General features: G+C 46.9%; 53 protein-coding genes and 1 riboswitch (2 of these 54 cut by a window edge). Of the genes, 30 read left to right on the top strand and 23 right to left on the bottom strand.

The genetic code is table 11. The features are described from left to right. A protein-coding gene (gene rlmN / locus AC0VYQ_RS15115; protein WP_088838241.1) for a dual-specificity RNA methyltransferase RlmN crosses the window boundary here: on the top strand, positions 1 to 939 show its 3' portion. 135 nt of this gene lie to the left of the window's left edge; only the last 939 of its 1,074 coding nucleotides appear in the window; its start codon lies beyond the left edge, outside the window; the stop codon is at positions 937 to 939. Between the two features lie 123 nt (positions 940 to 1,062). Beyond that, a complete protein-coding gene (locus AC0VYQ_RS15110) occupies positions 1,063 to 2,508 on the top strand; it encodes a DEAD/DEAH box helicase (RefSeq protein WP_214770247.1) in 1,446 nt (481 codons plus the stop codon). A 34-nt stretch (positions 2,509 to 2,542) separates the two neighbouring features. Here AC0VYQ_RS15110 and AC0VYQ_RS15105 read toward each other — a convergent pair whose 3' ends face one another. Further along, on the bottom strand, positions 2,543 to 3,865 hold the full coding sequence (locus AC0VYQ_RS15105) for an NAD(P)/FAD-dependent oxidoreductase (protein ID WP_475403923.1): 1,323 nt from the start codon (positions 3,863 to 3,865) through the stop codon (positions 2,543 to 2,545). Positions 3,866 to 4,009: 144 nt separating this feature from the next. On the opposite strand from AC0VYQ_RS15105, the gene AC0VYQ_RS15100 reads away from it, so the two are divergent. Next, positions 4,010 to 4,156, top strand: a complete 147-nt coding sequence (locus tag AC0VYQ_RS15100; RefSeq protein WP_159173200.1) for a hypothetical protein — start codon at positions 4,010 to 4,012, stop codon at positions 4,154 to 4,156. 263 nt (positions 4,157 to 4,419) lie between these two features. Here AC0VYQ_RS15100 and AC0VYQ_RS15095 read toward each other — a convergent pair whose 3' ends face one another. From AC0VYQ_RS15095 to AC0VYQ_RS15080, 4 genes are all read right to left on the bottom strand, one after another. Then, complete coding sequence (locus AC0VYQ_RS15095; RefSeq protein WP_214805337.1) at positions 4,420 to 5,055, bottom strand: nitroreductase family protein; 636 nt, start codon at positions 5,053 to 5,055, stop codon at positions 4,420 to 4,422. A gap of 53 nt (positions 5,056 to 5,108) precedes the next feature. Then, positions 5,109 to 5,744, bottom strand: a complete 636-nt coding sequence (locus tag AC0VYQ_RS15090) for a nitroreductase family protein (RefSeq protein ID WP_088838238.1) — start codon at positions 5,742 to 5,744, stop codon at positions 5,109 to 5,111. Between the two features lie 17 nt (positions 5,745 to 5,761). Next, the gene (locus tag AC0VYQ_RS15085) at positions 5,762 to 6,211 is read right to left on the bottom strand and encodes a MarR family winged helix-turn-helix transcriptional regulator (protein ID WP_239456778.1); all 450 of its coding nucleotides are present in this window, start codon (positions 6,209 to 6,211) and stop codon (positions 5,762 to 5,764) included. Between the two features lie 156 nt (positions 6,212 to 6,367). Next, the gene (locus tag AC0VYQ_RS15080; protein ID WP_475403922.1) at positions 6,368 to 7,036 is read right to left on the bottom strand and encodes a YczE/YyaS/YitT family protein; all 669 of its coding nucleotides are present in this window, start codon (positions 7,034 to 7,036) and stop codon (positions 6,368 to 6,370) included. Between the two features lie 158 nt (positions 7,037 to 7,194). On the opposite strand from AC0VYQ_RS15080, the gene AC0VYQ_RS15075 reads away from it, so the two are divergent. The 6 genes from AC0VYQ_RS15075 to AC0VYQ_RS15050 all read left to right on the top strand — a co-directional run bounded on the left by AC0VYQ_RS15075 (position 7,195) and on the right by AC0VYQ_RS15050 (position 13,010). Continuing rightward, positions 7,195 to 7,974, top strand: coding sequence for a DUF817 domain-containing protein (locus tag AC0VYQ_RS15075; protein WP_475403921.1), 780 nt, complete (start codon positions 7,195 to 7,197; stop codon positions 7,972 to 7,974). 92 nt (positions 7,975 to 8,066) lie between these two features. Beyond that, positions 8,067 to 9,335 carry a DUF2325 domain-containing protein gene (locus tag AC0VYQ_RS15070; RefSeq protein WP_475403920.1) on the top strand — a complete coding sequence of 423 codons (1,269 nt, stop codon included), beginning with the start codon at positions 8,067 to 8,069 and terminating at the stop codon, positions 9,333 to 9,335. 67 nt (positions 9,336 to 9,402) lie between these two features. Continuing rightward, positions 9,403 to 10,077: a DUF975 family protein gene (locus AC0VYQ_RS15065; RefSeq protein ID WP_214893238.1), complete on the top strand. Its 675-nt coding sequence runs from the start codon at positions 9,403 to 9,405 to the stop codon at positions 10,075 to 10,077. A gap of 190 nt (positions 10,078 to 10,267) precedes the next feature. After that, positions 10,268 to 10,372: riboswitch (SAM riboswitch) on the top strand. A gap of 72 nt (positions 10,373 to 10,444) precedes the next feature. Continuing rightward, positions 10,445 to 11,503 (top strand): LLM class flavin-dependent oxidoreductase, encoded by a 1,059-nt coding sequence (locus tag AC0VYQ_RS15060; protein ID WP_214893240.1) that lies wholly within the window; start codon positions 10,445 to 10,447, stop codon positions 11,501 to 11,503. Then, positions 11,500 to 12,447, top strand: a complete 948-nt coding sequence (locus AC0VYQ_RS15055) for an ATP-grasp domain-containing protein (RefSeq protein ID WP_475403919.1) — start codon at positions 11,500 to 11,502, stop codon at positions 12,445 to 12,447. The genes AC0VYQ_RS15060 and AC0VYQ_RS15055 overlap by 4 nt, the downstream gene beginning before the upstream one ends. 104 nt (positions 12,448 to 12,551) lie before the next feature. Continuing rightward, on the top strand, positions 12,552 to 13,010 hold the full coding sequence (locus AC0VYQ_RS15050; RefSeq protein ID WP_214893244.1) for an SRPBCC family protein: 459 nt from the start codon (positions 12,552 to 12,554) through the stop codon (positions 13,008 to 13,010). An 85-nt stretch (positions 13,011 to 13,095) separates the two neighbouring features. Here the strand turns inward: AC0VYQ_RS15050 and AC0VYQ_RS15045 are convergent, their stop codons facing one another. Next, positions 13,096 to 14,982: a PhoX family protein gene (locus AC0VYQ_RS15045; protein WP_475403918.1), complete on the bottom strand. Its 1,887-nt coding sequence runs from the start codon at positions 14,980 to 14,982 to the stop codon at positions 13,096 to 13,098. Positions 14,983 to 15,147: 165 nt separating this feature from the next. Next, a complete protein-coding gene (locus AC0VYQ_RS15040; RefSeq protein ID WP_088838229.1) occupies positions 15,148 to 16,770 on the bottom strand; it encodes an ABC-F family ATP-binding cassette domain-containing protein in 1,623 nt (540 codons plus the stop codon). Positions 16,771 to 17,064: 294 nt separating this feature from the next. Here AC0VYQ_RS15040 and AC0VYQ_RS15035 point away from each other — a divergent pair, with 294 nt between their 5' ends. The 4 genes from AC0VYQ_RS15035 to AC0VYQ_RS15020 all read left to right on the top strand — a co-directional run bounded on the left by AC0VYQ_RS15035 (position 17,065) and on the right by AC0VYQ_RS15020 (position 21,418). After that, complete coding sequence (locus AC0VYQ_RS15035; protein ID WP_029332086.1) at positions 17,065 to 17,931, top strand: prohibitin family protein; 867 nt, start codon at positions 17,065 to 17,067, stop codon at positions 17,929 to 17,931. Positions 17,932 to 18,189: 258 nt separating this feature from the next. Continuing rightward, entirely contained in the window at positions 18,190 to 19,665 is a 1,476-nt protein-coding gene (locus AC0VYQ_RS15030; RefSeq protein WP_475403917.1) for a hypothetical protein, read from the top strand. Positions 19,666 to 19,680: 15 nt separating this feature from the next. Continuing rightward, positions 19,681 to 20,388: a WxL domain-containing protein gene (locus AC0VYQ_RS15025; RefSeq protein ID WP_475403916.1), complete on the top strand. Its 708-nt coding sequence runs from the start codon at positions 19,681 to 19,683 to the stop codon at positions 20,386 to 20,388. Positions 20,389 to 20,404: 16 nt separating this feature from the next. After that, entirely contained in the window at positions 20,405 to 21,418 is a 1,014-nt protein-coding gene (locus AC0VYQ_RS15020; protein ID WP_475403915.1) for a WxLIP family cell surface protein, read from the top strand. Positions 21,419 to 21,466: 48 nt separating this feature from the next. On the opposite strand, the gene pepT is transcribed toward AC0VYQ_RS15020, so the two are convergent. Further along, positions 21,467 to 22,699, bottom strand: a complete 1,233-nt coding sequence (gene pepT, locus AC0VYQ_RS15015; RefSeq protein WP_475403914.1) for a peptidase T — start codon at positions 22,697 to 22,699, stop codon at positions 21,467 to 21,469. A gap of 108 nt (positions 22,700 to 22,807) precedes the next feature. On the opposite strand from pepT, the gene AC0VYQ_RS15010 reads away from it, so the two are divergent. Further along, complete coding sequence (locus AC0VYQ_RS15010; RefSeq protein WP_475403913.1) at positions 22,808 to 23,797, top strand: zinc-binding dehydrogenase; 990 nt, start codon at positions 22,808 to 22,810, stop codon at positions 23,795 to 23,797. Positions 23,798 to 23,907: 110 nt separating this feature from the next. Here AC0VYQ_RS15010 and AC0VYQ_RS15005 read toward each other — a convergent pair whose 3' ends face one another. Then, the gene (locus tag AC0VYQ_RS15005; protein ID WP_475403912.1) at positions 23,908 to 25,095 is read right to left on the bottom strand and encodes a class I SAM-dependent rRNA methyltransferase; all 1,188 of its coding nucleotides are present in this window, start codon (positions 25,093 to 25,095) and stop codon (positions 23,908 to 23,910) included. A gap of 448 nt (positions 25,096 to 25,543) precedes the next feature. On the opposite strand from AC0VYQ_RS15005, the gene AC0VYQ_RS15000 reads away from it, so the two are divergent. Beyond that, positions 25,544 to 25,948 carry a (deoxy)nucleoside triphosphate pyrophosphohydrolase gene (locus tag AC0VYQ_RS15000; RefSeq protein WP_475403911.1) on the top strand — a complete coding sequence of 135 codons (405 nt, stop codon included), beginning with the start codon at positions 25,544 to 25,546 and terminating at the stop codon, positions 25,946 to 25,948. Here the strand turns inward: AC0VYQ_RS15000 and AC0VYQ_RS14995 are convergent. The 5 genes from AC0VYQ_RS14995 to AC0VYQ_RS14975 all read right to left on the bottom strand — a co-directional run bounded on the left by AC0VYQ_RS14995 (position 25,923) and on the right by AC0VYQ_RS14975 (position 32,479). Next, the gene (locus tag AC0VYQ_RS14995; protein WP_475403910.1) at positions 25,923 to 29,087 is read right to left on the bottom strand and encodes a DUF3427 domain-containing protein; all 3,165 of its coding nucleotides are present in this window, start codon (positions 29,085 to 29,087) and stop codon (positions 25,923 to 25,925) included. The two genes, AC0VYQ_RS15000 and AC0VYQ_RS14995, sit on opposite strands and share 26 nt — an antisense overlap. Before the next feature lie 438 nt (positions 29,088 to 29,525). Next, positions 29,526 to 29,972, bottom strand: a complete 447-nt coding sequence (locus AC0VYQ_RS14990) for an OsmC family protein (protein WP_475403909.1) — start codon at positions 29,970 to 29,972, stop codon at positions 29,526 to 29,528. 109 nt (positions 29,973 to 30,081) lie between these two features. Then, the gene (locus tag AC0VYQ_RS14985; RefSeq protein ID WP_214893272.1) at positions 30,082 to 31,014 is read right to left on the bottom strand and encodes an aldo/keto reductase; all 933 of its coding nucleotides are present in this window, start codon (positions 31,012 to 31,014) and stop codon (positions 30,082 to 30,084) included. Between the two features lie 14 nt (positions 31,015 to 31,028). After that, the gene (locus AC0VYQ_RS14980) at positions 31,029 to 31,919 is read right to left on the bottom strand and encodes an aldo/keto reductase (RefSeq protein WP_475403908.1); all 891 of its coding nucleotides are present in this window, start codon (positions 31,917 to 31,919) and stop codon (positions 31,029 to 31,031) included. 74 nt (positions 31,920 to 31,993) lie between these two features. After that, positions 31,994 to 32,479: a cupin domain-containing protein gene (locus tag AC0VYQ_RS14975; RefSeq protein ID WP_475403907.1), complete on the bottom strand. Its 486-nt coding sequence runs from the start codon at positions 32,477 to 32,479 to the stop codon at positions 31,994 to 31,996. A 144-nt stretch (positions 32,480 to 32,623) separates the two neighbouring features. On the opposite strand from AC0VYQ_RS14975, the gene AC0VYQ_RS14970 reads away from it, so the two are divergent. The 3 genes from AC0VYQ_RS14970 (at position 32,624) to AC0VYQ_RS14960 (ending at position 35,406) form a co-directional block, all read left to right on the top strand. Continuing rightward, entirely contained in the window at positions 32,624 to 32,905 is a 282-nt protein-coding gene (locus AC0VYQ_RS14970; RefSeq protein WP_475403906.1) for a putative quinol monooxygenase, read from the top strand. A 170-nt stretch (positions 32,906 to 33,075) separates the two neighbouring features. Then, the gene (locus tag AC0VYQ_RS14965; protein WP_214893280.1) at positions 33,076 to 34,482 is read left to right on the top strand and encodes a YfcC family protein; all 1,407 of its coding nucleotides are present in this window, start codon (positions 33,076 to 33,078) and stop codon (positions 34,480 to 34,482) included. A gap of 102 nt (positions 34,483 to 34,584) precedes the next feature. After that, a complete protein-coding gene (locus AC0VYQ_RS14960) occupies positions 34,585 to 35,406 on the top strand; it encodes a DUF1028 domain-containing protein (RefSeq protein WP_159173221.1) in 822 nt (273 codons plus the stop codon). Positions 35,407 to 35,446: 40 nt separating this feature from the next. Here AC0VYQ_RS14960 and AC0VYQ_RS14955 read toward each other — a convergent pair whose 3' ends face one another. Then, complete coding sequence (locus tag AC0VYQ_RS14955; RefSeq protein WP_475403905.1) at positions 35,447 to 37,081, bottom strand: glycosyl hydrolase family 28-related protein; 1,635 nt, start codon at positions 37,079 to 37,081, stop codon at positions 35,447 to 35,449. A 145-nt stretch (positions 37,082 to 37,226) separates the two neighbouring features. Between AC0VYQ_RS14955 and AC0VYQ_RS14950 the strand changes: the two genes are divergently transcribed. The 4 genes from AC0VYQ_RS14950 to AC0VYQ_RS14935 all read left to right on the top strand — a co-directional run bounded on the left by AC0VYQ_RS14950 (position 37,227) and on the right by AC0VYQ_RS14935 (position 40,782). After that, positions 37,227 to 38,003 (top strand): hypothetical protein, encoded by a 777-nt coding sequence (locus tag AC0VYQ_RS14950; protein ID WP_475403904.1) that lies wholly within the window; start codon positions 37,227 to 37,229, stop codon positions 38,001 to 38,003. Positions 38,004 to 38,064: 61 nt separating this feature from the next. Then, complete coding sequence (locus AC0VYQ_RS14945) at positions 38,065 to 38,571, top strand: hypothetical protein (RefSeq protein WP_159173223.1); 507 nt, start codon at positions 38,065 to 38,067, stop codon at positions 38,569 to 38,571. A 294-nt stretch (positions 38,572 to 38,865) separates the two neighbouring features. After that, on the top strand, positions 38,866 to 39,849 hold the full coding sequence (locus AC0VYQ_RS14940) for a YhdH/YhfP family quinone oxidoreductase (protein WP_159173224.1): 984 nt from the start codon (positions 38,866 to 38,868) through the stop codon (positions 39,847 to 39,849). Positions 39,850 to 39,918: 69 nt separating this feature from the next. Further along, positions 39,919 to 40,782: a hypothetical protein gene (locus AC0VYQ_RS14935; RefSeq protein WP_214766340.1), complete on the top strand. Its 864-nt coding sequence runs from the start codon at positions 39,919 to 39,921 to the stop codon at positions 40,780 to 40,782. A 252-nt stretch (positions 40,783 to 41,034) separates the two neighbouring features. Here AC0VYQ_RS14935 and AC0VYQ_RS14930 read toward each other — a convergent pair whose 3' ends face one another. The 3 genes from AC0VYQ_RS14930 to AC0VYQ_RS14920 all read right to left on the bottom strand — a co-directional run bounded on the left by AC0VYQ_RS14930 (position 41,035) and on the right by AC0VYQ_RS14920 (position 44,935). Beyond that, positions 41,035 to 42,570 (bottom strand): M4 family metallopeptidase, encoded by a 1,536-nt coding sequence (locus AC0VYQ_RS14930; protein ID WP_475403903.1) that lies wholly within the window; start codon positions 42,568 to 42,570, stop codon positions 41,035 to 41,037. 414 nt (positions 42,571 to 42,984) lie between these two features. Beyond that, a complete protein-coding gene (locus AC0VYQ_RS14925) occupies positions 42,985 to 43,419 on the bottom strand; it encodes a GyrI-like domain-containing protein (RefSeq protein ID WP_088838205.1) in 435 nt (144 codons plus the stop codon). Between the two features lie 22 nt (positions 43,420 to 43,441). Further along, the gene (locus AC0VYQ_RS14920; RefSeq protein ID WP_214805303.1) at positions 43,442 to 44,935 is read right to left on the bottom strand and encodes an HD domain-containing phosphohydrolase; all 1,494 of its coding nucleotides are present in this window, start codon (positions 44,933 to 44,935) and stop codon (positions 43,442 to 43,444) included. Between the two features lie 245 nt (positions 44,936 to 45,180). Between AC0VYQ_RS14920 and AC0VYQ_RS14915 the strand changes: the two genes are divergently transcribed. The 5 genes from AC0VYQ_RS14915 to AC0VYQ_RS14895 all read left to right on the top strand — a co-directional run bounded on the left by AC0VYQ_RS14915 (position 45,181) and on the right by AC0VYQ_RS14895 (position 50,821). Then, entirely contained in the window at positions 45,181 to 47,559 is a 2,379-nt protein-coding gene (locus AC0VYQ_RS14915; protein WP_475403902.1) for an immune inhibitor A domain-containing protein, read from the top strand. 260 nt (positions 47,560 to 47,819) lie between these two features. Then, complete coding sequence (locus tag AC0VYQ_RS14910; RefSeq protein ID WP_012371797.1) at positions 47,820 to 48,020, top strand: cold-shock protein; 201 nt, start codon at positions 47,820 to 47,822, stop codon at positions 48,018 to 48,020. A 121-nt stretch (positions 48,021 to 48,141) separates the two neighbouring features. Then, positions 48,142 to 49,107, top strand: a complete 966-nt coding sequence (locus AC0VYQ_RS14905; RefSeq protein WP_475403901.1) for a ring-cleaving dioxygenase — start codon at positions 48,142 to 48,144, stop codon at positions 49,105 to 49,107. 76 nt (positions 49,108 to 49,183) lie between these two features. Beyond that, positions 49,184 to 49,483, top strand: a complete 300-nt coding sequence (locus tag AC0VYQ_RS14900; RefSeq protein ID WP_088838201.1) for a DUF3817 domain-containing protein — start codon at positions 49,184 to 49,186, stop codon at positions 49,481 to 49,483. Between the two features lie 102 nt (positions 49,484 to 49,585). Then, positions 49,586 to 50,821, top strand: a complete 1,236-nt coding sequence (locus AC0VYQ_RS14895; protein WP_088838200.1) for a DEAD/DEAH box helicase — start codon at positions 49,586 to 49,588, stop codon at positions 50,819 to 50,821. Between the two features lie 84 nt (positions 50,822 to 50,905). Here AC0VYQ_RS14895 and AC0VYQ_RS14890 read toward each other — a convergent pair whose 3' ends face one another. The 3 genes from AC0VYQ_RS14890 to AC0VYQ_RS14880 form a co-directional block, all read right to left on the bottom strand. Further along, complete coding sequence (locus tag AC0VYQ_RS14890; RefSeq protein WP_088838199.1) at positions 50,906 to 51,313, bottom strand: DUF2231 domain-containing protein; 408 nt, start codon at positions 51,311 to 51,313, stop codon at positions 50,906 to 50,908. Positions 51,314 to 51,393: 80 nt separating this feature from the next. Next, on the bottom strand, positions 51,394 to 52,560 hold the full coding sequence (locus tag AC0VYQ_RS14885; protein ID WP_214766346.1) for a sensor histidine kinase: 1,167 nt from the start codon (positions 52,558 to 52,560) through the stop codon (positions 51,394 to 51,396). Then, entirely contained in the window at positions 52,553 to 53,230 is a 678-nt protein-coding gene (locus tag AC0VYQ_RS14880) for a response regulator transcription factor (protein WP_214766348.1), read from the bottom strand. The genes AC0VYQ_RS14885 and AC0VYQ_RS14880 overlap by 8 nt, the downstream gene beginning before the upstream one ends. A gap of 112 nt (positions 53,231 to 53,342) precedes the next feature. Here AC0VYQ_RS14880 and AC0VYQ_RS14875 point away from each other — a divergent pair, with 112 nt between their 5' ends. Genes AC0VYQ_RS14875 through AC0VYQ_RS14865 form a run of 3 tightly spaced genes read left to right on the top strand, consistent with a single transcriptional unit; the run spans position 53,343 to position 55,110 of the window. Further along, positions 53,343 to 53,648, top strand: coding sequence for a hypothetical protein (locus AC0VYQ_RS14875; RefSeq protein WP_475403900.1), 306 nt, complete (start codon positions 53,343 to 53,345; stop codon positions 53,646 to 53,648). Between the two features lie 11 nt (positions 53,649 to 53,659). Next, a complete protein-coding gene (locus tag AC0VYQ_RS14870) occupies positions 53,660 to 54,550 on the top strand; it encodes an FAD:protein FMN transferase (protein ID WP_475403899.1) in 891 nt (296 codons plus the stop codon). Then, positions 54,538 to 55,110: a hypothetical protein gene (locus AC0VYQ_RS14865; RefSeq protein ID WP_475403898.1), complete on the top strand. Its 573-nt coding sequence runs from the start codon at positions 54,538 to 54,540 to the stop codon at positions 55,108 to 55,110. Before AC0VYQ_RS14870 ends, AC0VYQ_RS14865 begins: the two co-directional genes overlap by 13 nt. A 17-nt stretch (positions 55,111 to 55,127) precedes the next feature. On the opposite strand, the gene AC0VYQ_RS14860 is transcribed toward AC0VYQ_RS14865, so the two are convergent. Then, a complete protein-coding gene (locus AC0VYQ_RS14860) occupies positions 55,128 to 55,913 on the bottom strand; it encodes an alpha/beta hydrolase family protein (RefSeq protein ID WP_214805299.1) in 786 nt (261 codons plus the stop codon). Positions 55,914 to 57,110: 1,197 nt separating this feature from the next. Then, positions 57,111 to 57,671, bottom strand: the end of a protein-coding gene (locus tag AC0VYQ_RS14855) for an ABC-F family ATP-binding cassette domain-containing protein (RefSeq protein ID WP_029332048.1). Its footprint extends 996 nt past the window's final position; only the last 561 of its 1,557 coding nucleotides appear in the window; the start codon falls outside the window, past its right edge — the gene reads right to left on this strand; the stop codon is at positions 57,111 to 57,113.

Below are 57,671 nucleotides of genomic sequence, written 5' to 3'. Positions count from 1 at the left end.
ATGACGAATGTCAACAAGGATTGCCTTGAGTTGTTAGATCAGAGTTTTGCGATTGGCTCGATGACAGAATCAGTTAAACAAGAATCAGCAGACGGAACAATCAAGTTCCTCTTCAAGTTGTATGACGGCAGTTTGATTGAAACAGTCCTCATGCGTCACAAATACGGACTCTCTGTCTGTGTGACGACACAAGTCGGTTGTAACATCGGCTGCAGCTTCTGCGCGAGTGGATTGATTAAGAAGAGCCGCGATTTGTCAGCTGGTGAAATCGTCGAACAAATCATGAACGTCCAACATCACCTCGATGCTGTCGGTAAAGAAGAACGTGTCAGCCACGTCGTCGTCATGGGTATCGGTGAGCCGTTTGATAACTTCGACAACATGGTCGACTTCTTGAACGTCATCAAAGATCACAACGGTCTTGCAATCGGTGCACGTCACATCACTGTTTCGACAAGTGGTCTTGCTGATAAAATCTACAAATTCGCAGATTTAAAACTTCAAGTGAACTTGGCGATTTCATTGCACGCACCAAACAACGAGTTGCGCACACAAATCATGAAAATCAACCGTGCGATTCCACTCGAAAAATTGATGCCTGCCATCGATTATTACGTGAAGACGACGAATCGTAAAATTACGATCGAGTACATCTTACTTCGTGGAGTCAATGACCAAAAAGCACAAGCAATCGAACTTGCGAAATTATTCGAAGACAAACGTCACTTGACGTATGTCAACTTGATTCCGTACAACCCGGTTGATGAGCATGGTCAATATCAACGGAGTACGTCAGAAGATATCTCGACATTCTACGATACGTTGAAAAAGAACGGTCTCAACTGTGGTGTTCGTCTCGAGCACGGGACAGACATCGATGCAGCATGTGGACAGTTACGTAGTAAACAAATCAAAAAAGATAAAGTCGCAGCAAAATAAGCAAGTGGAGCTTCCTGTCACTCTGACGGGAAGCTCTTTTGACGTCCTGCGGAAAGTAGCGCATAATGAGAGGTCATGAGATGTACGGTCAATTCGAAACTATATAATAAATGAGGGATTCACATGCCAAAAAAACCATTCACTGATTTTCAACTCAGTTCACCAATTTTAGAAGCGATTGAACAACTTGGTTACCATACGCCGACGGATGTCCAACAAGCCGTCATTCCGGTCGCCTTGTCTGAAAAAGATATCATCGTCAAATCACGCACAGGAAGCGGGAAAACGGCATCGTTCGGCATTCCACTCTGTGAACTCGTCGAGTGGGAAGAAAATAAACCACAAGCGCTAATTTTGACACCGACGCGTGAACTGGCGCTGCAAGTCACGGAAGACGTGATGAACATCGGGCGTTACAAGCGGATTAAAGCGACAGCCGTTTTCGGGAAACAGCCGTTCCGTGGTCAGGTCACGGAATTAAAACAGAAGACCCATATCGTCGTCGGAACACCAGGTCGTGTGCTCGATCACCTCGAGCGAGGGACACTTTCGCTTGAAAAGGTCAAATACCTTGTCCTGGATGAAGCGGATGAGATGCTGAACATGGGCTTCCTCGAGCAAGTCGATACGATTTTAAAACAACTGCCGACACAACGGACGACGATGTTGTTCTCAGCGACGTTCCCGCAAGACATCCACAAGCTGAGCGAACGTTACATGCAGTCGCCGAAAGAGGTCGAAATCACGACAAATGCAACCGAAATCGCTCAAATCGATCACAGTTATATTTCTGTAACCGATAAGACGAAATTCGCAATCCTGAAAGACGTCACGGTCGTCGAAAATCCGGACCGTTGTATGATTTTCTGCCGGACGAAGGAACATGTCGATTTCGTCGCCCAAGGACTGACGGCGATGGAGTATCCGGTCGAGAAAATTCACGGCGGGATGGAACAGGACGAGCGCCTTGCGGTCATGAAGGCATTCCGTGCAGGCGAATTCCGTTACTTGGTCGCGACAGACGTCGCAGCACGTGGAATTGACATCGAAAACATCACCCACGTCATCCAGTACGACATGCCGGTCGAAAAAGAAAGTTATGTGCACCGGACGGGTCGGACAGGGCGTGCGGGCGCAATGGGGAAAGCAATCAGCCTCGTGACGGAAGCGGATATGCGCCGTCTTCGTGAAGTCGAACAGTACCGTGGCGAAGCAATCGAAAAACGTCAAGCACCGACGGAACGTGAATTGATTCGGACGGCAGATGCGTTCGAAGAGAAAATCACGACGACGGATGTCCGCACATCAAAAACACAACAACTGAACGCTGACATCATGAAGCTCTATTTCAATGGCGGGAAGAAAAAGAAACTTCGGGCCGTTGATTTTGTCGGAACGATTGCGAAAATCGAAGGGATGACTGCTCAGGATATCGGGATCATCACGATTCAAGATACGGTAACGTATGTCGAGATTCTGAACGGTAAAGGGCCACTCGTCTTACGCGCGATGAAGACGACGAAGGTCAAAGGGAAACAACTGAAAGTATATGAAGCGTTTAAAAAATAAGAACTGAATGAAAAACAGCCGTTTTGAGAGAGCTTTACTCTCCCGAAACGGCTGTTTTTTGCTGTAAGACTTGTCCGAGGTGGAGACCGCTCGCCGCTGCTTGCGAAAGCGAATGGGTCGCGCCGGAACAATCCCCGATTGCATACAGTCCCGTGATGTCTGTTTCGAAGTCGCGGGAGGTCGCGAGGACCGGAGCGTAAAACTTCCCGTCCATTCCGTAAAGCAATGTATCAGGGGAGAGCGGAGTTTCGAGCAAACGTTCGAGCCGCTCGAAAAATCCGAGTAACACGGCGAGATCTGTGTCCGGGATCTCGTCGAGAAGGTTTCCTGGTGTTGCTTCGAGCGTCGGGACGACTTGATTGTGAGCGATTCCGGTTGCTGTAGAAGCTACACCGGCAAGCAAGTCACCGAGACGTTGGACGACAATCCGGTCCGACCCCTGGTTGATTTGTCCGATGACTGAAGTCGCAAATTGATTCGCTGCGGTCAACGTATCGAAATAGCGTGGTAAAAACAACGTGAAGTTTAAATTTGCCGTCCCCGTCGTCTGTTCGCGGAAATTTTGTCCGTCCGGCATGACGAGACCTTCTTGATATTTGCGGATGATCCGACCGGTCGGATTCATGCAGTAGGTGACGGCCGTTCCAGCGTCAGATGCGTATGCCAGTTTCGTTTCGAACGTGTCCTGTAATACAGTCCGAAAAGGCGCTTCATCCATTTCAAACCGAATCCCGAGGTCGAGTCGTGTTTTCGTTTGCACCAGACCGAGCTGCTTTAGCTGCTGGCGCATCCAGTCCGTTCCGGAACGTCCGGTCGCAAGCACGACTCGTCGGCTCGAGAACGTCTCTGACGCTGTTTTGAGTGTGAATGTAGTATCCGCTTGCTTCTGTATCTGTTCGACTTGCGTCGAAAAGCGGAACGTGACCGTCTGCATCAACATGTCCTCCAGTCGGGCGAGCACCTGTTTCGTAAGTGAAGTTCCGAGATGACGGACGGACGTCTCGATTGTATGTAAACCAGCGTCTTCAGCACGCGCCGCAAATGACGCATTATGAGTGGAATACAAAGGGACCTCCAGTGCTCCGTACTGACACAGGACGGCATCGACTTGTTGCATTAAGCGAAGTGTCGTTTCCGGACCTAACTTTTGTTCCAGTTCGCCCCCGAACTCTGTTGAATAATTGTATTTTCCTTCTGATTTACCGAGTCCGCCAAAGCCGAGGTAAGCGTCTGTCACGGTTCTTTCGGCTAACGGTTTTCCGGCGTCAATCACTAAGACGGATTGTCCGTCCTGTACGAGTTCGTGTGCCAGAAAAATTCCGGCGACACCTGCGCCGATGATTGTTACGTCATACACCTGCATCCGCTCCTTTTTCGTTCAGTATACAAAAGGATTGACTGGAACTGAATTTAAATGCAAAGGAGGGACAGGAGATATAGCAAAAAGCACCCCGTAAAACGAGGTGCTCAGCGTGTAGACAAACGCTTATGAAGCGTGAACATGTTATATCGAGAGGCAATCCGTTTGCGCTTCCCTGTCACGCCTCGTCTTCAAAGCGGCAATCTTCCGCGCCGCTACAGCAAAGCTGCAGGGTCGCGACCGATTGCTTTTCGCTTTAAAAGCGATTCGAGACGGATTGCGCTCTAAACCGTCTGCCATCCCGGCTTTGCGTCACGACGTTACCTAAAAAGCGTCATTTTTCTGTGGACTCCTACGGGGAAAAGTGCGTTTTTAACGCACGTTCAGAGGCAGGCAAGACCCTGCTCATTGTCCGTGAGGATCAAGGAGCAACGGCTTCCGCCTCGCCCGAGGAAAGCAACGAAAAAAGACGCTTTTATCTCCCGATAGAACTTTGTCTACAGTCGGAGCACCCCGTTAAAACGAGGTGCTCTCTTCGTCGTGCGGATTGCTTATTTCCAATCTGTGATGTCGTTGATTGGAAGACGGACTGATGGATATCCTGCGTCAACGGCTTTCCCGATTGAAAGGAGCATGACAGGGAGGTAACGATCTTTATCCATGCCGAAAGCTTCAGCGATTTGATCTTTTTCGTATCCACCGATTGGGTTTGTATCGTAACCGTGCGCACGAGCGACGAGCATCAATTGCATCGAAACGAGACCGGAGTCGATCAAGATGCTGTCACGAAGTGTGTCTGTATCTTCTGGGCGGTAGAATCCTTTGATTGCCGGAACTTGGCGATCGCGGACTTCTTGCGGCATAAGCCCTTTTTCAACAGCCATGTCGTAGATTGTATCGATGCTATCGACCGCATTCATGTCGCCGAACACAGCGATGACAGCAGATGATGTCTCGACTTGGACTTGGTTGAACTTCGCGAGTGGAGCGAGTGTCGCTTTTCCTTCTTCGCTGTCGATGACGAGGAAACGCCATGGTTGCATGTTGACGGAAGACGGTGCGAGTGTTGCTTCTTCAAGAATTTGTGTCATTTCTTCTTTTGAGATTTTTACATCCGTGTCGTAGTTGCGGATTGAGCGACGGCCTTTTACGATTTCCATAAAGTCAGTAGTTGTTTGAGTTGTCATAGTATTCAATCTCCCTTGTTGTGTTCTCTATTTTTTGATGAAGCGAATCGAACTTATTTCCAGTCTGCGATATCGTTGATTGGAAGACGGACTGATGGGTATCCTGCATCAACAGCTTTCCCGATTGAAAGGAGCATGACTGGTACATAACGATCTTTATCCATGCCGAAAGCTTCAGCGATTTGATCTTTTTCGTATCCACCGATCGGGTTCGTATCGTAACCGTGTGCGCGAGCGACGAGCATCAATTGCATGGAAGCAAGACCTGAGTCGATCAAGATGCTGTCTTTAAGTGCACTAGCAGGAACGTTTTCATACATACCTTTGATTGCCGGAACTTGACGATCGCGGACTTCTTGCGGCATAAGCCCTTGTGCGACGGCTGTATCGTAAATGTTTTCGAGTTGATCGATGGCGTTCATGTCACCGAAGACCGCGATGACAGCAGATGATGTCTCGACTTGAACTTGGTTGAACTTCGCGAGTGGAGCGAGTGTCGCTTTTCCTTCTTCGCTGTCGATGACGAGGAAACGCCATGGTTGCATGTTGACTGAAGACGGTGCGAGTGTTGCTTCTTCAAGAATTTGTGTCATTTCTTCTTTTGAGATTTTTACGTCCGTGTCGTAGTTGCGGATTGAACGACGGCCTTTTACGATTTCCATAAAGTCAGTAGATGTTTGTGTTGTCATGAGTAAGCTCTCCTTTTTTATCGTGCAGTAGTTTTAGGTAATGTTAACGCGTTATCTTCAATGCGCTGAATCATTTGTGCCAGTTGATCTTGTTCTTCTTCAGTAAAGCCGGTTAACAGACTTTCCAAGAAGTCATCTTTTTGCTGGCGCAATTGTGTGATACGCGTGGCACCCTCTGCAGTTAATGAGACGAGGATGACACGGTTATCGCTCTCAGAACGGACACGTTGAATCATTCCGTTCGTTTCGAGATGTTTTAAATGTCGCGTCACGGCAGCGTTGTCGACATTGACGCGTTGCTGCAATTCTTTTTGACTAATCGTCTTTCCGACCTCGAGTTGGGCTAGTAAGTCCATCCGAGTCTGACTGAAGCCATCTGTACATAAATCAAATTTTTGCGCAATCGTCTTATTGACCGAGACGAGCGCATAAATGAGGCGTCCTTTTTCCGTACAAGAAATACTCAAATCATCACATCCTTCCCTTCGTTCCAAGAAACCTTTGACGTATCAAAGATTGATATGTAAACGAATATAACGTGTATTTTTTCTAGGTGCAACTAATCTGCTTCATCCACGAAAAAAAGATACCATTTCTTTCGAAACGATATCGAGTCAGGCGGCTCAGCTGATTTTTTGTTCGTTCGGTCGAACGACCCCAGCATCGATTGCGGCAATCATCCGCCGGAAATAGACTAACCAAAATTGAAGAAACGGTCCAATCAAAAAGATCGAGAGGATGGTCCCGAAAAAGACGGGGCCACCGAGTAACCAACCGAGACCACATGCCGTTATCTCCATGATTGTCCGCATCATCCGGATTGAGGTTCCGAAACGATCCGCTAACGTCAAGGTCAATCCGTCACGTGGACCGGCGCCGTATCCGACGGCGACGTATAGCCCTGCCCCTATGCCGATGATGAAAATACCGAAGATGAGCCATACAGCGTTTAGCCAGACAGCTGAAAACGACGGAAGCAAATGAGAACCAAGTACGAGGTTCATGAAGACACCGACGAAAATTGCATTGACGAGTGTCCCGACTTGCGGTCGAATCCGGTCGAGTAAGTATTTGACGAGGACGAGCAGCAGACCGACGAGAAGAATGACCGTCCCGACTGACAAAGGTGTTTTGTTTTGAAGACCGAGATGCAGGACATCCCAAGTCGAGACACCGAGGTTAGCGGTGATCATGATGGAGGAACCGACGGCGAGTAAAAAGAGACCGCTTAAAAATAAGAACCACTTCAACGTTGCGCGCAGCAACCAGGACGTATGGAAACGTTTGAACATCGTTGCGTGTCACCTCGATTCAATAAGATACGTATTCGTTAACTGTATCACGTTCGTGGACTAAAGCAGAAGCAACAAATTGTCGAATGTCCAACTTGAGAAGGAGGGAGGTACGGCGAACGTCTCGTATACTTAAAGAAAGAAGAGGAGGGACGTCGATGCGATTGATTCGCCATCTCATCCGTTTTACATATCTTGAAGCGCTCTGTTGTATCTTTCCAGTAGCCATCTTTGCTGCACTCGCCTTATCACGTTATTTGCCGAGTGAACCGATTGCCCGTTATGACATCCTGTTACTGTGGTGTCTGTTCGTCCAAGTCGCCTTACTCGTGACCCGTTATGAAACGAAAGAAGAGTTCAAGCTGATTCTTATTTTTCACGTCATCGGATTAGGACTTGAGCTGTTTAAAGTCCACGTCGGTTCATGGAGTTATCCGGAAGACGCATTTTCGAAGGTGCTGGGTGTTCCGCTCTATGCGGGCTTCATGTATGCCAGTGTCGCGAGTTACATCTGTCAGGCATTTCGGCGACTTGATCTTCGGTTTACGTCCTTTCCACGTCCGACCCTCGCACTTGCTGTCGGGAGTTTGATTTACTTAAACTTTTTTACGCACCACTGGATGCTCGATTTACGGTGGTTCTTGATGGGACTCGTCATCGTCGTCTTCTTTAAATCGTGGGTCTACTTCCGACTAGAGGATACGATTTACCGTCTCCCGCTTGTCTTATCATTTTTACTAATTGCCTGGTTCATTTGGCTGGCGGAAAACATCGTCACCTTTTTTAAGGGCTGGGTCTATCCGCATCAGCAAGAGGGGTGGGCACTTGTCGATTTTGGCAAATTATCGTCTTGGTTCTTACTCGTCATCATTACCGTCTTGATTGTAGTCGTCGAAAAATACCGAAGTGGCGACTCCGCAGTCGAAGTTAAATCGTAACCCATAACAAAAAAATACCAGGTTGTTTTTTTGCGCGGGTGAAGCATCATGACCTTGCTATAGTTGGAAAAAATAGCAAAGGGGTTTTTAACATGATGCATCACGTAATCGAACGAGCGAAGGAGTTAGTTACAAGCAAACTGAACATCGTCGAGACAGCAGACGACTGGGGTTTGTTACTTGAAGAAATCAACGGAATCGATGAATGGGTCCAGCTGTCGCAGTACTACGCGCCACGTCAAACAACGACGAAACTAGTAGAACGTCAGGAAACACCATCTAGCCTCCCGATCAAAATGATCCAGGAACGGAAGGAAGAAGTTGAACGGACTGTCGAACAACGGTATTCCTATACGTTTGAACGGCAATTAAAGGGTGGCTCGTTACGGGAATGGCCAAACAGTCATGTCTCAGAAACAGAAATCCGTGACTGGAACCTGGAGCATGGGATGGAAGTCCGTGTCCAAGTCCTACATCAAGATGAGCGCCGGACGTCGCTTGAAATCTTAGCCGTCGTCGCGACGGATCAAGTAAAACCACTTGCAGAGCGAATCGTTTTTGAAAAGTGTATCGTCAAGAACCATGGCATCATCGAAGCGACGATTGACGGTCCACTGCAAGATGAGACGGGAAAACCGTTCTATTACACGACACCACTCGAAGACATGCGGTTCTTCCAACTGAAAGCAGGTCAACTCGTCGACCTCGTCATGTGGAAAGGTCATCCGGAGACATTAACGATTGTCTGGAAACACGCATTTCATTACGAAGTACCGACCATGACGGAATTACCGGCACGCGACGTATCGAGTGGTTCGCCCGAGTCCGTCACTGCGTCACCTGCAAACAAACAGACGAAAACAGGACGCTACGACAAGATGATGCAACGGAAACCGAAGGCGAAGAAAGTCAAAAAAGAGCGGCGCCTCCGGGAAAAGAAAGTCCAGCAACTCGAACGTCTCGATACGACGACATTACCAGGTCAACCAATCGAATTCGTCGATAAAACGGCACTCGATTTTGCTTCCTACGACGGCATGCGTCTCGTCATCGTCGGTAATGAGCAACAGCGCGCCGTCTACCGCGACTTCTTTGCGGAGACAGGGATTGAATTAATCCATCTTGGCGGTGACGCCCAAGCTGCGAAAAAAATTGCCTGTCTCGCGAAAAAGACAGATGCGATCGTCGTCATCAAAAGTCGCGTCTCCCACGCAGCAGCGGCACATGTTCTCGTGCAAGCAAAAAAGCACGATATTCCGTTTGCGATTGAACGACTCGATGGACGACGCTCTTTGTATACGGCGTGCCAGCAACAACTTGAAAAAGCAATGGTCCAACGTTTACTAAAAGACGAGCGTTAAAAAGTGAAACCTCCTCAAAAATAAACCGTAAAGAAAGGTAGCACTTATTTTTGAGGAGGATCTTTCGATGTCAAAACAATTAAAATTAGCAGCGCGCGAGTCGTTGCAGGGACGATGGGGCTTCATGGCATTAATGATGTTGTTGTTCTTAATCATTCAAGGCGTTCCGAACGGATTTGCGTCCTCACCCGAAGAGGATTTCCAATTTATCGACCTGATTGGTATGCTCTTGACGGTGTTGACCTTACCGGTTGCAATGGGATGGTCATGGCTCGCCCTATCCGTTGCCCGAGACGAGCAGACGAAAGTCGCAGATTTGTTTGAGCCGTACAAAATGTTCTTGAAAGCCATTGGAGTGTCAATCGTCCAAACCTTTTTCTTAGGGCTATGGTTCTTACTTTTCATCATTCCAGGAATCATTAAGTCATTCTCTTACATGTTGACGTATTACATCATTCGGGACGAACCATCGATTGGCATCCTTGATGCCATTACGCGTTCACGCCAAATGATGGATGGACACAAAAAAGAGGCGTTTTTCCTCGTCCTTTCGTTCATCGGTTGGTTCTTGCTCGGAATCATTACGCTCGGAATTGGTTTCCTCTGGATTGGCCCGTACTTCAGCGTCACAATCGCGAAGTTCTACGATCGCGTGCGTGGGGAAGAAGTTTCGACGACTGGTCACCGGACAGCCATGATGGATGCAAATCACAATGACTCACCGTTCGTATCACCAGAATGAATTGATTTTGAACAGCACCATACAAAGCAGGGATTGCCATCTTAAACCGATGCGCAATCCCTGTTTTTAGCTTCTAGACAAAGAAGTATCAAGAAACAGAGTGATTTTCCAAATGTTTTTTAATTCCGATAGGAAAAGAAGGTTTAAAGGTTGCTTTACTCTGCTAAAAGATGTACGCTAATTTCAATTATTCTTATCACGAGAAGTCGAGGGACTGGCCCGACGACACTTCAGCAACCCCGCATGAGCGGAAGGTGCTACTTCCAAGAGGAATTTATTCCTTTGAAGATAAGAGCCGACAGTAGACATTCGTCGCTCTTTTCTAAACGAAAAGAGCGATTTTTTATGCAAAAAGGGGGCACAGGGGATGGAATACGGATTTTGGTTACCAATCTTCGGAGGTTGGTTACGAAACGTCGAGGATGAACAAATGCCGGCGACATTCGATTATGCGAAACAAGTCGCACAGACGGCAGAACGGATTGGCTTTTCTACGACATTGATTGCAGAATTGAATTTAAACGACATTAAAGGAATAGCCGAACCGAGTCTTGAGGCGTGGACGACGGCAGCGGCGATTGCGGCGACAACGGAACGTTTGGAAATCATGACAGCCGTCCGGCCCGGTTTTCATAATCCGGCGACGACAGCGAAAATGGCGGCGAACCTCGATCAGTTGAGTAACGGACGTTTTACGCTCAACGTCGTTTCGGCCTGGTGGGAGGAAGAAGCCCGTCAATACAATGGGATATTTACAGCCCATGACGAACGATATGCCCGGACGGAAGAATTCGTGACGGTCATGAAAGGATTATGGGCGGACGCATCACCCTACAGTTTTGACGGAGACTACTATCAGCTGGAACGGGCAGAGCTTCACCCGAAACCCGTTCAGCGTCCCGGAATCAAGCTCTACGCTGGTGGTGAGAGTGAGACGGGGAAACAGACGATCGTCAATCACTGTGATGCCTATGTCATGCATGGGGGAACGGTTGATGAAGTCGCGACGAAAATTACGGATATGAAAATCCGCCGCGCGGCGACCGGGAAGCAGCCGCTTGCGAGTTTCGGACTGGCAGCCTATATCATCTGTCGCGAGACGGAAGAAGCGGCGCTCGAAGAATGGCGCCGGATTACGAACGTCAAGGAAGACGGTGCCGGATATGCCGGATATGACGACTTCGTCAGTAAATCGCAACTCGAACAACAGGTCAAACGAAATGACTATTCGGTCTCAAACCGTGGACTGCGTCCGAACCTGATTGGGACGCCGGATCAAATCGCAGAACGGATTCTTGAATTTGAAGCGGTCGGGGTGACGTTGCTCTTGCTCCAATTTTCTCCGCAACTCGAAGAAATGGAACGCTTTGCCCGCGAGGTCATGCCACGTGTCGAAGCGAAACGAAAGGTAGGTCAACTAAAATGACGAAAATTCATATCTTACACGAAAATCAGGAATGGACGGATCATTTAATCAAGCGACTCGAGGAACTCAACTTACCGTATGAACAGTGGCACCTCAACGAAGGGGTCGTCCCGCTCGACGAAACACCACCGGAAGGCGTTTTTTACAGCCGGATGAGTGCCTCGTCCCATACACGCGGACACCGGTATGCACCAGAATTGACGGAAGGGGTCCTCGCTTGGCTCGAAGAACATGATCGGACCGTTTTCAACGGAACCCGTGCGTTACGACTCGAGGTCAGTAAGATCAACCAATACACCGCCTTACGCAAAGCAGGTATCCGTGTTCCGAAAACGACGGCAGCCGTCGGACGTGATCAAATCGTCCAAGCCGCTCAAAACATCGGAGTATCGTCGTTCATCACGAAACACAATCGTGCCGGTAAAGGACTCGGCGTTCAATTGTTCCACTCGATTGAAGCACTCGAGACGTATCTTGACGGACCGACATTCGATGAGCCGGTCGACGGCATCACGTTGATTCAAGAGTACATTCAAGCACCTGAACCGTATATTACGCGTTGTGAATTCGTTGGTGGTAAGTTCGTCTATGCGGTCCGTGTCGATACGTCGGAAGGATTCGAGCTCTGCCCCGCGGATGCTTGTGTCATCGATGATTTGTTCTGCCCGGTTGGGGAAGAGGCGGCAGAGACACCGATGAAATTCCAAGTTGTCGATGGGTTCGATGACCCGATCATCGCTCAGTATGAAGCGTTCTTGCAGGAAAATAAAATTGCGGTCGCCGGGATTGAGTTCATCAAGGATGCGGACGGGACGATTTATACGTATGACGTCAACACGAATACGAATTACAATTCGGACGCTGAAGCGGCAGCTGGGAAGTTTGGGATGCTGGAACTCGCCAAATTCCTCGGTCATGCGTTAGAACGTCAAACCGTGAAGTGAACATCGAAAACCACTTGAAGTAAGAAAAATACCCTGATTGTGCCGTAGTCGAGCGTTAGAACGACGGACATCAGGGTATTTTTAAACTAAAAGGAGGTGGTGTCATGGTGACGTGGCGTGAAGAAAAAGTACTTGCGATTCCAATCGAACAGGCGTGGCATCTGTTTGATCACGATCGACTGCAACGACTCATTCCGGGGGTAGTCCAACATGAGGTGATTGAACGTAAGCCGGGCGTCGTCGGATCGACGTACCGCCAAACCTACATGCAAGGGAATCGTCTTGAAACCTACATCGTGACCGATCTCGCTTATACGAATGAACCGGACTATAAACAAAATACGATTGGTTTTACGTTAGCGAAGATGTTTCGCCTTGAGATGTCGTTTGCGCTGAAGCGAATCGATGCGACGAACTGTCGTTTGATTTACACGGGGAAAAATGAAGGCGTCAACTTCGTCGGTCGCAGTCTCTTATCGTTAGGCGGAGAACGTGAAAACGAGAAAATCGTCAAAGGATTTCTCGAGCGGCTCGAAACAGAGGTTAAACAAATCCAAAACTAAAAACAGGTGTCTTCCCTTCCGGTCATGACGGAAACGGGGAGACACCTGTTTTAGTGAAGAACGACGCAGTCGTTCGTTGTTCTACTTAATGGTGGTGCGAGTATGATTTTGTGCCTGTCGGAAGACCGGAGAGGTAGCCGACACCACCTGTTTTTTGGATGCCGATGCCATCTTGCATCGCTTGTTCAAGTTCTTTTGGGTCAACTGCTGTGATCTGCTTGCCGTCAAGACCTTCACCTGGGTGTTGGTAGTTGCTGAGCAAGTAGCTATAGCCACCGACACGGTCGAGCGAACGGAGTCCGGTCGCTTCTGCACCGACGGGAACCGACAGGATACGTGAGAGTTTCTTCGTTTTCAAGTCGTATGCCCAGACGAAGTTATTCGTGTGCAGTGAGCTGTCCTCACCGATGAACAACGTATTCGATGCAGCAGAGTAAGCGAGGTTATCCGGGTTTGCGACGAGGTTCGGATTCGCTGTGTTTCCGTAAGCATCCGGTTGCGCTAAATCTTCACCGATGACAAGGGCGTTCATCCGTGTTGGGACATAAGAGCTGTCGATTTTTTTAGCACGACCGAGATCGAGTTCATACGTCACGCCAGATTCACGTTTTTCGAACTGGATGTCATCTTGGACGGCACCGGCTTGTTTTTCTGTGCTACCTGACACGTAGGACAGCGCGATGTATGCTTTCTTGTCTTTTTCGTTGACCGTGATGCCTTCCATCTTGTTGAACTCAGATGTCGCACCGAGTATCGCACCATAACGACGTGATTCGAGGAAAGCAGCTGCTTTCTCCATGCCTGGTTTCACTTTCAAGTACTCGACGTTTTTGCTTGCTGCCGTTTTGACTGCTGTGAAACCAGGTGTCGGTTCAGTCGCCGTTTCGAAGATGTCACTGAATGTCGTCCCGTTGTCGATGATCTTTTTGACAGCAGCATCTGACGAATGGCCGAGTTTAATCCATTCGAGTTTACCGGCGCCGCCTTCAGTCGCCTTCGTTTGGTTGAACTTTGCTGCGTAAAGTGTTCCTTTTGAGAAGTCTTTTTTCTTATCCGCGACGTACATGAACATCATCGTGTTATTGCCGTCATCTCCGAAGATTGCCGTTTTTTGGTCAGGCAAGACTTGCATCATCTCGTGTGAGAAACGACCTGTACTGTAGTGCTTGACGACAGACGATTGTCCTTTACGGTCGACTGAGATTTCAGGTGTGAAACCGTAGAAGTATGGGTTGGCTTTACTTGCGTCACCGAAGTAACGTTCTGCGAATGCAGAGACTTCTTTATACGCGGATGAATTTGAATCGGCTTCGAACGCACGCGCATCCGGCTCGTATTCTTCAGAACCAAGGTGTGTTCCCCATGGTGTCGTTGATCCGTTACATGGTGTCCACAGTCCATTGACGTTTTTGAAGTCGATTTTGCTCGATTTTTTGACCGCCAGTTTACCGGTCTTTTTATCCTGTGTGACTTCTGTCAATGTCATCGACGCCGGGAGTCCGCGGACGGCGTTGCCTGCATTGTCGATTGAATCGTATTCGAAGTGCGAGACCAAGTACTTCTTACCGTGGACTTCGAGTAAGCTGTTCGAGTCCGGTGCGTCCGAGACGAATGCTTCCGGCTTATCAGGAACACTGCGATCGATGATTGGATCACCATTGACATCGATGGGGGTACCGGCTGCGATTTTTTGTCCTTTATTGTCGACGATTTTATCTTGCGACAAGAACAATTGGTTGTAATCGAGTGCTTTTACTTCTGTTTTACCATTCTTATATGTGATTTTAACTTTAGCATCTGTATATGTTTTAACCATTTGATCAATCGTCTTTGGTGCATCCATCGATAAAAATTCAATGTGTTTGATGGCTTGATGTGAACGATGTTCGTTTGATTTAGCATCTGCGAGTGTTGGAATCAGACTCGATGATAAAAGTGCTGCCGATAGACCGACAAGAAGTGTACGTTTCATGTTTGTTTCCCCCCATGTTGTTTTAAACTCGTGTTGTGGCTACGTTCTTAATTAAAACAAGCGATTGTGTAGGCGGTGTAAAGAAAGCGAGACAGTCTGGTGTCGGAAGGTTAAGAATGGATTTACAAAAAAAGACTGCCCTTTATTTAAAGGACAGTCGGCAGATCAATGTGCGTATAACGCAGTCAATTGTTGTTGAATCGAGTCGTTGTTGAGGTACTCGTCGTACGTCGTTTCTTTATCGACGATGCCGTTCGGTGTGAGTTCGATGATGCGGTTCGCAATCGTTTCGACGAACTGATGGTCATGCGAGCTGAAGAGCATCGCACCTTTGTAAGCAATCAAGCCATCGTTGAGTGCTGTGATCGATTCGAGGTCTAAGTGATTCGTCGGATCGTCAAGGACGAGGACGTTTGAACCACTGAGCATCGCTTTCGATAACATACAACGGACTTTTTCTCCCCCAGAGAGGACTGACGCTTTTTTCATGACTTCTTCTCCGGAGAAGAGCATCCGACCTAGGAAACCACGGAGGAATGTGTCACTTTCATCAGCTGGTGAGTATTGGCGCAACCAATCGAGAATCGTTTTGTCAGACCCTTCGAAGAACTCCGAGTTGTCTTTTGGCAAGTACGATTGTGACGTCGTAACACCCCATTTGAATGTCCCGCTGTCTGCTTCCATTTCACCCATCAAAATTTTAAACAGTGTTGTGATGGCGATATCGCTTTGGCTGATGAACGCCACTTTGTCTGTTTTATTTAATGAGAAACGGACATTGTCGAGGACTTTGACGCCATCGATTGTCTTCGAGAGACCTTCAACCGTCAACAAATCGTTTCCGATTTCACGTTCCGGTGAGAAACCGACGAACGGATAGCGGCGTGATGACGGACGGATGTCATCGAGTGTGATTTTATCGAGCAACTTCTTCCGTGATGTCGCTTGCTTCGCTTTTGAAGCGTTCGAGCTGAAGCGCGCGATGAAAGCTTGAAGTTCTTTGATTTTTTCTTCTTTTTTCTTGTTTTGGTCGCCAGCCATCCGTGAAGCGAGTTGGCTTGACTCATACCAGAAATCATAGTTCCCGATATAGAGTTGAATTTTCCCGTAGTCGAGATCGGCCATGTGTGTACAGACGTTGTTGAGGAAGTGACGGTCGTGGGAAATAACGATGACCGTGTTCTCAAACCCGATCAAGAATTCTTCGAGCCATTTGACGGCTTTCAAATCAAGACCATTGGTCGGCTCATCGAGTAACAGAATATCCGGCTTACCGAACAACGCTTGCGCGAGCAAGACTTTAACTTTTTCTCCACCTGTTAATTCAGCCATTGTTTTCGTGTGAAGGCTTTCTTTGATTCCGAGACCTTGAAGGAGCATCGCAGCTTCAGACTCAGCTTCCCAACCATTCATTTCTGCGAATTCTCCTTCGAGTTCAGCGGCACGCATGCCGTCTTCATCCGAGAAGTTTTCTTTCATATAAATTGCATCTTTTTCTTTCATGACTTCATACAGACGTTTGTGTCCCATCATGACGGTTTCGATGACTTGGAACTCTTCATATTCATAATGGTTCTGACGGAGTACGCCAAGACGCTCACCCGGTGTGATGATGACATCGCCTTGTTGTGCTTCGATGTCTCCTGCAAGAATTTTGAGGAAAGTCGATTTACCGGCGCCGTTCGCACCGATCAGACCGTAACAGTTACCTGGTGTGAACTTGATGTTGACGTCTTCGAATAATTTGCGGTCCGCAAAGCGGAGGCCGACGTTTTGTACTGTAATCATATAGAGATGAACCCTCGTTTCTAGTGTGTGATGTGCTGTTACGAGTGTACCACAAAATGATACGGCTCGTTTCAAGGACAAAGTTCTTTACATGTTAAGACAGATTCTAAAAATAAGCAACCATGGTCATGAAACATTTTTTGAAATCAACCGTATAAGTTAAAGAGACAGGATGAAGGAGGGATGAGAAATCATGGCAACATTGTTTACCTTACTGTTTTTCGCACTCATCGCCTTGTTAGGAATCGAATTGTATAAATATATCCAAGACAAAATTGACAAAGGGGACTCATAATGAGAGAAATCAAACCAAAGAAAAGAATTAACCCAGCGATGATCATCGCCGGTGTAATCGTCGTTGCACTCCTTGCCATGACACCGTTCATCGTCGAACAGATTGAACCGGGGCAAGTCGGCGTCGTCTACAAACCGTCAAGCGGTGTCCAGGACGAAACACTTTCGCAAGGGTGGCACGTCGTTTCACCGATCACACGTGTGACAGAGTATCCGATTCGGACACAAACGAAGTCGCTCGACAATATGACACTCGCGACAAAAGACGGGAAGAACATCGTTGTCGACTTTACGTACAGTTTTGCAGTCTCTCCCGATCAAGTCACGAAAGTATTCAATAAGTTCGGACCGATCGAAATCGATGAAATCGCAGATGGCTATTTGAAACAACGTTTATATGATGCGTCACGAGAGCAAATTTCGAAAGTAACTGTACTCGAATTGTTCGGTGAAGAGTCAGGAAATGTTTCAACGAGCATCCAAACGCAATTTGCAGAAGACGTTAAAAAAATCGGTTTCATCATTGAGGACGTTGCACTCGGTGCTCCGAAACCAGATGAAAAAACACAAGAAGCCATCGATTCTCGTGTTAAAGCCTCACAAGAGCTAGATAAGAAGAAAACGGATCTCGCGATTGCCAAAGCTGAAGCAGAACGACTTCGTGTCGAAGCACAAGGGGAAGCAGATGCGCGTTTGATTGAAGCGCAAGGTCTGGCGAAAGCACAGAAGGAACTTCAAAAAACGTTGACTGCCGAAATGATTCAATATGAAGCTGTCAAGAAGTGGGACGGGAAGTCACCACTTGTGAGCGGGTCGGGCAGCATGGTTCAGTTACCACTTCCAGATCAAGAAACAGAGAAGAAATAAGTAATGAAAGTACACCTTCAGACGAGAAGGTGTATTTTTTTATGGTTTTTTTAAGTAGTAAATTATAATTTTGATAAAATGAAACGATCTAATAAATGAGTTATATCAAGCAAATAAACATATTCCAGGAAAAAAATAAGAAAGATACCTCTTTTTAATTGTAAAATAATTGGTTTATTTTAGTGTTTATAAGGTAATTATTGAAGTGAGTCATGAATGAGTTAATTGTAATTGGTCGTTAGGAGGGGGAGGTAGTGGTTGATAAAAAAATCTCCAATCCAATCTATCCCAACAATACTAGTGCTTAGTATTTTCTTGTCAGGTACACATGCTTTAGCGAATGCAACTTCGACTACGATTAAAGGTAATCCGACGTTAAAAGAATGTGTAAGCATTCTCGAAGCACAACCGTCACCTGACCAAAATGCAATCGATTATTGTGAAAACACCTTGAAGGAAGCAAAAAATGAATTTATCGAAGAAACAAAAAAGGAAGGAGACGATAGGGCAAAGGTTGAGGATCAAGCGGTCGTGCCACCAGAAAACGACGAACTTGATCACATGGAGCCTGCGTCACCGGAAGCACCTTCAACACCCGAGACTGAAATACCCCCGACACCAGAACCTCAAGCACCAGAAGAGGAAGAGTCCCCAACACCCGAGACTGACATACCCCTGACACCAGAACCTCAAGCACCAGAAGAGGAAGAGTCCCCAACATCCGAGACTGAAATACCCCCGACACTAGAACCTCAAGTACCTGAAGAGAAAGAATCACTAGTATCCGAGGATGAATCATCAACTGCACCAAAGTCACAAAATCCTGCATTAGAGGATAAGGAAATACTTGTCGACGAAGGAGCGGAAAAAGCAGAACAAAGAGGAGCACTCGATGTCGCGTTGGTAGGATCGGTCAACCTGACCGCCGCCTATGAAGCAGCGCAAAGGAAAATTACGTTGACTGCGGATATGCAATCCGTTTTGAGTTTAGGATTAGGAAGCAAATACGTGATTTTTCAACTCCCACAGGAAGTGATGCAATCGATTCAGGCAGGGACAATCAGTTTGAGCTATTCCTATACAGGAGTGCTGGGCGCGAAGGTTGCAAATGTACCGGCCAGTTCGATTCAACAAAACGGCAATCAAATTTATGCAGAAGTCGGTTCTTTGCTTGCACTCTCACTTTTATCAAAAGATATCTTTACGTTAAGTTTCAAAGTCAATCCACTTCCGATCGGAACAAATTCAGTGTATACATTTGAAAGTTCATTGACGAGTAGTGTAGTCGATTTGGATGTTTTAAATAGTGGTCTTGGAACGGCGACTTTAACAATCGGTCCCGTATTTCACCTTAAAGTACCTGAAGTCCTCGATTTTGGAACACAGGAAATCAAAGGGAGAGAAGGTGTAATCAATCGAAAAACAGCGATGACGATTGAAATCTCGCATCAAAATGCTTTGAATTATGATTGGAAACTTCGCGCTAGGTTGACGGCACCACTCTCGAGCGAGGGAGGTGATGTACTAGATGACGTGCTGCTTTTTAAAGTCGGTGCGACAAATCAAACGTTACAAACCATTGATAGCGAAATTGCATCCGGGAAAATGGGAGCGACATCAACGATTTTAACGTATGGACTAAGTGAAGGAATCATTCTCGATTTGACAGGGAAACGACCACGAGCTACTACGTATCAGACGCAAATTCAATGGACATTAGTCAATGCACCATGAGAAGGGGAGATTTGAATGAAAAAACAGTCAATCGTTACTTCATTGTTTGCTAGTGCACTACTACTAGGTGGACCGTCCCTCGTATTTGCAGAAACGTCTTCAGGAAGTTCAACCGCGACCATCACTTTTGAGACGAATAAAGCACCCGACATTCTGGATCCAGCCAATCCCGATGATTCGTACACACCTGATCCAGGTAAGGGTGAAAACACACCGACCGGTAATACAGGACCGTTGACACTAGATTATGCCCCGAACTTTAACTTTGGGACACATGAAATTCTTGGAAGTGATGCTATTTTTGAATCGATTGACGAAAAACCCTTTCTACAAGTGACAGACCGGCGTGTCGTGTTATCTGAATGGACGGTTACTGCCAAGCTGAATACGTTCACGAGTGGAGGGGAAAACACATTGCCTGGAGCATCATTATCGATAGCGAAAGGCATCGTGAATACGCCTACCTATAACGTCGGGGCGGCGGCACCCGTGACAAGCGCGATTGAATTGCTTGCGGGTGGTGAAGCAGTAGATATTTTAACGTCGACAGCTGGATCGCCTTACTCTTGGTTACTATCTTGGTTGGGTACTGATGTATCACCTGAGACGGACGGATCACTTTGGTCGAATGCCAACATTACATTGAATGTTCCATTGAATCAGCAAATCAAAGGAACGCACGTCGCGACAATCGACTGGGTATTAACGGATTCGATTCCTTGATTAAGGAGGGGATGGGTTGATTAAACGTGGTATACAGTATCTTGTTGGAGTAAGTGGAGTCATCTATCTACTCATGACCGGAGTAGTCGTCAGTGCCGAGAGTAACGTCAATTTTTCGGTTGAAGCGATACCGAATGAATTTCAAGTGGATTCCGGTGTCACGTATTTCGATTTAAGGATACCTCCGGAACAACGAACTGATATGAAAATTCGGATTTATAATCACGGATCAGACGATCAGTCCTATCTTGTCTCGCTCCGAAATGCGACGACGAACGGGAACGGATTGATTGTATATGAAGAGAAAGAACCATTGAGGCTCGCGGAAGTGTCGCTATCCGAGTTAGCTCGCGTCTCGGAAAAGCCGATTACAATTAAAGCAGGGGAGTCGAAAATCGTTTCGTTGAAGCTGAATTTGCCGAAACGAGCGATTGAAGGGATCCTGCTCGCAGGTATTGAAATCAAGAAACAGGAGAAACCCGAAGAGGCATCCGCAGAAGTCGGTGTTCAAAGTCGCCAAGCTTACGTCATTGGTGTAAAGGTTCGATCATCAATCCGGGAGATTGAACCGGATTTGCTGTTCGAGGGAGTAAAAGCAACTTCCTATCTGTCTCGTCCGAGCGTCCTCGTCACCCTCGCGAACCAAGCACCTGCCATCAGTGAAAAATTTCAGGTGGAAGCTGTCGTCAAAAAAGGTGGAAAGGTCATCGTTCGTAAAGAAATGACGGCTCAATTCGCTCCGACGACATACATGACGTTCCCACTTACATCAATGGGAATTTTGAAGCCGGGAACATATCAACTCGATGTTAAAGTGATTGGGAAAGAAAAAAACTGGACGTGGCAGGATGATTTTACAATTAGTGAAAAACAAGTGGAACAGATGAAAAAAACGGTTCCTGACGTCGAACAACATCCGAATTCGTTCCTTGGAGAAACATCGAAAATGTTGATGATTGTTTCGCTTTCCATCATCGTTCTTTTACTCGGTTACATTTATCACTTGAAACGAAAAGCATCTTCCGAATGATAAACAAGCGGCCCTGCTGAATCAGCAGGGCCGCACGTGTGAAGGTACTTATTTTTTTTCGGCGAACCCGTTTGCGATGGCGACGATGACTTCTGTCGCCTTCACCATGTTGTCGACAGAAATGAATTCGAATTTCCCGTGATAATTTTCGCCACCTGTGAAGATGTTCGGTGTCGGTAATCCCATGTAGGACAGCTGCGAACCGTCCGTTCCGCCACGAATCGGCTTGATGATTGGTGTGATACCACGCGACTCCATTGCAGCATGCGCGATGTCAATGATGTGCATGTGCGGTTCGATTTTCTCCCGCATGTTGTAGTATTGATCATTTAATTCCATTTCGACACTACCGGCGCCGTACTTTTTGTTCCATTCCTCGACGAGCGCCGTTAAGAAGTGTTTTCGTGCCTCGAAGTTATGGCGATCGAAGTCACGGACGATGTAGTGGACGATCGTCTTTTCGACGGATCCATCAAAGGAAATTAAATGATAGAAACCCTCGAACCCTTCCGTGAACTCGGGCGCTTCATCACCCGGCAAGCGGTTTTGGAAGGCCATCGCGTGTTTTTGTGAATTGACCATCTTATCTTTTGCTGTACCTGGATGGACGTTCGTTCCATGGAACGTGATTTTAGCACCTGCCGCGTTGAAACTCTCATATTCGAGTTCACCGAGTGGTCCACCGTCGACGGTATAAGCAAACTGGGCATCAAATGCTTCGACATCAAAATGATGCGGTCCGCGACCGATTTCTTCGTCAGGCGTGAAGGCGACACGTATCCGTCCGTGTTTCACTTCCGGATGGGCAATCAAGTAAGCCATCGCCGTCATGATTTCGGCAATCCCGGCTTTATTGTCGGCGCCGAGTAATGTCGTCCCGTCCGTTGTCATCAGAGTATGCCCGACGTAGTTCGTCAAGGATGGGAAATCGTTCGGTGACAGTACGACGGGAATCGCGTCATTTAAGACAATCGGTCCTCCGTCATATGCATCGACGAGCTGCGGATTGACGTTCGTTCCTGTAAAATCCGTCGCCGTATCGAGATGGGCGAGAAAACCGATCGTCGGAATGTCGGCGTCTGTATTCGCAGGGAGTGTCGCCATGACGTAACCATTGGCGTCGACCGTGACACCCGTCATGCCGATTTCTTTTAATTCTTCGACGAGAAGACGAGCGAGTGTCCACTGTCCTTCCGTCGTCGGGACGGTCGTGCTTTCATAGCTGGATTGTGTGTCGATTTTTGCATATGTAGTCAATCGACGAATCAAATCTTGTTTCAATGAAAAAACGTCCTTTCTGAGTTGAGTTACGTTCATCATATCATGAAGCGATAATATTCGAGTATTCTGAACCATGTTAAAATGGGAAAGAAAAAAGGGGGAGTACAGATGAAAGCATTTGTTGTCGATCAGTATGGGACAGACGCTACGTTAACAGAAAAAGACGTCACACTCGCTGAAACGGGGAAAAACGAATTACGTGTACGTGTTACGGGGACGAGCTTGAATCCACTTGATACGAAGATGTTTTTCGGTCATGTGGCAGCAGCTCCGACAACTGGAATTCTCCAGGGCGATGTAACGGGGGAAATCATCGAAATTGGATCGAGTGTGACGACTTTTTCTGTCGGCGATCACGTCATCGCCTTCGGAGGCGGATTAGGCGAACGATCCGGTGCACTCGCGGAAGAGATGCTTGTCCCGGAAAGCATGGCCGTCTTAAAACCAGCAGCACTGCGTTCGGAAATTGCCGGATGCCTGCCCGTGATTGGTTTAACGGCGATGGAGGCTTTAAAAGAACGGGCTATGGTTCAACAGGGGATGCGACTGTATGTCGTCGGTGGAACAGGTGGGGTTGGTCATCTCGTCGTTCAGCTTGCAAAACATTATGGATGCGACGTGACGGCGAGTGCCGCGAACGATGAAAAAGCGAACTGGCTAGAAGGACATGGGATACAAGTCCATCGGTATCGCGACGAAACGAGTGAAGCGCTACTCGAACGTGTTGCGCCTGATGGTTTCGACGTCGTCATCGATACGGTCGGCGGCGATCATCTGCAAGAGTCGTTCGTCTTAGCGAAAGAACGCGGGAAAATCATCTCAATCGCGACACGGACGACACAAGATTTGACGCAAATGCATAGTAAGGCATTGACCCTTGAAGCCTTATTCGTCGCATTGCCGTTGTTAAAAGGAAAAGCAGATGAGATGCGCCGCCAACAAGAACACCTTACGGAAGTCGCCGGTTTAGTCGCAGACGGAACGATTGAACTTCGAATCGATTCGCGTGTCCCGCGCCAAGTAGAAGCGTTAAACGAAGCGTATAAAACCTTCGACCAACACTCGCATTTCGGAAAGGTCAGCGTATATGATGTTTAATCAGAATGTCGATTAACCTAAAAGATTCGGCGTTTGGTTTATTTTTCCTTTTAATACAAAAAATAATTCTGCTAATCGATAGAAGATTAGCAGAATTGTTTGTTTTGAGCTTATTTACGGCGGACAAGAACGGCTTTACGTTCCGCTTCTTTCAAAGAAGGATGCTCTGGAAAGTCTTCAAGCGAGGAACTTTCCCAAACGATTTCGTACGTTTGACGAAGTTTCTTGAAAGCTTGTTCGACCATTTTCATGAAGCGCTGTTGATCAAATAGCTGACAATCCGTCGTAATCAACAACAGTCCACCGCGATGCGTCATGTGAATCGTTTGTTGGATTAAAGCGGGCAAATCGACTTCGGCACGGAAGTGGCGTGCTTGTGTTTTGACGAGTGCCGGTGGATGGACGATGACAAAATCAAAACGTGTTTTCTTATCAGCTTGATCGATATAATCAAACGCATCTTGGACGAGGATTGTTTGCGCCGCTGGATCAAGCTGATGCAGTTCAAGTTGTTCAATCGTCTTGTTCCGGCTCCGGGTCGAGAAATCGACGCTCGTCGTCTCAAGCGCTCCACCAAGCAGCGCAGCGGCTGTCAACGTCCCTGTATCGGAAAACAGGTTCAAGACATTTTGTCCTGTCGCATGTTGTTTGACGATGGCACGAAGGTCGCGTTGGTTAATGTCGAGACCCGTCCGCATGCCGGCGTCCAGGTGATAGAGAAGCGGAAGACTGTTCTCCTCGAGGACTTCCGGGAAATCTCCCCGTTCACCGGCTAAGAAATCATCGCCTTTGACGGGTTGACCATCAATTTGGAAGGCACGTTTTTCGTAGATGCTCTTAAAGTGGATTAACGACTCAAGGGCAGAGACGATTTCCTGCTTAAATGAATAGATGCCTTCATTTTCGAACGTGATCAAGTAGTGGTGATCAAAACAATCGATTGTCAAACCACCGATGCCGTCACCTGAACCATTGAAGACACGGAACGTATCGATGAGTTCGTTCTCAAAAAAAGCATCGCGCCGGTCGAGAGCAACCTCGATTTTTTCTTTAAAGAAGACGTCATCGATTTCTTGAATCTCGTCCGTCGAGAGCAACCAGCCGAGTCCTTTTTCTTGCTTGCCAAAATAGCCGGTCGCAAGGTATTCTTTATCTTCTGTAGTAAGTCGAAGTAGCGCACCGGCTTCTTTGAGGTGGTTACTTTTTTGGAACAGTTCTTTATAAAGTAAAGGCTGACCATTTTTGATTTGTTCGATAGCCGTCGCTTTGACGACGACAGGATAGATTTCGCGTGGCACATGAGTTCCTCATTTCTGATTGTGGATAAGTAGTCAAATTATAGCATAGGAAAAGTTGTCCACATGTGGATAATTCAAATCGATAGATATTTAACATGTCCTTCGTCGGTTTCTGTGGATAAGTCAAGATGATCCAGGTGGAGATAATTTAAGTGAACGTTCTTCAATCGAACCATCTCTTTCCACTCGCTTTCCATGGGCGAGCAACAAGCCGCGAAGCGGTCCAATGCTTGTCCCGATTCGGGTCTCGTTCAGCTCTGACGAAAACATGACCGGTCATGTTTTCTTTTCCCATAGGAGTCGAGTGGAAACGAAGGTTCTGCTTCGAGAAAAGACCACCTTCGTAATTACGAGGGTGATTTTCTTTTAACTCATGTATAAAATAAATCATCTTCTATACTTATATTGAATGCTATAGACAAGATTTAAAGAAGGGGTGGACGTTATTTTGAAAAAAACAATCCAAGTTGTCGGTGCTGTAATAATTAACTCAAGTAATGAAGTACTCTGTGCCTTACGAAGTGAAGCAATGTCGTTACCGAACTTGTGGGAGTTTCCTGGTGGGAAAATCGAACAAGGAGAACGGCCGGAACAGTCACTTTATCGTGAGATTACTGAAGAATTAAATTGTACGATTCAAGTGAAAGAACATGTTGAGACAACACTTCATGAATACGAAAAAATCATTGTTGAGCTGTCGACATATTATGCGGAAATTGTTGCAGGTATACCTAAAGCGCTGGAACATGCAGAACTTAGATGGGTAAGCGTTCAAAATTTACAACAGTTAGAGTGGGCTCCGGCAGATATCCCGGCTGTTGAAAAAATTATGAGAGCTTTTTCCACGAAATAAATTCTTCTGCCGTCAAAGGCTCTTTTAAGATCCACTCGACATTGATCGGTTTAGAACCTTGACTACTTTTATGAATCAGCTCACCAAAGTACGTAAAAGGTAAGGGACGGCCTTGCTCTTTTTCTGCTTTACGAATAAATAAGTGAATCTTAATACCGCGTTCCTGGTGATGAAGGTAAAGTTCTGCGACTCCTCCGTGTGCTGGAGTACTTCTTTGAGATTGCCAATGGAAGTGCCTTTTATCAATGAAGTAATCTTGATAGTTGAGTTGATCTTCAATCGATTCGTTTTTGTGTAAGTTAACGAACAGTACATAATCTTCCCCTGCTTGTGCGACACCTTTTCCCCACCATGAACCTTCTTGGTGCGGTGACTCGAGTAAACGTTGGATGACAGAGCGATTATACGTCATCCGCGAAATCAACGATTGATTACTTGCTAACCAGACTTCACCTCCCGATAGTTGTTCAAAAGCATGCAGTCCAGCCTGAATCAATTCACTTAAGTATGAAGCTAAGTGTTTATTGGATGATAAAGCTTCTGTCATTTGCGTTGAAAACTGGAAGCATCCATCGTTTAATACAACAAGTAGCGGTAGCCGGTCATTTTTTAGTGGTGTCGACCATCGTTTGAACAAATGCTGAATAAGAGACGAGCGATGGGATATCGCAGAAGTTGGAATCGCAAAGCGGCTTGCAGCTGCCTGAATGATATCATCGACTGAAATCGTTTCTTGGTGTAACAGTAGCTCGACCATCAATAAACTAAAGGGTTCACGAATCGGGAACCAACTTTCGATATGTTCAATGACTTTTCGTGCATCCGGATTGAGCAAAAGTGAGATTTCTTCGTCCGTTGCAACTTTCTCAAGTTGTTTTAAGCGCAGTACACTTTTCCATTGTTGGATAATCGCTTCAATGGCCGGAGCATCACGGTGTGTCACTAAGTCATTGAGTGATGGTGTATCACCAATCATTGTCGTAAGGCGCTGGTAACTTTCACGTAGCTGTTTACTTGTAGAAAACTCAATTTTCTTCATTTGCTCGATAATAAAGTTTTCGGTTACACGATCGAGAATCGCGAGTGATCCTTCTGGTAGGATCGGGAAGTGATTTTGGACGGCGTTTGCGACATGGTAACGATCGATGGAATGGAATGATTGTTGTCCGGATAAAACGAGTGGGGCTACAAATGCACGCTGGCTGTTCCCGATAAAGTCTAAAATCGTCACGTATTCTTTCGAATCATGCTTCCGTAATCCACGCCCAAGTTGTTGGATGAAGATTGTTGGTGATTCCGTCGGACGTAAGAAAAGCATCAAGTTAATTTTAGGGATATCGACACCCTCATTAAATAAATCGACTGTGAAAATGAAGGACAGTGGATCATGTTCATCTTCTAATCGCTGAATGGCTTGTTCTCGTTCTACTTCACTTTGATTACTTGTGATTGCCAATGCTTCGATGTGGTGCTTATTGAATTCTGCAGCCATAAATTCAGCATGATTGATATTGACACAAAATCCAAGGCCGACTTGGGTAGAACCGCTGTTGCCAAATTTATTGATCATCTCGAGGATATATGCCGTTCGGGAAGACCGTTCAATTGCTTGGACTAAATCTTTCTCGATATAAAGCCCATTTTTTTGGGGAATCATTTCATAGTCGATTTCTTCATCATCTTGAATCCCAAAGTAATGAAACGGAGTTAATAAATCTTGAGCCAGTGCATCATAGAGACGAATTTCATAAGCAATATTATGATCGACTAATTTAAAGATATTTAGTCCGTCCATTCGTTCCGGCGTTGCTGTGATGCCGAGTAAAAACTGCGGTGTAAAGTGATTCAAAACCTTTTGATACGATTCTGATGCTGCGTGGTGAAATTCATCAATAATAATGTAGTCGAATGTGGAACGATCGAATTGTTCTAAATGAACTTCTTTTGAAAAAGTTTGAACAGTGACAAAAGTAAATTGTTTATCTGTTTCTTTTTGATTTGCCTGATAGCGTCCGAAAGTAGCTGTTGAATCGGTAAATATTTTTTTAAAAGTCTGTTCTGCCTGAGTGAGTAATTTTCCACGGTGCGCAATAAAGAGTACACGTTTAGCTTCAAATTGTTTTACATCAAAAGCAGCTAAATACGTTTTACCTGTTCCTGTCGCAGCAATCACCATGGCTTTAGTTTGTTTTTTTAAGCGCAACCGGTGAAGCTGTTCTAAGGCCGGGAGCTGCATCTCATTAGGGTGGATCGTGTCATAGTCCACGGATTCTTCAGCAACACGGTCGTTTACAACAAACTGTTTAATCTTTGGTGTTTCCAGATGATGTTGCTCATACTGTTCTAAAATTTCTGTTGTACAAGTAATTGCTTCATTGCTCGTCCATAAATTAGTAAACAACGTTTGCGCTTGAGAGACGAGAGAAGTAAGCGGAGAATGAGGAATTCGGACATTCCATTCAAGGCCATTTGTAAGTGCTGATTTTGATAAATTAGAGGAACCAATAATGGCACTATGTAAATCAGTTTCTCGTGTAAATAAATATGCCTTCGGATGGAATGCTTGATTCTTTTTGATCGGTTCGTAAATTTTAATTTCAACATTACTGAACTGCATCAGTGTACGAAGTGCTTTCGCTTCAGTGATGTTCATATAAAACGAAGTGAGAACACGAATTGGTTTGTTTAATCGTTCCGCTTCTTGAAATGCTGGGACTAACGCTTGAATACCAGAATGTCGAGTGAAACTCACCATCCAGTCCGCTGATTGAGCAGTAGTCAACTCATCAATCAAATGGTGTAATAACTTTTCTTGATTTTCCTGACCGGGTGCGATTAAATCCCAAGCTCTTAATGATTTTTCATATTGAAGTGGGAGCGGTGTTGAAGACGCTGTTAACTGTCGTTGTAATGGAACCGTCAAGCTTGGTTCATTTAATGCGGATAGCCAACGGTTTGTAGTTTCGATCATTTCTTCAGTCAACTGATTTTGTTGAAGATCGACAATCGATTTATAAAAAAGTTCATTTAAATGAGTTAAGAGCTCTGTTGTATAATCTGCTGTTTGAATAGGCGCGCTTTTTGTAGAAGAATCTGTTGTAGAGTGCTGATTCTGTAATTGTTCCTGAAACGAAGACATCCGATTACCTCCAATAAATTCCAAACTAAATTCAGTATACGAAGTAATTGGAAATCGTGCAGCAAGAATCTAATTCCAAATGAAAATTACTCTGCAATTGTTCAAAATAATTGGAGATTTTTTTCTTTTCTTATTTTACTAAAACGATGATGTAAAAAAAGATTCCCTTTTCGTGACTCCTACGGGAAGAAGCGCGTTTTCGCGCTGGCAGAGGCAAGCGAGACCAGGCTCCTTTTCGTCAGAATAAGGAGCCTCGGCTTGCGCCTCGCCCGAGGAAAACACGAAAAAAGGAAGAATCTTTTTTAGACAGGTTCAGACCGCTCTTTATTTAGAGAAAGATCTTCTAATGAAAAAAGGCAACACGAATCCCGTAGGAAAGCATGTTGCCAAAAATGAGCAAAGTATGAAAATCTATTTTTATATGGAAAAAGTCATCGATTAAGCTTCGACTTCAATCACCGCTTCAAGCGAGACTTTTACATTTCCTGCAAGCGCACGGGTAATCATGCACGAACCTTCCGCTTTTTCCGCAAGGCGACGTGCCATCTTGACCATTGCCTCTGTCGTATCGGCAGGTAAAATCAACGTGGGCCGATGAATGATTTGATCATACGTAAAGACCCCGTTCGTCACATCGACGATGCCTTCAGACTCCATCGTCAGCGATACTTTTTTGATGTTGCTGCGCTCGAGCATCGCGGCAAGCGTTATGATGTAGCAGGTTGCGGCTGCGGCAAGTAACATTTCGTCCGGATTCGTCCCGACGCCAGGACCGTCCATCGCTTCCGGAATCGAAATCTTCGTTTTTAAGTCACCGGTCTCGATGTCGCCGATGTCATTTCGGTTTCCCGGCCAGTCTGCTGTTAAGTGAAAATGATGTTTCATTTCAAAATCGCCTCCTCTGTTGTTATCATACGTGTTGTCTTTTTGATTTTCGCGCTATTTGCTCATGAACAAGCCCCCGGTCATCTTGCGACCGAGGGCTTGCATGGCGTTAACTAAAGATTTGATCGATTTTTTTAATGTCTGCATCCGTCAGCTCGACTTCAATCGTTCGGAGCGTATCCGTTACTTGATCGGCACGTTTTGCACCAGGAATGATGGCATCGATGCCATCTTGCGCAAGGTACCAAGCGAGGACGACATGCGCGACGTCAACCTCTTTTTCTTTTGCAATCGGGCGAAGTAGCTCGACTTTTGCTAAGTTGTCTTTGAAGACATCTTCTTGGAAAAGGGGATCCTTCGCACGTAAATCATCGAACTTCGTATTTTCATCATATTTTCCGGCAAGTAATCCGGCAGCGAGCGGGAAGTACGGAACAAATGAAATTCCGTGTTCGCGGATATAAGGCAGGATTTCTTTTTCTGCATCCCGCTTGAACAAGTTGTACTCGCCTTGATAGACGTCGACGTGCCCGTCTTTATTGGCTTCTTTTAATTGTTCGAGTGAGAAGTTCGAGACACCGATCGCTCGGATTTTTCCTTGTTCCTTTAATTCGGCAAGTGCAGCGACCGCTTGATCTTTCGGTGTCGCTTCATCCGGGAAGTGGATGTAGAACAAGTCGATGTAATCCGTTTTTAAACGCTTCAGGCTCTCTTCGACCGACTGTTTCAAAAACTCGGGTGAGTTATCGATGACGACCTCGTCGTCGACGATTTTGTGCGCGCCTTTCGTTGCGAGGATGACGTCTTTGCGTTCGACCGTATCGCTCCACGTTTCACCAACGAGTTCTTCTGAACGTTCTGGTCCGTAAATAAAGGCCGTATCTAAAAAGTTGATGCCGTTCATCAAGGCGACACGGACCAAATCGCGCCCTGCCTGTTCATCGAGATTCGGGTAAAGGTTATGCCCCCCGACGGCATTTGTTCCGAGACCAATCGGGTGAACCATGAGATCTGATTTTCCGAGTTTGACTTTCGTATCCATAAGCAAATTCCTCCTTAGACGATATCGAGCGATTCTTTTTTAGTTGGAGCAGGGAATGCTTCATCAAGTGCTGCGAATTCTTCATCAGTTAGTTGTAAGAGTGCGGCGCGACCATTTTCTTCGACGTGCTTCGCCTGACCGGCTTTCGGAATAGCGATGACATCACCACTCCGCACGACGAAGGCGAGTAAGATTTGTGCCGGGTCGACACCATGTGTTTCAGCAAGGCGTTCAACGGTTGGGTGATCAAGCAGCTTCTCCCGGAGACTCCCGCCTTCTGCTAATGGGCAGTACGCCATGACTGGAATGCCGTGCTCTTTTAAGAGCGGCATCAATTCGTATTCAATCCCGCGTGAGCCAAGGTGATAAAGTACTTGGTTGACGACACATTGATTGCCGTTTTCTAACGCGAGTAACTCTTTCATATCTGCGACGTCAAAGTTCGACACACCCCAGCGGCGAATTTTTCCTTCTGCCTTCAACTGCTCGAGACCATCGATCGTCTCTTGAAGCGGGATGTCACCGCGCCAGTGGAGTAAGTAAAGATCGAGATAATCCGTCTTCAGGTTACGTAACGAACGTTCACATGCTTCGCGTAACTTGTCTCCGCCAGCATTATGAGGATAAACCTTCGAGACGAGAAACACTTCTTCACGTCGTCCTTCGATTGCTTCACCGATTAATTGTTCTGATGCCCCTTCACCGTACATTTCTGCGGTATCAATTAATTCCATTCCACTGTCGAGTCCGACGTTCAAAGCTTCGATTTCCGCTTGGCGTTTTGTAGGTTCTTCACCCATATGCCACGTTCCTTGACCGAATGCCCGAACGTGTGTTGAATCAGGAAATGTTACCGTCTGTTGTTTTAACGCGGCAAGTAGAATCGTCCGTTCTGTCTCATTCATTTCGTTTCCTCCTCCAAAATTCACAATAATAGGCTTTACCACGGATGGATGAGAAAAAAACGTCAATCGTTTGTTTACCAATGTTCAAACAAAGGACCTGACTGACCATAGACGGGGTCGGTCGATGGACGCTCGACGCGTTCAATCCGTTCGAGATTACCCGGTCGTTCGCAGGCTTCACCCGTCAACGTATCGTAGTCTTGACCATTCGGATAGGCACCGATGACTTTGAAGCGGCGACTCGTATCAAGCGCTTTATGTCCGGTTCCAGCAGGTAAGACGATGACATCCCCAGCAGTCAGCGTAAACGTCTTTCCGAGCGGTCCTCCAAGCTGAATACTGGCGTGTCCCTCAAGAATACCGATGACTTCATGAGCGACACTATGGTAATGATGGAAATCAAAAATACCGTCGACCCAGCTGTTTTGCCAATCATTCGCACGGAAGGTCTTTTCGATGGCAGAAGGGTCTTCGAAGACATGACGATAAATCAAGACCGGGTAACGTGGATTATTTGGGATCACGCCATCGTCCTCAAAACGAAAAAGCTCGATACTCATCGTGTGTGCTCCTCTCTGGTGTCAAAAATGATACCATTTTTTACCCGAAATCGTATTAAATTAATCGTCTAAGCATCTTTATAGCACTTGCATAATCGAGGTGATAAACTATGTAAGTTAACGAAAGTTCAAGGAGGAATTTACATGATCGCAATCGAAGCAAAATTAGAAGTTCAACCAGCAAAACGTACTGAATTTTTGGAGGCTACTAAAGCATTGATCGACGGTTCACGCTTAGAAGCAGGAAACGTCAGCTATGACCTGTTCCAAAGCACAGAAGACGAAAATGTCTTCATGATGATTGAGAAATGGGAAGATCAAGCAGCAATCGAATCACACAACACGAGTGCGCATTTCGGACAGTTCGTTGCATTTGCACAAACTGCTCTTGCTAAACCACTTGATGTTCAAACATTCACTGCATAAGTAGGAGGAAAGTCTGGCAATTGTCAGGCTTTTTTTTATGTTTAAATCGAACGAAAGTTCTCTTTTTTTGTTACAAAAAAATTAAAATCCCTCGAACATCTGTTATTTTTTCCAAAAATAGGGCATTATCTTAAGAGTAGCTAGATTCAGACTTAAGAGGAGGCAACTAAATGAACGAACGTAAAGTCCAGGAAGATCCGTCTTCACGCTCTTTCTTTAAAATGCCTCATACATATGCCATTATCATGGGGATTTTACTGATTTCAGTTATCTTGACGTATACGTTACCAGCAGGTCAATTTGATCGTGAGAAACAAGATGGACAGACGGTCGTCATCGATGGTACATACCGGGCAGTCGAGTCGGCACCCGTTAATTTGTTTGGATTGTTTGAAGCGATACCAAAAGGCATGGAAGCGGGTGCTGGCATCATCTTCTATATCTTTCTCGTCGGTGGTGTCTTCGGCATTATCCGTGAGACGGGAGCGATCGAATCCGGAATCAATCAATTGATTAATCGATTTGGTCAAAAGGGTCATATCATGATTCCGATGACGATGTTTGTCTTTTCGGTTGCTGGAGCGACGATCGGCATGGCAGAAGAAACGATTATTTTCGTCCCGATCGGTATCATGCTCGCCCGGGCACTCGGTTACGATGCGATGACGGGCGCAGCCATCGTCAGTCTCGGGGCAGCGGTCGGTTTTGCCGGCGGGATGCTCAATCCGTTTACGGTTGGTGTTGCACAGTCGATTGCCGAAGTGCCATTGTTCAGTGGGATTGGTTACCGGACCGCAATCTACTTAGCCTTTTTACTCGTGACGATTTTATATGTCATGAACTATGCCCAAAAGGTTAAAAAAAACCCGGAGCGCAGCTTAGTCTATGACTTAGAGAAACATCGGAAAGAAGAAGTAACGACAACATTTTCGCGGTTTTCGAAGAAGCATGCGTTCGTCCTCATCGTTTTGATTGGTGGCATCACACTGAACGTTATTGGAATCTTTGAGTGGGGTTGGTACTTAACGGAGTTGACGGCATCGTTCCTCATCATCGGAATGCTTGCCGGAATCGCGACGCTCGGTGTCAATCGGACGTTCGAAAGTTTGATTGACGGGGCGAAAGCGGTGACGTTCGGTGCGTTAATCGTCGGCTTCGCACGTGCGATCGTCGTCATCTTGGAAGACGGCCGTGTCATCGACACAGTCATCTATGGTTTATCGAACGCGGTCGGACATTTACCGACGTCGCTTGCCGTCATCGGCATGTACATCGTCCAGTTGATTACGAACTTCTTCATTCCATCCGGGAGTGGACAAGCAGCGACGACGATGCCAATCATGGCTCCGCTCGCTGATCTATTAGGGATCGAACGACAAGTCGCAGTCCTCGCCTTCCAGTATGGGGATGGGTTGACGAATATGATTTTCCCGACGAGTGCCCATTTGATGGCGTTCCTTGCAATTGCCGGCATCCCGTATGAAAAATGGTTACGATTCGTCTGGAAGTTGTTTGCGATTTGGGTGACACTTGCTTGCGTCGCCTTGCTTCTCGCCGTCACATTAGGGATTCAATGAACGTCGACCTTCCGTGCAATGGGCGCGGAAGGTTTTTCCCGTGCAGGAATCGGGAACTTCTAAGACGAACGTTAGTTATAAGTTCATAAGGGGGATTTCAACATGACATATTCAATCGTTGGCTATTGTGAAAAAGAACAAGCATGGGGAGTCGCTGTTCAATCGAAGTTTCTCGCGGTCGGGAGCGCCGTCCCGTTTGCAAAAGCAGGTGTCGGGGCAATCGCGACCCAATCATTTGCGAATACGACATATGGTCCGGAAGGGTTACGGATGATTTCTGAAGGGAAGTCGGCGGAAGAAGTCTTAAAATTGTTGACCGAGGCGGACGAAGGACGGGCAGAGCGGCAAGTCGGAATCGTTGACGCAGCTGGGCGGAGCGCAACTTTCACAGGAGACGCCTGTAACGACTGGGCAGGTGGAATCGCCGGTAAACATTTTGCCGCGCAAGGGAATATTTTAGTCGACGGCAACACGGTCAAAGAGATGGCCCGTGTGTTCGAGGCGACGGACGGACCGCTCGGTGAACGGTTGTTACGTGCACTCGCTGCCGGACAAGCAGCAGGCGGTGACTCACGCGGAATGCAGTCGGCTGCGCTCCTCGTCGTCAAGGAAAACGGCGGATATGGTGGTTTCAATGACCGCTACATCGATTTGCGTGTCGACGATCACCCGAGCCCGATTCAAGAACTCGAGCGGATTTATCAACTGCACACCCTGTACCTGCAACCAAGTAAACCGGAAGAAATTAAGCCGATTGATGATGCGCTCGAATCGGAAGTGATGGATAAATTACTCGAACTCGGTTACCGGGGATCGTTCGAAGAAGCTTTCCGGACGTACCTGCATACGGAGAATTTCGAGATGCGTGAGCATCAGGACCGTACAATCGATACACGTGTCCTCGCGTATCTCCGCGCCCAATGAGAAAAAGCTCTGCCTGACCGCGGTCAGTGCAGAGCTTCTTTTATGCGGACGGATGGGTCCGGACAGGCACTTGATAACCGGTTGCGATGAAGCGTTCAAGCTCCGGTTCGGATTTAGCATTCAAGCCGACCGTCCCGTCACCTTTGATGGCGACGTTCGTCAGACGGACGCGTTCAATGTGGGGTCCAATCGTAATCCCGTGGCGTGCAGAATCTTCAATCCGGACATCGATGAGCCGGACGTCATCTGCACCGTTTTCACCACCGAAGACTTGAATGTCCGTTTTAGCCTGACGGAATCCCGTCATCTTGACTTGGCTCAAGGTGACGTTTTTCGCCTTGTACTGGATACCAATCACCGGCTGTTCCTGGTAATCATAGTTCGGGTCACCGAGGACGGTGAAGTCGTGAATGACGACGTTCCGATACGCCGAGACGACGAGTGCCCGCGGTTTTGAGTTTGCATAGAGCGGTGTGTATTGAGGCGTCTGCGCGACGAGCCGTGTCGCAATGATGTTATAGGCAGTTTGTGACGTCGGGTCCGTTGCTTGATGGTGGCCGATATGGCGGAAGTTGAACGAGCGATGATCATCGATGGAGAGGTGCCCGACGATTTTGACGGTCGAAGCAGCGGACGATGTCGCATGCGCCTTGATTTCGAGTCCGCCGAAACAACGGGACGTCGCATTGTTGAACAACCAGACGTCGCGCGAGCCATCATCGATTTCGATTCCGTTCGAATTCGAAAAGCCGACGGCGTGGGCTCGCCCGCTCGGGTCATGCATGAAGCAGTTCGAGATGAATAAGTGATCGCTGTGATGCGTCGTGATGCCATCGTCACCGAATCCGGATCCCGTCAAGCCGTCGAACCAAATGAAGGAACTACTTAAATTCGCCCGTGCGCCGTCCCCGTTGTAATTGTAGTAAGGTGTCGAAATGTCGAAACAATGGAGCCCGGGATCGACTGCCTCAACGTCGAAGACCCAGCCGTACGTCACATGGGCGTAGGTCAGACAACTCGAATGGTTGCCCCACGTACTGCTCTTTTTAGCATCACCGATTCGTGCGATGTTCCAGTCGAGGGTCATCTTCTCGACAAGGAGATGGTGGTTACCGAGTAAGTAGTTCTGATTCGTGATCAACCGGCGTCCTTTTGGAGCGTCATCATGTAATTTTATAATCGTCCGGCCTTTCCCGTCGCCCGTCAAAATCGTAAAGTTCGGGAGCCGAATCCCGCGGACGATGTATGTGCCGGCAGGGACGTGGACTTGCCGATGTCCGTCAGCAAGTGCTTCCCTGAAGGCGAGCGTGTCATCGGTCTTTCCGTCACCGATGGCTCCATACGTCCGGACATCGACTTTTTCGACCTGACAGGCCAGTTGTTCGAATTCATAGGTGAGCCGACCGAACCAGCTCGGCCGGACCTCATCCTGTTGACTGACGAATGCTTTTGTCAGGGGAAAGATATGTTTATCGCGGTCCGTTAAAAAAAGTGGTGAGATCAACGAACGTAAGTAGCGGCTCGGATGCGGCGCGCGACGCGGTGCGACGAACGGGCTTTCGTTCATCAATTGTTCCGCACGGGTGACGGCCGCAAGATTCGTGTTACTTTCCGTATATTCAGCAATCAATCGCCCGTTTTGATAGGGATCGTGTGTAGTTTCTAATATGACCATGATTGAACTCCTCTCTAAAAATCACTCCATTCCTTTTCCCATCCCGTCTGTTGTTCAAGCTCTTTTTAAGTAAAATCAAAAAATTCCGTTAATTAGGCTTGGATCATTATATAATGGATAAAAATGACATTAAAGAGGTGGGAGCATGCGATTTCGAAGTCGATTACTGTTGATGATGGGTATAGTTTTACTGGCACTCGGGATCATGAAACCGTTAGTCGAGACAGGGTATCAAGCACTGCGTGATGTCGAGGTTTTTCCGGCGACGGCGACGGCGCAGGAAGCGGCGAAGGACTGTCATACGGATTGTGGAAGCAAACCGCTCGACTGGTGGTGGCTGAAGTTACTTCGGAAGAAAGAACCGGAACCTAAGGGTGTGGTTTATGGTTACGAGACGGATGAAAAAGGTGAAGTAAGAGGAGAACCTAAAGATAAATTTAAGTTCATCTCACTTGGATTTAAACATGATGAAAAAGGTGGTGTGGGAATTGAAGAGACAGAAGGATTTCCCTATTTCTTGATTGGACTGGGTCTGGCGGCCGTCCTGTTGCTTGTCCTGCTTGTCCGTCGTCTTCGAAAACGCCGTCGTCGCTTAAAAGGTGCACTCGAAGACGAAGTGACGCCACCGCAGCAATATCGACAGACTAAGGTGGATTCAGAGAAAACGTTCCCGCCATTGCCGGTCGAACAAGTTCGGCAACAGGTCGTTTTGTTCAATCGTCAGTTGCCGGCGCGGCTGAAACGCCGAGAGACGGAGTCGTTCAGCGAGTGGTTCGGACGGATCGGTTTTCATCCGTCAACCGAACTGCAGCATCTATATGAGGTAATCCGGTATGATTCAAAACAATCAATTCAAGTGCCATCGACCGCGCTGACAGACATCAAACATGATTTTTCAAATTATCTCAACCGATTCCGATGAAACCTTTTAGAAAGTCCCGACGTATCATGGAACAGAAGGTCAGGAAACGGGGGACTGAAGAATGTACTTAGCAGACGCAGTGAAACTAAAAAGTATCTTACGGAAACAATTGGAGCAACTAGTCGAAGAGATGGAGCGTATTGCATTCATCGACCTTGAAAAAGGGGAGGCCCTACCGACTGGTCAAGAACGGACGTTACTCGATGTCGAGTCGGCGATGGATGCAGTCAGGCGTGATATGCGGACACTCGATCGGCTGGTCTATGCAGCAAACTTATCAACGACCATCGAGACGACAGAAGGAGCAATTCCGCTCGTCGAAGCGATTGAACTGGCGACTCAATTACGGGCAAAAGCGACACAGTTCCAAGAACTCGCCGCACGTCCGAAACGCGAATTCCAGTATGGATTTGAAGGAACGACGGTCATCCGGCATGCTTTGTACGATCCTGAGGCATACCGGATCAAGGCACAAGAGATGGAGCGGGCTGCTCACCGGATCTCGAATGCGATCAATGCAGCGAATTACCGAACGGAAATTGATTTTGACGGTCACCGTTATATGTAAGCCTTGATCAGGTGAGACTCCTGATCAAGGATGGCATTTCTGACTCTCAAACGCTTCCACAAGGGAATCACAACGGCCACGGCACACCTATGACCACGGACCGATGACATGTTTACCTGTCACTTTTGACTACCTGCGGAAAAGACTTTTTCCGTCAGATGCCAAAAAACCGCGATTGCTTCGGCATCGCGGTTTTTTATGCATAACATCTTGTTATTCCTTAAAAAAAGGTAGACCACTGCTTTGGTTCGGGTATAGGCTAGGGGAATAGTAAATCTTGAAGGAGGAATTGATATGAAAAATTCATTTAAAGCATTCGTCGTACGTGAGGAAGAAGGACAATTCGTCGGGGCACTCGAACAAAAACAAGTCGACGACTTACCAGCAGGTGATGTGTTGATTCGTGTCGCCTATTCGTGCATCAACTATAAAGATGCGTTATCGGTCACAGGAAATCGAGGGGTGACGAAAAATTACCCACATACACCAGGCGTCGACGCGGCAGGTCATGTCGTAACATCATCTGATGAACGCTTCAGCGAAGGACAAGCGGTCGTCGTCAACGGCTTTGATTTCGGAATGAATACATCGGGTGGTTTCCAGGAGTATATCCGCGTGCCGGCGGACTGGATTACGCCGCTACCGAACGGCATCACGACGCTTGAAGCGATGAGTTACGGAACAGCTGGTCTGACAGCTGCCCAGTCGATTGATGAACTCGTTCAACGTGTAGCACCGCAAGATGGTCCGGTCCTCGTGACGGGAGCGACGGGCGGCGTCGGCAGTGTCGCGGTCGCGCTCCTCGTGAAACTCGGGTTTACAGTCCATGCCGTGACCGGGAAAGAAGCCGAGCATGATCGATTGAAGCAAGCAGGTGTCGCAGAAGTCATCTCACGCCAGTCACTTCTGGAAGAAACAACGCGACCTTTGAAAAAAGGACTGTATGCCGGTATTATCGACACGGTCGGTGGTCCGCTACTTGCTTCAGTCATCCGTTACGTGCAATATGGGGGTCTCGTCACGACGTGTGGTAACGTCGGTGGTGCTGAACTGACGATGACCGTCTATCCGTTCATCTTACGTGGTGTTCGTTTGATTGGAATCGATGCTGTTCAGTTACCAATCACAGAGCGTGAGCGTTTATGGAATCATCTCGCGAACGACTGGCATTTATCGATTGCCGAGATGGTCCAAATGAAAGCGTTGAGTGATGTTCCGGCAGTCGTCAAGTCGTTGCTTGAAGGGACACATCAAGGCAGAACTGTCATCGAAATTTAAACAATTTGGTTCTGGATTAGATGGTATAGTGAATGAAACATCACTCGGTCAATTCAGGAGGAACCAAATATGAGTCAACAGGAACAAGAGCACGATCAGGCACGGCAATCGCGTCACATGCGTCGGAAACAAAAGCGCAACCGGCGTGGCATTGCGTTCGGTGGCCTATTGGCGACGGCTTTGATCGTCGGCGGATGGGGCTATATGGTCGCGCATAACGATCCTTCGCAAGCGACGTCGACGGTCGAAACACCGAAAACAGATGCTTCGGCCAAAGAAACGTCAAAGGATAAAGAAAAAGATTCGGCTGATCAAGCGAAGAAAAAAGAGTCGAAGAAATCGAAAAAAGAAGCAGCACCTGAGATCAGTTCAGCAGCATGGATCAAACGACCGTTTGCGGATGTCTATCAAGATGCAAATCGGACCAGTGTCATCTATAAGGCGGACTTAGGGGATGTCTATGAAGTCCTCGACGCGAAAGATGGGATGGTTCACTTGAAGTTGAGTGATGCAGTCGAAGGGTACATTCCGGAAGCGGACGTTCAGATGGAGGCACCGGCTGGTCTAAAGGATGAGAAACTCCTTTCGACACTCGGACAAGTCGTCGCGAATCAGCCGATTGACAAGCCGGAACAATACCTCGGGAAACCGCTTGAAACGTTTGAGGCGAAGTATGGCAAGCTCGGCAACACACAAAAAGATGCCGTCAATACGTACCATTTCTCGAACGCCGGGTACTTGCTCGTCGTATCAGATGGAGTAGTCGAAGCAATTGACTGGATGAATGTCTCAGCGTCAGGTTTAACAGCACTTGGTGATCCGGTCGTCAAGACGGATTACGGCACATGGTACGAGGGTGAGAAATTACAGCTCAAGGCATTCCCGGATAACGGTTCGACGCGCTTGCGTCTCGCACGTGATCTTGGGAAATGAATCGATTGAGACTGGAGCTAGTCAGGTTCTCTAGTCAAAAGCCGGACATGGCGAGTTGGATTTGAACGCAACGGCAAAAAAGACAGGATCGTCATCTCATAAAGATGCACAGTCCTGTCTTTCATTTTATCTAAAGTCTGAAGCACGTTCATTCCGTCAAGTGAACGTGCTTTTTTGCGTTGGATCCACAATAAAAAACCTCCCGAGTCATCGACTCGAGAGGAAAGAGAAAATCCTTGGGAGGAGGTTTTCTTAGTAGACGCCAACTGCATCAAATGATTTTGCTGCAGCGGCTGCTTCAGCACTTGAAGAACCGTAAAGGTCTTTTGCCGATTGAACGACTGCTGCGCGGAGGTAGCTGAAGTTCGAAGTCGGAGTCAAGTAGACGTTAAGGGCACGGTAGTAGATGGCACCAAGTTTCGGTACGCCGACGCCTGGTACAGTGACACCGTAATGTGTACCACCGTTACCTAAGAGGTAAGCGGCTTTGTTGACGATACCAGAGTTCGTGTGGACACCACCGTTATCAGCCGTACCTGTGTAACGTTTTGAGTAGTGGTCTGGGTCACCGTAAGCGGCTGGGTTAGACATTGAACGAAGTGCATCGCCACTTACACCTGGTGTGTAGATGTCTTCACCGACGAGCCAGTCGAAGTTTGATCCGACTGAGTACTCTGCAACTGTTCCCATGATATCCGAAACAGCCTCATTGATCGCACCAGATTCGTTTTGGTAAACGAGTCCTGCTGTGTATTCAGTGACAGCGTGCGTCAATTCGTGAGCGACTACATCAAGTGCGCCAGAAAGATATGTGAATGTCGAACCGTCTCCGTCACCGTAGACCATTTTTGATCCATCCCAGAACGCATTGTTGTAGCGTGAAGAATAGTGAACCGTTGAATTGAGTGCTGCACCCGCATTATCGTAACTGTTGCGGCCATATGTGTTTTTGTAGAAGTCATATGTTTTCACTGCATTGACTTGTGCGCTGACAGCGGCACGGTCATAAGTAGCATTGAGAACGTTGTCGGCATCCGCCCAAAGTGATCCTGGAAGTGATGTCCGGTTTTTTGCATCGTACGTCGAGATGCCTTTACCGCGTGTTGAATCTTGAAGGTAGTAGTAAGAACCACTCTTCGTTGTGTTGAATGTAGCACTTGTTCCAAGAACCGTCGTACCTGAACCGACTGTCGTTGTTCCGGTGATTGTCGTAACTGGTTTCGCATGTGCCAGTTGGTCATATTTGTTGATGACCTTACCAGAGTTTGCATCGATGAAGTATGTCCAGCGTGACGGCTCGTCGCCAGCTAAGACAGTCGATGTGATTTTATAAGCATAGATAGCATCGTCTTTGACTGGATAGACAACGAGTTCACTCGTTGGAGCCACTTCGAATTCTGTTGCTTTGATTGATTTTTTATACAACTTTAAAGCTTTCTTTTCAGAGATTGCAATTTTCTTATCAAGACCTGGTTTCCCTTTGACCTTGACTGCATCATTGACGATTGCTTTTAAAGTACCGTCTTTCGCAACGTTACCGACGACGACACTACCGAAGACCGGGACGCCATCCACTTCTTGTTGGAGACGTACGATGTGAGATGATCCATCTTTTTGAACATCTTGTACAGAGAAGTCACCTTTACCTTCGACATACTCTTTAACGATTGATGCAGCTGGCTCGGACGATGCTTTCGTCAACTTACCAGATTGAAGACCTTCTGCGCCTACGACTGTAGGAACGACAAGTACACTTGCGACAAGCGATGTAGCGAGAAACTTTTTCAAAATAAATCGCCTCCTTGTTTGGGTTGAGTCTAACTATGCCAAACAAAATAGAGAACGAGAATAAGGCATTCGGATTAAATAGAATTTTCTGAAAATAGGTATTTAGTACCCGTACTGAACAATTTAGTCATTGAGACAAATCGAGTGAAGAAATACTCTTCTAGCACTCCCATCCCTGAAGCAACGGGCTTTCTGGCCTTAAATTCTGTGAGTAGTCCTCAAACTGTAGACAACGAACTATCGGTAGATAAAGCGTCTTTTCCCGTAGCAGTCAACGAAACGTGACGCTTTGTAGGTAATACCAGGAGGGAAAAGCCGGGCATGCAGACGGTTTAGAGCACAATCCGTCTCGATATCGTAAGTTCACGCTAGAGTTTGTCTACACGCGGAAAAGACTACTCATTTGAGTAGTCCTTAGAGAATTCGTTGATATAAGTGATGCGTGCCTTCGCGTGTCTCATCGATTTTAAAATCAAGCGGATCAAGTTCAATCCCTTGTTTGTGTGCAAAACGTTGAATCTTTTCAAACGACTTCCAAATCTCGATGTCTGGTCCTTCATGTCTCCAAAAGACATAGCGAGCGGGAGGAAGATGGTATCCTTTCATTCCCTTAGGAACCCGTTCGAGTGAAGAGACAGGTAAGCCGACGCATTGCGTATAGGTCGTTCCGCGATGGGCAAGCGAAACATCTAACGGAAAACTGTCCGGTACGACTGCCGGAATTTCATGCGCCCGACGTGAAAATTCACGCCATAGTTCAGGCATCAATGTATGGAGTTCATTTTCTTCGCACGTCATGCTGAGTCCGATTACATAAAGCTCGTGACGTTCAACAATTTTAGGATGCATTTGAGACTCCTTTCGTCAGAAATCAAGAAGCAGTAGTCAAGTTCCGTCGTTTTAAGTCTAAGAAGAGTTTAGTAAAAGTTGCGTCCCACTGCGTGCCGCTTCCTTCTTCAAGAATCGACAATGCTCGTTCAGCGGGCATCCCCTTTCGATAGGGGCGATCGGAAGTCATGGCATCATAGGCGTCGGCAATTGCCATGATTCGTCCGAAAAGCGGAATCGCGTCGCCGGTCAAGCCTTCCGGATAGCCTTTGCCATCATAACGCTCGTGATGGTACTTTACCCCGGGAAGAATCGGTTGTAACGTCTCTGGTAAATCAACTTGCGATAAAATATGGACACCGATTACCGGATGGCGTTTGATTTCATCGAATTCTTCTTCCGTTAACCGTCCTTCCTTCAAAAGAACGGCATCTCGGATACCGATTTTACCGATATCGTGAAGAAGAGCAGACTTTCGTAATAACTCGATTTGTTCATCAGGTAAGTCAGCGGCACGGGCGATTTCAACGGAATATTCCGCTACCCGTAAAGAATGCCCTGCCGTATAAGGATCGCGAGCATCTAAAGTCGCGGCAAACAACGTAAATAAACTATTTAAAAGGCGTTCATTTTCTAAATCGCGTCCTTCGATTCCTTCAACCATCAAATTAAATCCGCCAATCAAGTGTGCGAATTCATCGGAGTAGGGATTGGAAATTGTATTCAAATGACCCGACTCGATTTGAGCAACTCCTTCTTGCAAAGCAAGAATCGGTTTTTTGATATTTTCATATAGTAGAAGACTGCAAAATGTCGCAAGGCAGAGGATGACAATCAAAATTAACGTTGCCCAACTCCAATAAGACTGAAGACTTTCGTTTTCCGTTAACTGAACGGCAGAAGCGAGGACGAACAGTAAGATTGGAAATACACCGATGACGAGTGTACTAATCAACATTTTTTGGCGCAAGCTGACCATATGTTGTTTCTTTAAGACGATGTCGCCGTAACCTGCCGCCTGAGATCGTTTCGTCAACTCGAGCAACATCGGTTCCGTGACCCGGTAAGTGAGGAAAAATTCAATCAGAGCATGAAGAATCGCGACGAGAATCGCCCCGAAACAAGCGAGACCAATCAAATAGTAGGGCATGTCGAGCCAACCACGGTATATGGCGAAAGCTGTCAAGGTAGAAGAAGGAAGTGATAATCCGAGAAAGTGTGGACCGAGAATACGTTGCATCGTCAAAACCGGGAAGCGATGCGTCGTCTGAAAAGCAATTGTCAATTCGTCAGCAGTAGGCTGTTTTGATTGAAATACTATATAAAGGGACCGAACGTGTCGGCGATAGATTGTATATTCCAAGCTGAACATCAGGGTGACAGATCCTGCCATGATACCAAGCAAGAGTATCCGCTCTTGTGGACTGAAGGTCAGTGTTTCGAAGATGAACAAACTGCCGACACCGAAAACGGCAACGAATGAGCCGATTAAATAGTTCGTTAAGACTTGTCGCTCAAAACGTTTTAAAGGTTGCATGGAATTCCTCCTCTTCTTAATCAAAGCGTGCAGCAAAGAATTTTTCTAGTACTATATAATGGTCTATCTTATTAATATCGGCACGATGTAAGAATATTAAACTAAATTCCAAAAATAGGTATAGTTATAAAGTCCTAATTATACAAAAACTAATTGATTAACGAACTAAAATAACATATGATTTGAATATTCAGAAAAGTATATTAAAAGTGTGCTTTTCACTACTACATAGGGGGTAAGTTCACGTGGGGAAAAAGAAACAGCTTAGCTTAGCCGTTTTATCTGGAATCACGGCAGCTGCATTCGCAGTTAGTCCGGTTTTACCTGGTGGGAAGGTAAAATCTGTTGATGCTGCTGAAAAAGCAGCAGTAGGAGCGCCGATGGACTTGAACACAGTCGATCAGGAACGTCTCTTAAAAGTATTGCAGGATCGTGGGGTCGTCTCAAAAGCATCATCTGCAGCTGAGAAACAAAAGGCTGTCCAAAAGTATTTGGATAAAAAGTCGAACGGTAAACCAGCAGCTGAACATGAGTCAGAAAAAGCGAAAGAATTCGATCAAAAAACAAAAGACTTTTTGACGAAACAAAAAGATCAACTCGCAAAACAGTTGAACAAGAAGCACGATAATTATAAAAAAGGTAAAAAAGATGGGTTTGTCAAAGTCGACAAAGCTAAACAAGCAAAATACAACGGTGATACACGGACAGATAAAGTCCTTGTTCTACTCGTTGAGTACAGTGACTTTAAGCATAACAATGTTGTGCAAGAAGATGGATACATGTATTCGAATGACTTCAACCAAAAGCATTATCAAGATTTAATGTTTGGTAATAAAGAGTTCGAACTCTTTAACGGAGACAAGGTCAAGACGTTTAAACAGTATTATGAAGAACAGTCAGGCGGAAGCTACACGGTTGATGGTAAGGTCTCGAACTGGTTAACAGTTCCAGGTACAGCCAAAGACTACGGTTCGGATAATCCAGCGGGCGGAAACGATAACCTTCCAGGCGCTAAGGGTCCACGTGGTCTCGTTAAAGATTCGTTGAATGCTGCAGTAAAATCAGGCATCAACTTAGCAGAGTACGATCAATTCGACCAATACGATATGGATGGAGACGGCGACTTGAACGAGCCGGACGGCCTCGTCGATCACTTGATGATCATCCATGCAGGAACAGGACAAGAAGCTGGGGGCGGAACGCTCGGAGATGACGCAATCTGGTCACACCGTTGGACACTCGGCAACGTATATCCTGTTGCTGACTCGGTAGCGAAAGTAAACTATTGGGGCGGTAAAATGGCTGCATACGATTACACGGTTCAACCTGAAGACGGCGCGGTCGGTGTTTTCGCACACGAATTCGGTCATGACTTAGGTCTTCCAGATGAGTACGATACACAGTACACAGGTCAAGGCGAGCCGGTCGCATCATGGTCAATCATGAGTGGCGGTAGCTGGAACGGGAAAGTTGCCGGAACAGAACCAACAAGTTTCTCACCACAAAATAAAGAATTCTTCCAAAACGTGATGGGTGGAAACTGGGCGAATATCAAGACAATCGATTTTGATTCGTTATCAAAAGCAGGAACTGCTTCTTATATCGATCAAAGTGTTACAAAATCGAAAAACCCAGGAATCATCAAAGTAGACTTACCGAAAAAACCGGTTAAAGGAATTGCACCGGCGTTCGGTAAAAAATACTACTACAGCACAAAAGGAAACGATCTTCATACGTCAATGACGTCACCAGAATTCGATTTGACAGCTGCTAAAGCTGCTAAATTTGATTACAAAGCGTACTTTGATGTCGAGTTCGATTATGACTTCTTGACAGTTACGGCAACGGCTGGTGGAGTAGAAAAAGTCATCGACGTCATCGGTGACGAAGATACTGATGGTGATCAACGTGCTGAGTCTTCAAAAGGTGCATGGGTCGATAAATCATACGACCTCAGCGAATTTGCAGGCAAAAAAGTAACACTTAAATTTGATTACACAGCTGATGCTGGTCTTGCACTCGACGGTTTCGCACTTGATAACGCGAAATTGACAGTCGACGGTAAAGTCGTCTTCGAAGATGATGCAGAAGGTACACCGAAGTTTAAACTCGACGGTTTCATCGCGTCTGACGGCTTCAGCTATGCAGACAATGCGTACTACCTCGAATGGCGTAACTACGCAGGCTCAGATAAAGCACTTGAGCATGCGCGTGGTGTGAAATACAACACAGGTCTCGTCGTTTGGTACGCAGATTCTAGCTTCACAGATAACTGGGTCGGTGTTCACCCGGGTGAAGGATTCCTCGGTGTCGTCGATTCACACCCTGAGGCAATCGTTGGTACGCTTAAAGGCAAGCCAGTCGTATCAGGTAGCACACGTTACCAAGTTGCGGATGCTGCATTCAGCTACGATAAAGCACCTTCTTGGTTGATCGATTCACCAACACGTGGTCTTTACGACTACAAAGGTCTCTCAGGTGTAACGAAATTCGATGATTCTAAATCGTATATCAACCAATTGATTCCGGATGCAGGGAAACTTCTTCCGAACAATGGTCTTAAAATTCAAGTCATCGGTGAAGCGAAAGATAACTCTGCTGGAGCTGTCTGGATCCACCGTTAAGAACAAAACAGATCTGGGAAACCAGGTCTGTTTTTCTTTTGGAAAGTGGAATCAATTGGAAAAAATATTGGTCAGACAACTTGACTTTTAAAGCGCATCCATACTATACTGGCGTTAGCTTAATATTGTTATTGTCACTACTGATTCACATTGCGTCACGAACAATCTTTTCGTCGCTCCATGTATTTCGGGACAATAATGAATTTCTTTCATATGCATCGTCATATGTATTAAGTAATTTATTTTTGGAGGTTGTTCCCATGAACACAGGTAAAGTAAAATGGTTTAACGCAGAAAAAGGTTTCGGTTTCATCGAAGTTGAAGGCGGAGAAGACGTATTCGTACATTTCTCAGCAATCACTGGTGAAGGTTTCAAATCACTTGACGAAGGTCAAGAAGTTGAATTCGAAATCACTGAAGGCGCACGTGGAGCACAAGCTGCTAACGTCGTAAAACTTTAATTTCAACTATTCAATCGCTCTTCTTCGGGAGAGCGGTTTTTTTATTGTCTTAATATCTTGAATTTAAGATATCTGTGCGCTATGCTTTGCATATAATCAAATTCAAAAGGGAGTGGCAAAGATGGAATTACTCGGTATTCATCATGTTTCAATTTTGACCGGGATGGCGGAACGGAACTATCAATTTTACACGCAAATCCTTGGAATGCGCTTAATTAAGAAAACAGTGAACCAAGACGACACGACGTCGTATCATTTATTTTATGGGGACGCGAAAGGAAATCCGGGGACTGATCTGACGTTCTTCGACATTCCGCATCTTGGGACAGGTGTACCGGGAGCCTCGAGCATCTCTTCGACATCCCTGCGTGTGAAAACAACGGCATCGCTCAAGTTTTGGGAACAGCGATTTGAGCAAAAAGAGATTGATCATGATTCAATCATCGAACGGGCAGGGCGACAAACGCTTGCCTTTCGTGACCAAGAAGGAACACGTCTGATTCTCGTCGCAGAAGATGGGGAACAAGGCGTCCCGGGTGGCGTACCTTGGAAACACGACGAGATTCCAGCAGAACATGCAATCGTCGGCTTAGGTGCCGTGACATTGACCGTTAACGACCCGGGACCAACAGCGCTCGTTTTGACGGAAGTCCTCGGTTTTAAAAAAATCGGCAGTTATCCGTCGCTTGCGGGTGAGTTTGCGGATATTGAAGTGTATGCAACGGGTCAAGGAGGAATCGGAGCCGAAGTCCATCTCGAAGTGCGACCGGATCTCGATCGAGAACGTCTTGGTCGCGGCGGTGTCCACCATGTCGCGTTCCGCGTACCGAACAGTGCGGAATATGATCTATGGGTCGAGCGTTTAAACCACTACCGTCTTCCGAACTCCGGAAAAGTTGATCGCCATTACTTTCAAGCCTTGTATTTCCGGGAACCGAATCATATTTTATTCGAGCTTTCGACGGATACACCGGGATTTGCGACAGATGAATCGATTGAGGAGTTAGGCGAGACACTCGCACTACCACCATTTTTAGAACCACAACGTGAGCAGATTGAAGCACGTCTTCGTCCACTCGAAATCTGACAATCCTGTGACACGGGTCACAGATACGTCGACGTCCCGTATACTAAAAGAAGGAATCACGAAAAGGAGTGACGGGATGTTAAGAACTACGTTAGGTCAATTTCGGTTAATTGCGATTGTAGAGGGAATTTCATTTTTAGTATTGTTGCTGATTGCGATGCCGTTAAAATATATGGCAGGAATTCCTGAGGCAGTCTCGGTCGTTGGAGCCATGCACGGTGTGTTGTTTGTCATGTATGCGTTATGGCTTGTCGTCGTTAAATTTAAATACCGCTGGTCGTTTGTCAAAGCAGGTATCGCCTTTATCGCATCCTTCATTCCGTTTGGTACGTTTGTACTCGATCGAAAGCTAAAACAGGAAGCAACAAACGCGTAAATTGTGTATACTAGTAAAAGCACGGCTGTGGATAACTGTTTTTGTCTATGCGAAGCAGGTTATCCACAGCTTTTTTCTGTGGATAATTTTTAGGAGGATACTATGTCAACATTCGAAACATTAAACATTCAAGAACTGTGGATAAAAAAACTACAAAAGCAAGGCATCAAACAACCGACACCGATTCAAGAACAAGCTATTCCGCATTTGCTTGCGGGACGTGATTTAATAGGAAAAGCACAAACAGGTACAGGGAAGACACTTGCCTTCTTGTTACCGATTCTCGAGCAAATCGATTTAGAGAGCAAGACGGTTCAAGCATTGATCGTCGCACCGACACGTGAACTTGCGCGTCAGATTGCCGACGAAACACATAAGTTGATTCGGAATATGGAAGACATTCGGGCACTTGCTGTATACGGCGGACAAGATGTCTTTAAACAAATCCAACGTCTCGGACGGATGCCGCAAATCATCATCGGGACACCTGGACGAATTTTAGACCATGTCGGACGGGGAACACTCGATTTGAGCGCGCTGAAGACACTCGTCTTAGATGAAGCCGATCAGATGCTTCAAATTGGTTTCTTACCGGAAATCGAAGATATCATCGCAGCAGCACCGGTCGATCGTCAATTCGTCATGTTATCTGCGACGATGCCACCAAAAGTCGAGCAACTCGCGAAAACGTACCTTCGTGACCCGATTGAAATTCAAGTCGAAGCTGAAAAAGTAACGGTCGATGCGATTGAACAATTCGTCGTCGAAACGACGGATCGTCGTAAGCAAGCGACACTTCGGACGATGCTCGACGAAATGCGCCCGTATGCCGCAATCATTTTCTGTCGGACGCAACGTCGCGTAACGAAATTAAACGAAGAATTGCAAATGCAAGGTTATCCGACGGACGAGTTACATGGTGGATTGACGCAAGGAAAACGTGAAAAGGCGATGTCGAAGTTCTATCAAGGGAAAACACCATTCTTGATTGCGACCGATGTTGCGTCACGCGGACTGGATGTCACAGGTGTCACACACGTCTTCAACTATGACTTGCCGGACGATGCAGAAAGCTATGTCCACCGGATTGGGCGGACGGGACGTGCCGGGAACGACGGCGTCGCGATTTCAATCGTCACACCGAAAGACGGTCGGAGTTTCCGTGACATGGAACGCGAACTTGGGGTCGAAGTTACACCAATCGTCGTCGAATTGTCAGATGAAATGATTCGGGCACAGCATGACCAAAGTAAAGGCACGAAAAAGCCGACAACGGAAGGCCGTGGCAATACACGCCGGTCGAATAATCGTCGCCCAGGACGGACACACCGGAAGTAAGCAAATCAATCTACAGAAAAATCCCGTTTCCATTCATCGGAAACGGGATTTTTTATCGTTGAAGAGACGCTTTACTGGTCTGTGTTATTTATAGACCATCTGTCCGCCGAGATGACCGGCATAAGCAAGTAATCCACTACCAATCACAGCGACGATTAGACTGAAGATAAGAAGCATTTTTTTGTTTGATCGATAATTGAAAATCAACAATACAAAGGAAATACCGAAAGCAATCAGACTGTAAAGCGCAAAGTGTTCATGATCTTCAATCGCAGCCCGTGTCGCATTGAACGTCGAACGGGCATAGTCTTTTGTCTCATCTCCGGATAGATACGCAGCGACCCCTGCGAGGAGACCGGTGAATAAGGTAATCAGAGCAAACAATTTCAATTGAACCCATTTTAAACTAAAGAATAATAGTAGTGTAGCGAACAGTAACAGACCGATTGGAGCATGGACGAGTAAGGGGTGGAGCGGAACACCGAATAGCATGATAAATCCTCCTTAAGTAATGAGTGTATGACTATTCATTACTTTACCCCTGCTACCTGATAGTTAGCTGACGGCTTTACTTAATGAGGGAAATGAATCGTAAACCGTGTTCCTTCATTTGGACTGGAGTCGACCTCGATGCTCGCGTTATGGGCATCAGCAATCGAGCTAGCGATTGCGAGGCCGAGACCGGTCCCTGTTCCGTGGCGAGCGTGGTCCCCGCGATAGAAGCGTTCGAAGATTTTTGCCTGATCACTTTTCGGGATACCGATTCCCTCATCAGCGATTGTCAGCTGAACTTCGCCAGGGGCTTTTGACAAGCGGACCTTGATTGGTCCGTCACTGTAGACGGAAGCATTTTCTAGAAAGACCATTAATAAGCGCGTCAATTGGTTAGCGTCCCCTTTAATTAAGAGGTTCGGTTCAATCTCGATTCGCAGTGTCCGGTTGGATAATGTATGGGCGAACCGTTCAGCGGTCTTTGAGACGAGCGTACTGAAATCAACGGATTGCAGGGTCATGGATTGACCCCCGCGGGCAAGCAACAGCAAGTCCGCGACGAGTAATTGCATCGAAGTCGTCTCGGCTTTCAAATCGTCGAGAATCGTCTGTCCCTCACGACTGAGCGGTTCAGCTTCAAGCAATTCGATTCCGCTATATAAAATCGTCAGCGGTGTGCGCAGTTCATGGGAGGCGTCCGACGTGAAGCGACGTTGCCGGTCGAAAGCTTGTTGGACGGGCTGGACGGCTCGACCGGCGAGAACATAACTGAGTCCCATCAAAATCAACGTCGATAAGACGGCGATTCCAGATAAGACAGCGATTAAACGTTGGAGTGTATCGCGTGTAGCGGACGTTTCTTTTAAAAGAACGATGGAGCCTTCGTTCGTGTCGCGTTTGTACAATAAAAAATGGTGATCCTCGACAGTCACTTTTTCAGTTTCTTGAGCAGAGGATACGAAACGCTGAACGGTCTCTTCCGTTAAATCATCCGGAAGACTCGAATACTGTTCTTCACCCGTTTCGTCCAGCACTTGAAAATAAATCGGATTAGGTGTCAAGCGATCTTCACCATGTTCGATTCGTTCGAAGACGTCACGGTTCGAGATGTTTTTTAATTGATTGAGCTCTGTCTGGTCGAGTAACCGTGCCGTCGTAAAATAGACGCCAACGAGTATGAGGATTAATAACAGTAAGAAGGTCCCACTGAATAAAAGGGTCAGCCGTTTTCGGATCACTTCAAGCATGGTGGTCACCAAGACGATACCCGAAACCGCGGACGGTCTTGATGAGTGGTGGAGCGCCAACCGCCTCTAATTTTTTGCGGACGAGACGGACCAAGGCATCGAGAGCGTTGTCCGTAATGTCGGCGCCAATTCCCCAGACGACTTCGATAATCAGTTCGCGACCCATCACTTGTTCCGGTCGACGTAATAAGAGTGATAGAAATTCAAATTCACGACGTGTCAATTCAAGTGGATGATGATTATAGGAAATCATTTGCGATGAAACATCGAGTTCAAGTCCTTGAAAAGATACCGTATCGACGAAGGCCTTTTTTTGTCGACGACTTAATGCGCGGAGACGGGCAAGCAATTCATTCGATTGAAACGGTTTGACGAGATAGTCGTCGGCACCACTATCGAGACCATGGACGAGGTCGATTTCTGTATCACGTGCCGTCAACATTAAAATACCACCTTCAAAACGATTTTTTCTAAGTTCAGCTGCGACCTCAACCCCACTTTTATGAGGCATCATCCAATCGAGAACAAGCAAATCGTAACGAAATGTCTGGCATTGATTGAGTGCATCGACACCATCGTGTGCGACATCGACTTGGTAGCCGGCACGTTCGAGATGGAGTCGAAGCATTTTTGCGAGCCGCTGATCGTCTTCTGCAATCAATACACGCATGAATTTTCCCCCCGCGTTCATTTTTTCTTATTATCCCATAGTTGCCGTCAGCTAGTTATCAGTTTTTAGCGCTACAGTAAAGATAACAACAAACGAGAGAGGATGAAGGAAGATGAAACCAAAGCCGTTTGCAAAATGGATGGTCGGTTTAAGTAGTACGGTGTTTATCGGTCTAGCGATTGGTCAATTAAGTGTCAGCTCAGATGGACAATCGACGACACCGGTCAGTACAGGGGATACGTATTCGAATGAAACGAATTTCCCGAGTCAACCGACGCAAGGGGATTCTTATGGTGACGAGGATTCAGACGATGATGGCGGATATTATGATGATGATGAGGGATGGTCAGGAGAGGATTCTTCCGGATTCAGCCAGCCGAGCGGAAATAGCGACGGACGCTCGAGTCACTCGAAATAGGAGGTCAAGTGATGGAACGACAACTCTATTCGATGCATAATACGATTCGATTCGTGACGGAAAATCAGATTCCTGAAGAAGAGTGGCAGGAGATTGAACGATTTTTCAGCTACGTTGATCGAGAGTGGTCACGGTTTGCTGAAGCGAGTGAAGTGAATCGGTTGAATCGCCTTCGAATCGGTGAAACCTTATCGATTTCGTTACCACTCGCTCGGTTACTAAAGCGTTCGATTCGTTATTTTGAACAGACGGAGCACTATTTTTCTCCGTTTCTTCTTGAACAACAACAGGCGAACGGATACCGGGATTCCTTTCCGTTTCACTATGCGACTGAGTTGGAGCGGGTTGGTCCCCCAGAGATTACACCCTTCATTCTCGAAGGACTTGAAGTGACACGTGTCGGTGGAGGAGCAATTGACTTAGGTGGAATCGGGAAAGGCGCAGCCGCAATGATGGTGGCGCAACGGCTTCGGAAAGAACGACGACGCGGATTGATTAAAGCTGGCGGTGATGTCGTCGTCTGGTCGGACGAAACACCATGGAAGATTGGCATTACACATCCGCATACAGACGAAGAAATCGCGGAAATCAGCCTTCGACAAGGGGCAATCGCAACCTCGAATCGAATTTATCGCTCCTGGCATGTCGGCGAACGGATGAATCATCACTTACTTGACGGTAAAACGGGGCGACCGATTGAGACACCGCTCATTCAAGTGACGGCTTCTGCTCCACAGCTGTATGAAGCAGAAGTAATGACGAAACTTGCTTTTCAGATGACAGAACAGGAACGGCAAGAGAAGTTATTCAAATGGTTTCCGAATGGACGATTATTGTTACTCGACGCGTCAGGTGAAATCATATCCGAGAAGAAAGGGGAGTGTGCACTATGGACTGGTTGAAATGGATGTTTACGACCTGGACGATGATTCGTCTCAGTGGGCTAGCGGGTCACTTTTTGATGACATTATCCGTATTAGCTGGATTACTAGGCTCGTTTCCGAATCTCCGAAAACAAAAAGCACGACTTCATAACATCCACCTCTATGGCGGATGGGCCGGACTGCTCGCGATTGTCCTCCACGCGACGTTGATTATCGTGGATACGTATGCACCGCTATCCATCCTCGAGATTTTGATACCGGGCAACGCTTCTTACGAACCACTGTGGAATGCCTTTGGGACAATCAGTCTTTATCTCTTCGGTTTTGTCCTGATCACGTCGGACTTCCTAAAAGAGACGCTCGGAAAAACCTTATGGAAATTAACGCACTGGCTTGTCTTACCGGCTTGGGGGTTGATGACGCTCCATGGTCTCTTCATCGGGACAGATACGGGAACGTTGTTTACGACAATCTGGTACGTGGCTTCGACACTGACATTTATCACATTGATTCTTTACCGGATGCGCCTGCGTCCTAAAACAAAAGTACAAATAAAACCGGAATCCTCGACGTCTTAAGAGGATTCCGGTTTTATTCATTGTTGCTCGAGCCACTTCGTCCACGCGACAAAAGCGTCTTCCCGATTTTCGATGTAGTTGTGATCGCTGTCGACGACCAGTTCTTCGAAATAACCGGCGTTTTGAAGGAGGTCGTGGTGGAGCGCTTTGACAGATGTTTCATCCCGTTCAGATGTGACGAGCAATGCCGAGCGGTTCTTTAGTTCTTCCTTGAGCGCAAGAAGGTTCCAACTCGCATGGTTAGCTTTTAACTCCTCGAGTAACGTGTCACCGTCAGTCGCTGTAAGGAAAGACGCACCGCGGCTGAGAACACCGCGTAAGGCGTCCTCGTGTTCCGGGTAGTCGAGGATCAGTTGACCGATTAGACCGAAGTTGAACGGAGAAATTCCGATGTAGTGTTTGATGTGCGGAACAGCAGCAAACGCGTGTAGACCAGCAAATCCACCCATGCTGTGACCGACAATCGTAATTTGGTCGCCGAGCACATCATGCTGTTCTATAAAGGTCGGAGAAGCGACGTGCTCCATGATCGCTGTCGCATCTTCCAGGACATGACGAAAACGGAACGCACCCGGGCTGCCGATGCTGCCGCGGTAAGAGGTCACGAGGACATGGTAGCCGATTTCTTGGAGACGGACCGCCCAGTCCATGTTCAATTGTTTCCCGGGAAACCCGTGGAAGAGGACGATTAACGGAGCGGGACCAGTACTTGCCGGAGAATATAGACGACAAAATAGCGCTTCGTTCCCTCCGCTCGGTATGGCAATTAAAGAAAGACTAGCTTTGTTCGTGATTGTTTCCATCTCATTCGCTCCTTTAAAAAGTTTCGTATGTTTCATAGTGTGATACAAGTTAGGAAGCAAAGCAATCGTTAAGTCTATGAACAAAAAATAAAGTAAGAAAAGAACGTTTTGCGCCCCGCCGTTTGAGAGCCGGGATAGGGGTGTGCTTGAAATCGACTAGCTTGTAGTCTGCCGCGCGTCTCCACCTTGTCTCGTCTCCGAGCGGCGGGCGTCCACGCCGCTTCACTGCGTTGCAGGGTCGCGGACGCCCGCTGTTCGCTGCGGAAGCGATCCAAGTCGGCATGTGCTTCAAGATATTCGCGTTACATGTCGTCCTTCTTAGGGAGAACTAAAAAAAGCTTTCTTTTTCGTTGACTCCAGGTCAGAGATGCCCCGTTTCGAATTGCAGCATACTGAGATGAAGAGGTGCGTAGTGTGCCGCGCGTCTCCACCTTGTCTCGTCTCCGAGCGGCGAGCGTCCACGCCGCTTCACTGCGTTGCAGGGTCGCGGACGTTCGCTTTTCGCTATGGAAGCGATTCAAGCCGGCATGCGCTTCAAGATATTCGCGTTACATGTCGTCCTTCTTAGGGTGAGCTTAAAAAAGCTTTCTTTTTCGTTGACTCCAAGTCGGAGATGCCCCGTTTCGAATGGAAGCGTACTGAGATGAAGAGGTGCGTGCAATGTACTGCGCTGCTCCGCCTTGTCTCGTCTCCGAGCGGCGAGCGTCCACGCCGCTTCACTGCGTTGCAGGGTCGCGGACGCCCGCTTTTCGCTACGGAAGCGATTCAAGCCGGCATGCGCGCCAAGGTATTCGCGTTACATGTCGTGCTTCTTAGGGAAATCTTAAAAAAGCTTCGCTTTTCCGTTGACTCCTACGGGATAAGGCGCGTTTTAACGCGCTGTCAGAGGCAGGCGAGACCCTGCTTCTTGTCCTTACGGGACAAGAAGCAACGGCTTGCGCCTCGCCCGAGGAAAGCAACGGAAAGGAAGAAGCTTTGAATCACTACCGTTCACCCAAAGGAGCTGACAAGTCATGCGCTTGAGAAAAGCAACGGAAAGGAAGAAGCTTTGAATCACGTACAACTGCGCCGTTCATCCAAGGGGCCTGACAAAATCCGCATTACTGCCATTCTCTTTTTCGATAAAAAACAAAAAGAGCCGCCCCAATCAACAGGGCGGCTCAAATCATCGTTCTTAAAAAAGTAAGAGGCAATCAATCAAAAGACTTTTGTCGTCCATGATTCACAATTCCATAAGTCAGTTGCGACTGCTTCATAAAATTCAGGTTCGTGTGAAATCAAGAGGACCGTTCCTTTATATTCTTGCAAGGCCCGTTTCAATTCCTCTTTCGCTTCGACGTCCAAGTGGTTCGTCGGCTCATCGAGAACCAGAATGTTTGATTCCGTGTTCATCAGCTTACAAAGACGGACTTTCGCCTTCTCTCCACCGCTGAGTACTTCGATTTTAGATTCGATGTGTTTTGTCATCAAACCACATTTCGCGAGCATCGCCCGGACTTGTTGTTGCGTCAAGGATGGGAACGTTCCCCAAATTTCTTCGATACACGTGTTCGAATTCTTCTCTTTGATTTCTTGTTCGAAATAGCCGATGTGCAAGTTTTCACCGCGATCGACCATCCCTGAAACAGCGGGGATTTCACCGAGTAAACTTTTCAGTAACGTCGACTTCCCGATTCCGTTCGCACCATGCAATGCGATTTTCTGCCCCCGTTCGATCGTTAAATCGAGCGGACGCGAGAGGGGTTCGTCGTAGCCGAT

This window comes from Exiguobacterium sp. QJM3NY_9 (assembly GCF_056173545.1).
The sequence above is the reverse complement of the archived record's forward strand: the minus strand, read 5'-3'. Positions and strand labels throughout refer to the sequence as shown.

Bases quoted from the DNA above. Each gene is read 5' to 3' on its own strand.
- AC0VYQ_RS15110 (WP_214770247.1), top strand. From the start codon at position 1,063: ATGCCAAAAAAACCATTCACTGATTTTCAACTCAGTTCACCAATTTTA.
- AC0VYQ_RS15100 (WP_159173200.1), top strand. From the start codon at position 4,010: ATGTTATATCGAGAGGCAATCCGTTTGCGCTTCCCTGTCACGCCTCGT.
- AC0VYQ_RS15095 (WP_214805337.1), bottom strand. From the start codon at position 5,055: ATGACAACTCAAACAACTACTGACTTTATGGAAATCGTAAAAGGCCGT.
- AC0VYQ_RS15090 (WP_088838238.1), bottom strand. From the start codon at position 5,744: ATGACAACACAAACATCTACTGACTTTATGGAAATCGTAAAAGGCCGT.
- AC0VYQ_RS15080 (WP_475403922.1), bottom strand. From the start codon at position 7,036: ATGTTCAAACGTTTCCATACGTCCTGGTTGCTGCGCGCAACGTTGAAG.
- AC0VYQ_RS15075 (WP_475403921.1), top strand. From the start codon at position 7,195: ATGCGATTGATTCGCCATCTCATCCGTTTTACATATCTTGAAGCGCTC.
- AC0VYQ_RS15070 (WP_475403920.1), top strand. From the start codon at position 8,067: ATGATGCATCACGTAATCGAACGAGCGAAGGAGTTAGTTACAAGCAAA.
- AC0VYQ_RS15065 (WP_214893238.1), top strand. From the start codon at position 9,403: ATGTCAAAACAATTAAAATTAGCAGCGCGCGAGTCGTTGCAGGGACGA.
- AC0VYQ_RS15060 (WP_214893240.1), top strand. From the start codon at position 10,445: ATGGAATACGGATTTTGGTTACCAATCTTCGGAGGTTGGTTACGAAAC.
- AC0VYQ_RS15055 (WP_475403919.1), top strand. From the start codon at position 11,500: ATGACGAAAATTCATATCTTACACGAAAATCAGGAATGGACGGATCAT.
- AC0VYQ_RS15050 (WP_214893244.1), top strand. From the start codon at position 12,552: ATGGTGACGTGGCGTGAAGAAAAAGTACTTGCGATTCCAATCGAACAG.
- AC0VYQ_RS15045 (WP_475403918.1), bottom strand. From the start codon at position 14,982: ATGAAACGTACACTTCTTGTCGGTCTATCGGCAGCACTTTTATCATCG.
- AC0VYQ_RS15040 (WP_088838229.1), bottom strand. From the start codon at position 16,770: ATGATTACAGTACAAAACGTCGGCCTCCGCTTTGCGGACCGCAAATTA.
- AC0VYQ_RS15035 (WP_029332086.1), top strand. From the start codon at position 17,065: ATGAGAGAAATCAAACCAAAGAAAAGAATTAACCCAGCGATGATCATC.
- AC0VYQ_RS15025 (WP_475403916.1), top strand. From the start codon at position 19,681: ATGAAAAAACAGTCAATCGTTACTTCATTGTTTGCTAGTGCACTACTA.
- AC0VYQ_RS15010 (WP_475403913.1), top strand. From the start codon at position 22,808: ATGAAAGCATTTGTTGTCGATCAGTATGGGACAGACGCTACGTTAACA.
- AC0VYQ_RS14995 (WP_475403910.1), bottom strand. From the start codon at position 29,087: ATGTCTTCGTTTCAGGAACAATTACAGAATCAGCACTCTACAACAGAT.
- AC0VYQ_RS14990 (WP_475403909.1), bottom strand. From the start codon at position 29,972: ATGAAACATCATTTTCACTTAACAGCAGACTGGCCGGGAAACCGAAAT.
- AC0VYQ_RS14985 (WP_214893272.1), bottom strand. From the start codon at position 31,014: ATGGATACGAAAGTCAAACTCGGAAAATCAGATCTCATGGTTCACCCG.
- AC0VYQ_RS14980 (WP_475403908.1), bottom strand. From the start codon at position 31,919: ATGAATGAGACAGAACGGACGATTCTACTTGCCGCGTTAAAACAACAG.
- AC0VYQ_RS14975 (WP_475403907.1), bottom strand. From the start codon at position 32,479: ATGAGTATCGAGCTTTTTCGTTTTGAGGACGATGGCGTGATCCCAAAT.
- AC0VYQ_RS14970 (WP_475403906.1), top strand. From the start codon at position 32,624: ATGATCGCAATCGAAGCAAAATTAGAAGTTCAACCAGCAAAACGTACT.
- AC0VYQ_RS14965 (WP_214893280.1), top strand. From the start codon at position 33,076: ATGAACGAACGTAAAGTCCAGGAAGATCCGTCTTCACGCTCTTTCTTT.
- AC0VYQ_RS14960 (WP_159173221.1), top strand. From the start codon at position 34,585: ATGACATATTCAATCGTTGGCTATTGTGAAAAAGAACAAGCATGGGGA.
- AC0VYQ_RS14955 (WP_475403905.1), bottom strand. From the start codon at position 37,081: ATGGTCATATTAGAAACTACACACGATCCCTATCAAAACGGGCGATTG.
- AC0VYQ_RS14950 (WP_475403904.1), top strand. From the start codon at position 37,227: ATGCGATTTCGAAGTCGATTACTGTTGATGATGGGTATAGTTTTACTG.
- AC0VYQ_RS14945 (WP_159173223.1), top strand. From the start codon at position 38,065: ATGTACTTAGCAGACGCAGTGAAACTAAAAAGTATCTTACGGAAACAA.
- AC0VYQ_RS14940 (WP_159173224.1), top strand. From the start codon at position 38,866: ATGAAAAATTCATTTAAAGCATTCGTCGTACGTGAGGAAGAAGGACAA.
- AC0VYQ_RS14935 (WP_214766340.1), top strand. From the start codon at position 39,919: ATGAGTCAACAGGAACAAGAGCACGATCAGGCACGGCAATCGCGTCAC.
- AC0VYQ_RS14925 (WP_088838205.1), bottom strand. From the start codon at position 43,419: ATGCATCCTAAAATTGTTGAACGTCACGAGCTTTATGTAATCGGACTC.
- AC0VYQ_RS14920 (WP_214805303.1), bottom strand. From the start codon at position 44,935: ATGCAACCTTTAAAACGTTTTGAGCGACAAGTCTTAACGAACTATTTA.
- AC0VYQ_RS14910 (WP_012371797.1), top strand. From the start codon at position 47,820: ATGAACACAGGTAAAGTAAAATGGTTTAACGCAGAAAAAGGTTTCGGT.
- AC0VYQ_RS14905 (WP_475403901.1), top strand. From the start codon at position 48,142: ATGGAATTACTCGGTATTCATCATGTTTCAATTTTGACCGGGATGGCG.
- AC0VYQ_RS14900 (WP_088838201.1), top strand. From the start codon at position 49,184: ATGTTAAGAACTACGTTAGGTCAATTTCGGTTAATTGCGATTGTAGAG.
- AC0VYQ_RS14895 (WP_088838200.1), top strand. From the start codon at position 49,586: ATGTCAACATTCGAAACATTAAACATTCAAGAACTGTGGATAAAAAAA.
- AC0VYQ_RS14890 (WP_088838199.1), bottom strand. From the start codon at position 51,313: ATGCTATTCGGTGTTCCGCTCCACCCCTTACTCGTCCATGCTCCAATC.
- AC0VYQ_RS14885 (WP_214766346.1), bottom strand. From the start codon at position 52,560: ATGCTTGAAGTGATCCGAAAACGGCTGACCCTTTTATTCAGTGGGACC.
- AC0VYQ_RS14880 (WP_214766348.1), bottom strand. From the start codon at position 53,230: ATGCGTGTATTGATTGCAGAAGACGATCAGCGGCTCGCAAAAATGCTT.
- AC0VYQ_RS14875 (WP_475403900.1), top strand. From the start codon at position 53,343: ATGAAACCAAAGCCGTTTGCAAAATGGATGGTCGGTTTAAGTAGTACG.
- AC0VYQ_RS14870 (WP_475403899.1), top strand. From the start codon at position 53,660: ATGGAACGACAACTCTATTCGATGCATAATACGATTCGATTCGTGACG.
- AC0VYQ_RS14865 (WP_475403898.1), top strand. From the start codon at position 54,538: ATGGACTGGTTGAAATGGATGTTTACGACCTGGACGATGATTCGTCTC.
- AC0VYQ_RS14860 (WP_214805299.1), bottom strand. From the start codon at position 55,913: ATGGAAACAATCACGAACAAAGCTAGTCTTTCTTTAATTGCCATACCG.